41 protein-coding genes, 14 tRNA genes and 1 riboswitch (1 of these 56 running past the window's edge) are annotated in these 57,671 nt (G+C 60.2%); of the genes, 31 read left to right on the top strand and 24 right to left on the bottom strand.

Annotated features, from left to right (window positions below; all coding sequences use genetic code 11):
* Positions 1–4,955 (top strand): VCBS domain-containing protein (locus GWQ29_RS15945; RefSeq protein WP_275919827.1); only part of this gene is annotated, 4,955 nt, incomplete at its 5' end.
* A gap of 326 nt (positions 4,956–5,281) precedes the next feature.
* Positions 5,282–6,226 carry a chemotaxis protein CheV gene (locus GWQ29_RS15950; protein WP_111588370.1) on the top strand — a complete coding sequence of 315 codons (945 nt, stop codon included), beginning with the start codon at positions 5,282–5,284 and terminating at the stop codon, positions 6,224–6,226.
* 89 nt (positions 6,227–6,315) lie between these two features.
* On the opposite strand, the gene GWQ29_RS15955 is transcribed toward GWQ29_RS15950, so the two are convergent.
* Positions 6,316–6,915 carry an arylesterase gene (locus tag GWQ29_RS15955; protein ID WP_111588371.1) on the bottom strand — a complete coding sequence of 200 codons (600 nt, stop codon included), beginning with the start codon at positions 6,913–6,915 and terminating at the stop codon, positions 6,316–6,318.
* Between GWQ29_RS15955 and GWQ29_RS15960 the strand changes: the two genes are divergently transcribed.
* Positions 6,914–7,612: an ABC transporter ATP-binding protein gene (locus GWQ29_RS15960; protein ID WP_005318003.1), complete on the top strand. Its 699-nt coding sequence runs from the start codon at positions 6,914–6,916 to the stop codon at positions 7,610–7,612. The genes GWQ29_RS15955 and GWQ29_RS15960 overlap by 2 nt on opposite strands.
* A 54-nt stretch (positions 7,613–7,666) precedes the next feature.
* Positions 7,667–10,114, top strand: a complete 2,448-nt coding sequence (locus GWQ29_RS15965; RefSeq protein ID WP_275919828.1) for an FtsX-like permease family protein — start codon at positions 7,667–7,669, stop codon at positions 10,112–10,114.
* An 83-nt stretch (positions 10,115–10,197) separates the two neighbouring features.
* On the opposite strand, the gene GWQ29_RS15970 is transcribed toward GWQ29_RS15965, so the two are convergent.
* Positions 10,198–11,103 carry a TIGR01777 family oxidoreductase gene (locus tag GWQ29_RS15970; RefSeq protein WP_275919829.1) on the bottom strand — a complete coding sequence of 302 codons (906 nt, stop codon included), beginning with the start codon at positions 11,101–11,103 and terminating at the stop codon, positions 10,198–10,200.
* A 324-nt stretch (positions 11,104–11,427) separates the two neighbouring features.
* On the opposite strand from GWQ29_RS15970, the gene GWQ29_RS15975 reads away from it, so the two are divergent.
* Positions 11,428–12,957, top strand: coding sequence for a cyclic diguanylate phosphodiesterase (locus tag GWQ29_RS15975; protein ID WP_275919830.1), 1,530 nt, complete (start codon positions 11,428–11,430; stop codon positions 12,955–12,957).
* 87 nt (positions 12,958–13,044) lie between these two features.
* Here GWQ29_RS15975 and GWQ29_RS15980 read toward each other — a convergent pair whose 3' ends face one another.
* Entirely contained in the window at positions 13,045–14,226 is a 1,182-nt protein-coding gene (locus GWQ29_RS15980) for a PLP-dependent aminotransferase family protein (RefSeq protein WP_275919831.1), read from the bottom strand.
* Between the two features lie 216 nt (positions 14,227–14,442).
* A complete protein-coding gene (locus tag GWQ29_RS15985; protein WP_275919832.1) occupies positions 14,443–15,510 on the bottom strand; it encodes a M20/M25/M40 family metallo-hydrolase in 1,068 nt (355 codons plus the stop codon).
* 305 nt (positions 15,511–15,815) lie between these two features.
* Between GWQ29_RS15985 and trmB the strand changes: the two genes are divergently transcribed.
* From trmB to GWQ29_RS16010, 5 genes are all read left to right on the top strand, one after another.
* Entirely contained in the window at positions 15,816–16,529 is a 714-nt protein-coding gene (gene trmB, locus GWQ29_RS15990; protein WP_099994220.1) for a tRNA (guanosine(46)-N7)-methyltransferase TrmB, read from the top strand.
* 31 nt (positions 16,530–16,560) lie between these two features.
* Entirely contained in the window at positions 16,561–16,893 is a 333-nt protein-coding gene (locus tag GWQ29_RS15995; protein WP_005317987.1) for a YggL family protein, read from the top strand.
* A 129-nt stretch (positions 16,894–17,022) separates the two neighbouring features.
* Positions 17,023–17,943, top strand: coding sequence for a glutaminase B (gene glsB, locus GWQ29_RS16000; RefSeq protein WP_005317985.1), 921 nt, complete (start codon positions 17,023–17,025; stop codon positions 17,941–17,943).
* A gap of 29 nt (positions 17,944–17,972) precedes the next feature.
* Positions 17,973–19,268, top strand: coding sequence for a sulfurtransferase (locus tag GWQ29_RS16005; RefSeq protein ID WP_275919833.1), 1,296 nt, complete (start codon positions 17,973–17,975; stop codon positions 19,266–19,268).
* Positions 19,269–19,465: 197 nt separating this feature from the next.
* Positions 19,466–19,675, top strand: coding sequence for a YgdI/YgdR family lipoprotein (locus tag GWQ29_RS16010; RefSeq protein WP_021139660.1), 210 nt, complete (start codon positions 19,466–19,468; stop codon positions 19,673–19,675).
* Positions 19,676–19,728: 53 nt separating this feature from the next.
* Here the strand turns inward: GWQ29_RS16010 and GWQ29_RS16015 are convergent, their stop codons facing one another.
* Positions 19,729–23,289: an ATP-binding cassette domain-containing protein gene (locus tag GWQ29_RS16015; protein WP_275919834.1), complete on the bottom strand. Its 3,561-nt coding sequence runs from the start codon at positions 23,287–23,289 to the stop codon at positions 19,729–19,731.
* Positions 23,290–23,388: 99 nt separating this feature from the next.
* The gene (locus tag GWQ29_RS16020) at positions 23,389–24,666 is read right to left on the bottom strand and encodes an alpha/beta hydrolase (RefSeq protein ID WP_275919835.1); all 1,278 of its coding nucleotides are present in this window, start codon (positions 24,664–24,666) and stop codon (positions 23,389–23,391) included.
* A gap of 530 nt (positions 24,667–25,196) precedes the next feature.
* On the opposite strand from GWQ29_RS16020, the gene betI reads away from it, so the two are divergent.
* The 4 genes from betI to GWQ29_RS16040 all read left to right on the top strand — a co-directional run bounded on the left by betI (position 25,197) and on the right by GWQ29_RS16040 (position 30,402).
* Positions 25,197–25,784, top strand: a complete 588-nt coding sequence (gene betI, locus GWQ29_RS16025; RefSeq protein WP_275919836.1) for a transcriptional regulator BetI — start codon at positions 25,197–25,199, stop codon at positions 25,782–25,784.
* A 4-nt stretch (positions 25,785–25,788) separates the two neighbouring features.
* Complete coding sequence (gene betB, locus GWQ29_RS16030) at positions 25,789–27,252, top strand: betaine-aldehyde dehydrogenase (protein WP_219597743.1); 1,464 nt, start codon at positions 25,789–25,791, stop codon at positions 27,250–27,252.
* 9 nt (positions 27,253–27,261) lie between these two features.
* Complete coding sequence (betA, locus tag GWQ29_RS16035; RefSeq protein ID WP_275919837.1) at positions 27,262–28,941, top strand: choline dehydrogenase; 1,680 nt, start codon at positions 27,262–27,264, stop codon at positions 28,939–28,941.
* A 243-nt stretch (positions 28,942–29,184) separates the two neighbouring features.
* Positions 29,185–30,402 (top strand): BCCT family transporter, encoded by a 1,218-nt coding sequence (locus GWQ29_RS16040; protein WP_265420847.1) that lies wholly within the window; start codon positions 29,185–29,187, stop codon positions 30,400–30,402.
* A 429-nt stretch (positions 30,403–30,831) separates the two neighbouring features.
* Here the strand turns inward: GWQ29_RS16040 and GWQ29_RS16045 are convergent.
* From GWQ29_RS16045 to GWQ29_RS16055, 3 genes are all read right to left on the bottom strand, one after another.
* A tRNA-Asn gene (locus tag GWQ29_RS16045) sits at positions 30,832–30,907 on the bottom strand.
* Positions 30,908–30,912: 5 nt separating this feature from the next.
* Positions 30,913–30,988, bottom strand: a tRNA-Phe gene (locus tag GWQ29_RS16050).
* Between the two features lie 192 nt (positions 30,989–31,180).
* Positions 31,181–33,457 carry an immune inhibitor A domain-containing protein gene (locus tag GWQ29_RS16055; RefSeq protein WP_265452905.1) on the bottom strand — a complete coding sequence of 759 codons (2,277 nt, stop codon included), beginning with the start codon at positions 33,455–33,457 and terminating at the stop codon, positions 31,181–31,183.
* A gap of 420 nt (positions 33,458–33,877) precedes the next feature.
* Between GWQ29_RS16055 and rraB the strand changes: the two genes are divergently transcribed.
* On the top strand, positions 33,878–34,225 hold the full coding sequence (gene rraB, locus GWQ29_RS16060; RefSeq protein WP_011898395.1) for a ribonuclease E inhibitor RraB: 348 nt from the start codon (positions 33,878–33,880) through the stop codon (positions 34,223–34,225).
* 74 nt (positions 34,226–34,299) lie between these two features.
* Here the strand turns inward: rraB and GWQ29_RS16065 are convergent, their stop codons facing one another.
* Positions 34,300–36,273 (bottom strand): EAL domain-containing protein, encoded by a 1,974-nt coding sequence (locus GWQ29_RS16065; protein ID WP_275919838.1) that lies wholly within the window; start codon positions 36,271–36,273, stop codon positions 34,300–34,302.
* A gap of 171 nt (positions 36,274–36,444) precedes the next feature.
* Here GWQ29_RS16065 and GWQ29_RS16070 point away from each other — a divergent pair, with 171 nt between their 5' ends.
* Positions 36,445–36,939 (top strand): hypothetical protein, encoded by a 495-nt coding sequence (locus GWQ29_RS16070; RefSeq protein ID WP_275919839.1) that lies wholly within the window; start codon positions 36,445–36,447, stop codon positions 36,937–36,939.
* A gap of 231 nt (positions 36,940–37,170) precedes the next feature.
* On the opposite strand, the gene GWQ29_RS16075 is transcribed toward GWQ29_RS16070, so the two are convergent.
* The 5 genes from GWQ29_RS16075 to rsgA are packed head-to-tail and all read right to left on the bottom strand — an operon-like array spanning position 37,171 to position 40,037.
* Positions 37,171–37,569, bottom strand: coding sequence for a hypothetical protein (locus GWQ29_RS16075; RefSeq protein WP_059168175.1), 399 nt, complete (start codon positions 37,567–37,569; stop codon positions 37,171–37,173).
* 2 nt (positions 37,570–37,571) lie between these two features.
* Positions 37,572–37,835: a DUF2960 domain-containing protein gene (locus GWQ29_RS16080; RefSeq protein ID WP_005317932.1), complete on the bottom strand. Its 264-nt coding sequence runs from the start codon at positions 37,833–37,835 to the stop codon at positions 37,572–37,574.
* Positions 37,825–38,094 (bottom strand): VF530 family protein, encoded by a 270-nt coding sequence (locus tag GWQ29_RS16085; RefSeq protein WP_005317929.1) that lies wholly within the window; start codon positions 38,092–38,094, stop codon positions 37,825–37,827. Before GWQ29_RS16085 ends, GWQ29_RS16080 begins: the two co-directional genes overlap by 11 nt.
* Entirely contained in the window at positions 38,091–38,963 is an 873-nt protein-coding gene (gene asd / locus GWQ29_RS16090; RefSeq protein WP_169047499.1) for an archaetidylserine decarboxylase, read from the bottom strand. Before asd ends, GWQ29_RS16085 begins: the two co-directional genes overlap by 4 nt.
* A 39-nt stretch (positions 38,964–39,002) precedes the next feature.
* Positions 39,003–40,037: a small ribosomal subunit biogenesis GTPase RsgA gene (gene rsgA, locus GWQ29_RS16095; RefSeq protein WP_275919840.1), complete on the bottom strand. Its 1,035-nt coding sequence runs from the start codon at positions 40,035–40,037 to the stop codon at positions 39,003–39,005.
* A gap of 91 nt (positions 40,038–40,128) precedes the next feature.
* Between rsgA and orn the strand changes: the two genes are divergently transcribed.
* From orn to GWQ29_RS16135, 8 genes are all read left to right on the top strand, one after another.
* Complete coding sequence (gene orn / locus GWQ29_RS16100; protein WP_111588383.1) at positions 40,129–40,674, top strand: oligoribonuclease; 546 nt, start codon at positions 40,129–40,131, stop codon at positions 40,672–40,674.
* Positions 40,675–40,863: 189 nt separating this feature from the next.
* A tRNA-Gly gene (locus GWQ29_RS16105) sits at positions 40,864–40,939 on the top strand.
* 36 nt (positions 40,940–40,975) lie between these two features.
* Positions 40,976–41,051: transfer RNA gene (locus GWQ29_RS16110), tRNA-Gly, on the top strand.
* 35 nt (positions 41,052–41,086) lie between these two features.
* Positions 41,087–41,162: transfer RNA gene (locus tag GWQ29_RS16115), tRNA-Gly, on the top strand.
* A gap of 36 nt (positions 41,163–41,198) precedes the next feature.
* A tRNA-Gly gene (locus GWQ29_RS16120) sits at positions 41,199–41,274 on the top strand.
* 35 nt (positions 41,275–41,309) lie between these two features.
* Positions 41,310–41,385 (top strand) — tRNA-Gly (locus tag GWQ29_RS16125).
* A 26-nt stretch (positions 41,386–41,411) separates the two neighbouring features.
* Positions 41,412–41,487: transfer RNA gene (locus GWQ29_RS16130), tRNA-Gly, on the top strand.
* A gap of 25 nt (positions 41,488–41,512) precedes the next feature.
* A tRNA-Gly gene (locus GWQ29_RS16135) sits at positions 41,513–41,588 on the top strand.
* 458 nt (positions 41,589–42,046) lie between these two features.
* On the opposite strand, the gene GWQ29_RS16140 is transcribed toward GWQ29_RS16135, so the two are convergent.
* From GWQ29_RS16140 to GWQ29_RS16150, 3 genes are all read right to left on the bottom strand, one after another.
* A complete protein-coding gene (locus GWQ29_RS16140; protein ID WP_005317918.1) occupies positions 42,047–42,256 on the bottom strand; it encodes a cold-shock protein in 210 nt (69 codons plus the stop codon).
* 271 nt (positions 42,257–42,527) lie between these two features.
* On the bottom strand, positions 42,528–43,181 hold the full coding sequence (locus tag GWQ29_RS16145; protein ID WP_275906555.1) for a LysM-like peptidoglycan-binding domain-containing protein: 654 nt from the start codon (positions 43,179–43,181) through the stop codon (positions 42,528–42,530).
* A 99-nt stretch (positions 43,182–43,280) separates the two neighbouring features.
* Entirely contained in the window at positions 43,281–45,383 is a 2,103-nt protein-coding gene (locus GWQ29_RS16150; protein WP_058393668.1) for a methyl-accepting chemotaxis protein, read from the bottom strand.
* 274 nt (positions 45,384–45,657) lie between these two features.
* Here GWQ29_RS16150 and gltX point away from each other — a divergent pair, with 274 nt between their 5' ends.
* The 6 genes from gltX (at position 45,658) to GWQ29_RS16180 (ending at position 47,912) form a co-directional block, all read left to right on the top strand.
* Positions 45,658–47,073, top strand: a complete 1,416-nt coding sequence (gene gltX, locus GWQ29_RS16155; RefSeq protein ID WP_265420851.1) for a glutamate--tRNA ligase — start codon at positions 45,658–45,660, stop codon at positions 47,071–47,073.
* 271 nt (positions 47,074–47,344) lie between these two features.
* Positions 47,345–47,420: transfer RNA gene (locus tag GWQ29_RS16160), tRNA-Ala, on the top strand.
* A 28-nt stretch (positions 47,421–47,448) separates the two neighbouring features.
* Positions 47,449–47,524: transfer RNA gene (locus GWQ29_RS16165), tRNA-Ala, on the top strand.
* Between the two features lie 64 nt (positions 47,525–47,588).
* Positions 47,589–47,664, top strand: a tRNA-Ala gene (locus GWQ29_RS16170).
* Positions 47,665–47,712: 48 nt separating this feature from the next.
* Positions 47,713–47,788: transfer RNA gene (locus tag GWQ29_RS16175), tRNA-Ala, on the top strand.
* A 48-nt stretch (positions 47,789–47,836) separates the two neighbouring features.
* Positions 47,837–47,912, top strand: a tRNA-Ala gene (locus tag GWQ29_RS16180).
* 137 nt (positions 47,913–48,049) lie between these two features.
* Here the strand turns inward: GWQ29_RS16180 and GWQ29_RS16185 are convergent.
* The gene (locus GWQ29_RS16185) at positions 48,050–50,194 is read right to left on the bottom strand and encodes an ExeM/NucH family extracellular endonuclease (RefSeq protein WP_275919841.1); all 2,145 of its coding nucleotides are present in this window, start codon (positions 50,192–50,194) and stop codon (positions 48,050–48,052) included.
* A 296-nt stretch (positions 50,195–50,490) separates the two neighbouring features.
* A riboswitch (cyclic di-GMP riboswitch) is annotated at positions 50,491–50,576 on the top strand.
* 148 nt (positions 50,577–50,724) lie between these two features.
* Here GWQ29_RS16185 and GWQ29_RS16190 point away from each other — a divergent pair.
* Positions 50,725–53,724, top strand: coding sequence for a glycosyl hydrolase family 18 protein (locus tag GWQ29_RS16190; protein WP_275919875.1), 3,000 nt, complete (start codon positions 50,725–50,727; stop codon positions 53,722–53,724).
* 294 nt (positions 53,725–54,018) lie between these two features.
* Here the strand turns inward: GWQ29_RS16190 and GWQ29_RS16195 are convergent, their stop codons facing one another.
* The 5 genes from GWQ29_RS16195 to GWQ29_RS16215 all read right to left on the bottom strand — a co-directional run.
* Positions 54,019–55,254, bottom strand: coding sequence for a tetratricopeptide repeat protein (locus tag GWQ29_RS16195; RefSeq protein WP_275919842.1), 1,236 nt, complete (start codon positions 55,252–55,254; stop codon positions 54,019–54,021).
* Positions 55,255–55,265: 11 nt separating this feature from the next.
* Positions 55,266–55,901 carry an energy transducer TonB gene (locus tag GWQ29_RS16200; protein ID WP_021139803.1) on the bottom strand — a complete coding sequence of 212 codons (636 nt, stop codon included), beginning with the start codon at positions 55,899–55,901 and terminating at the stop codon, positions 55,266–55,268.
* A 15-nt stretch (positions 55,902–55,916) separates the two neighbouring features.
* Positions 55,917–56,324: a biopolymer transporter ExbD gene (locus tag GWQ29_RS16205; RefSeq protein WP_021139802.1), complete on the bottom strand. Its 408-nt coding sequence runs from the start codon at positions 56,322–56,324 to the stop codon at positions 55,917–55,919.
* A 62-nt stretch (positions 56,325–56,386) separates the two neighbouring features.
* The gene (locus GWQ29_RS16210; protein WP_021139801.1) at positions 56,387–56,914 is read right to left on the bottom strand and encodes a MotA/TolQ/ExbB proton channel family protein; all 528 of its coding nucleotides are present in this window, start codon (positions 56,912–56,914) and stop codon (positions 56,387–56,389) included.
* A 10-nt stretch (positions 56,915–56,924) separates the two neighbouring features.
* Positions 56,925–57,671: the 3' portion of a MotA/TolQ/ExbB proton channel family protein gene (locus GWQ29_RS16215; RefSeq protein WP_159167081.1), read on the bottom strand. Its footprint extends 627 nt past the window's final position; the window shows 747 of its 1,374 coding nt (coding positions 628–1,374); its start codon lies off the right edge, out of view; the stop codon is at positions 56,925–56,927.

Here is a 57,671-nt window from a genome sequence, read left to right on the forward strand (position 1 = left end):
GCATCACGGCTGACGGCACCTGGACCTACAACGTCGACAACAGCAAAGTGCAGTACCTGGGCAAAGACGAGACCAAGGTTGAGACCTTCACCGTGCAGAGCGTCGATGGCACCCCGCACATTGTGACAGTGGTGATCAACGGCACCAATGACTTGCCAACCCTGTCTATCTCCAATGGCGCAACTGTTTCCGAAGAGGGCTTGCCCAACGGGATCATCGACACCAACGGCAACCCGGATACCACGGATGCCAAGAGCATGTCCGGTACCATTTCAGTGGGTGACGTGGACAGCGACAAGCTGACCGTTTCACTGGGATGGCCAACCGGTGATGGTGTTAAACCAGTTTATTCTGGTGGTGTTAAGGTCGAGTGGAGCTGGGATGCGGGCAGCAAGACGCTGGTTGGCTATACCGGCACCCCGGGTAGCGACGGCTACAAGGCGGTGGTCGAGGTCAAACTGACCGCACCGGATGCCAGCGGCAAGGGTGATTGGGCCTATGATTTGACCCTCAAGGCGCCGCTCGACCATCCCGTCAAGGATCAAGAGGATTCCCTGTCGTTCCAGCTGGACGTCAAGGTCTCCGATGGCAAGGGCACAACCACTGGCAAACTGGGTGTCACCGTTGAGGATGACGCGCCAGTCGCGGGTGATGCTGCTGCCGTCTCCGTTACCAAGACAAATATTCCAGATGTGTTGACCGGGGTATTTGATCTGACCAAGTTCAGTGGCAACAAGGCCCTGGTAGATTTGGCTGGCTTTACCATCACAGCCAAGGGGTTCACCTCTGCAACCAACTCAACTCTGATTGATGCCAGTGTCAATGGTTCCAATGCAGGGTTGGGGGTGTCCAGCGTGGCCGGGCCGTACCACAACATTGCCAACGAGATAGACTTCCGTCACTTCGCGAACGGAACCTCTGCCTCCGAGGAGTTAATTGTGAAGCTGGATCCGGGCACGGTTGCCTATGGTGCCAACATCAAGTTCAGCCAGATGTTCGGTGGTGAGCTGGAAAGTGGCGTGGTCGAGTTCTACCGTGCTGGCGTGCTGATCGGTACCCAGACCTTCAGCTCCAATGCGACCAGTGGCGATTACGCCGAGAACTTCCAGGTACAGCAAGGCGGCTTTGACACCATGGTGATCAAGGCCACCAATAACGGCAACACCAATACCTCGGACAACAGCGACCTGACGGTGAAGAGCATAGAGTTCATCGGCTCCTCTACCGCCCAGGCTATCGCTTACGGTTCAGGCACGGTGACACCGCAGTGGGGGGCTGATGGCAAGGGCCATATGCAGCTGCTCGGCTCCAACGAAACCGGCCTGACCACGGCAACCGGCAAGCTGATCACTACCTCCATGGAATCGGCCAATACCTTGATAGGTAAAGCCAGCGATGGCTCCCTGGTGTTCCGTCTGGAATTTACCCCGGCCACCGGCAAGTGGGAGTTCTTCCAGTACCAGAACATGTCCAGACCGCTTGGCGACGGTGATATCGACTTCCAGATCAAGGTAGTGGATGCGGATGGTGATTCCAGCCTGGGATCTTTTGCAACCAAACCACTGGTGACGCCAGTCGTACAATCTGTCTCGAGCGGCAACGCGGAGGAAGGCGGCAATCTCTCTCATACGGTGACACTGTCTGACCAGACCCATGAGGCGACCCAGTATGACTTCGCCATTCAGGGCAGCGGTGCCAATCCGGCATCCAGCTCTGATTGGGGAATTGCACAATTCAGCAATGGGGTGACCTACAACAGCGCCACAGGCAAGATCACTGTGCCGGCCGGGGTGTCCGGCTTTACCGTGACGCTGCCGACCGTGAACGATCGACTGGTTGAAACGACCGAGACGCTGACGGTGACAGTGGGTGGCCAGAACGGCACGGGCACCATCATCGACAACGACCGCGCGCCTGTGACCACGGGTGGGCACGGTGTCGGGACGGAAGATACGCCACTGGTACTGAAGTGGTCCCAGTTTGGTGCCAGCGATGATCAGGCTGCGTCTGATCTGAGCGTCGTGATCGGCACGCTGCCGCAAAATGGCACGCTGGAGTATCTCAATGCCGCCGGCCAGTGGATTGCCGTCAAGGTTGGTGACCTCGTCTCTTACGGTGACATCAATACTGGCCATCTGCGCTTTGTGCCAGGACTCAACGAGTCCAGCACCAGTGCAGCCAATGGCAACGGCACGTCCATGGGCAACCAGCAAGGGGACTACGCCAGCTTCGGCTACCAGATCAGCGACGGTGCCAACCTGAGCAACACGAGCAAGCTGGTGATCGACATCGCTGCCGTGGCTGACAAGCCGGTGGTGGATATCAGCCTGACCGGCAATGGCATACCGCTTTATACCCAGTACCCGTCGTCCGGCATCTCGACAGGCGCGTTCCAGAGCGGCAACTTCAACAAGGGCAGCTTCGGCATCACCAACAGCCTGACCGACAGCACTACCAGTCAGGACTCTGTGGTGGGCGGCAATGGCAATGACTACATCGTCAGCGTGAAGGGCGGCGGCGACTATTTCGTCGGCGGTCTGGGCAATGACGTGCTGGTCGGTGGCAACTCTGTCTCGGGCGATACCCTCGACGGCGGCGTAGGTAACGACATTCTGGTTGCCGGACTGGGTGGTGACACCCTGTATGGTGGCGCAGGTACAGACCTTGCCGTGCTGATGGGGTCGCGTGCCAACTATGTCATCGAGCGCAGAAGTGATGGCGGCTTCAACTTCCTGGTGAAGGAGAACGGCACCACCATCAGCAAGTCGCTGTACGACATTGAACTGGTTCAGTTTGATGACGGCATTTACCAGTTCAATCAGACTGACGGAACCTTGACGGCGGTACAGCCCAGTGTGGTGGACTACCCCCTCGAGATCAGTGCATCCCTTACCGACAGGGATGGCAGTGAACAGCTCGACAGTCTGGAGCTGAGCGGCATGCCGAGTGGTGCGACCCTGTATCAGGGTGGCACAGTGCTGGGAACCGCAGGTGCCGATGGCAAGCTGACCCTCAGTGGCCTCTGGAACCAGGGCGCGCTGGACGTCAAGCTGACCGATCTGACCCTGCGGGTGCCGGGCAGCAATGCCGGTCAGTTCGACCTCAAGGTGGAGGCCATCGCCAAGGAGGTGGTGACCGACCAGACCAGTAGCGCATCGGATCAGGATTCGATCCGCATGAGCTACTTCCTCTCCACCGAAGGGGAGCCGGGTGATCAAAACCGCACCTACGGCAGCGAACACAATATCGTGGTCGGGGATCTGGATGGCAGCGTGGTGCTGCCTGGCCAGAACTACAACATCGCCTTTATGGTCGACAGCTCGGGTAGTATCGGCACCAGTGCCATGAACACCATCAAGAGCCAGCTGGCCCAGGTGTTTGCAACCCTCAAGACCAGTGCCGGTACTGAGGGGGCGGGCAAGGTCAACATCTTCCTGGTGGACTTCGACAGTCAGGCCAACAAGTCCATCAGCGTAGACTTGAAGGATCCCAATGTCCTGACCAAGTTGCAGGCTGTGCTCGACAGCATGGACGGCAGTTACTGGAATGGTGGGGCGACCAACTACGAGGATGCGCTCAAGACAACCTCCAACTGGTTCAACAGCGACACCGCCAAGAACAACGCCAATGCGAAGAACCTGGCGTACTTCATTACCGATGGGGCACCAAACACCTATTACGGCTATGAAGATACCAACCCGATCGTGAATACGAAGACCAGCGAGCGTCTCGATTCGTTTGTCAACGTCAACAACTATGTGCCGGGTGAAGCCTTCTACGCCAACATCGGCGGCACCAACCGGGTGCTGATCGACGCGAACGGCAATGTTCAGAAGTGGTCGCAGGGCAATAACAACAAGTGGAGCTCAACCTCCATCGGGACCTTGAAGGCACAAGGGGATGGTACCTTCGAGATCTCCACCCCCTATGACAGCAACTACTGGGCATTGCAAAACGCGCTGGCTGTGCTGCCGCTTCTGCTGGCCAATAACGTGACGCTGGAAGCGATCGGTATCGGCAGCAGCGTCTCCATCGATACCCTGAAGCTGTTTGACAGCGATCAGGTAGTGCAGTCCAACGTGTCCGCCAACGATCTGGCCGGCGCCATTCTGGGGACCTCCATCAACAACAAGCCGGGAAGTGACCGGATCGATGGCGGTGCCGGCGACGATATCCTGTTCGGCGATGCGGTTCACTTCGCCGGTATCAACGGGGAAGGCTACGCGGCCATCAAGCAGTATGTAGCCGGTAAGGTGGGTGCAGGTTCGGTGACGGATGCCCAGGTCCATGACTACATCAGCAGTCATGCCAGCGAGTTCGATCAATCCTCCGCCAACGACAAGGGCGATGTGCTGATCGGCGGGGAAGGCAACGACATACTGTTCGGTCAGGGTGGTGACGACTTCCTGTTCGGTGGTGCCGGCAACGACATCCTGTTCGGCGGTAGTGGCAACGATATGCTGTATGGCGAGAGCGGCAACGATACCCTGTACGGCGGTAGCGGCAACGACACCCTGTATGGCGGTGCCGGCAATGACACCCTGAGCGGCGGTCTGGGCAATGACATTCTGGTCGGTGGCCTGGGCAACGATATCCTCAAGGGGGATGCCGGGGCCGATACCTTTACCTGGCTGCAGGGCGACACCACTGGCGGCACCATTGCCAAGGATTATGTGGTCGACTTCTCCAGAGCTGAAGGTGACAAGCTGGATCTGAGGGATCTGCTGGATCACGATGGTTCTCACAACCAGAACGATCTGAAGGGCCTGCTCTCTGTGTTCCAGGACAGCGAAGGGGTTCACTTGCAGGTCAAGGAGAACAGTTCGGCGTCCGTGACTCAGGAGATAGTGCTGATGAACCACACGTTCGACAGTCTCACCGGCAGCGCGGCGTCCACCTCTTCCCAGGTGATCGACTACATGCTGAGCAACAACATGCTGGATATCGACAAGTAATCCGGTTTGAAGTCTGTAAAAAGCGGCAGAGCAATCTGCCGCTTTTTTTATGTCTGGCAAACGGAAAGTGCATCCACTGGCGGTGATGGCAGGGGATTTGGCTGCGCATCGCAAAAGCCTGGCCCACACCCGGGGCCGAAAGGGCTGCGGGTCAGCCATTTGGCGGCTGACAAGTGTGAGGAGAGACCGGCTTTGAGCCGATTCTCGCTTTTTTTCATCAAGTTCCGTCATCATCTAGCCGACATAGGATAAGAATACGGGTCGTGTTGGGATTCTGACCCTTCTATACTATGTCGAGACTCGGGCAACGGACGTAAGGGCTTTATATGGCGAGCATATTGGATTCAGTGGATCAACGTACCCAGCTGGTAGGGGAGAACCGTCTGGAGTTGTTGATGTTCCGTTTGGGATCCCGACAACTGTTTGCTATCAACGTCTTCAAGGTGCGGGAAGTGGTCAAGCTGCCCCATCTCAACAAGATGCCGGGGGCGCACCACAACATCAGCGGGGTGGCCAACATCCGTGGCACCTCTATCCCCGTGATCAACCTGCGCAGCGCCATTGGCATGCGCGCCATGCCCATCGACAGCGAGTCCAACCTCATCATCACCGAATACAACCGCACCATTCAGGGCTTTCTGGTGGGACAGGTAGCCCACATCGTCAACATGACCTGGAAGGATATTCTGCCACCCCCGCGCTCAGCCGGGCGGGCGAACTATCTGACGGCCATTACCCGGATACCCGAAGATGGCGTCGACCAGATCGTCGAGATCATCGACGTGGAGAAGGTGCTGGCCGAGATCATCACCTACGACATCCGCATCTCGGAAGAGGTGCTGGACCTGGCCATATTGCCGCAGATGAATGGTCGCAAGGTGCTCATCGTCGATGACTCCAGCACGGCCCGCAATCTGGTGCGAGAAACCCTTGCCCAGCTTGGCCTGGAGGTAATCGAATGCCAGGATGGCCTGGAGGCGCTCAATCTGCTCAAGGGGTGGTGTGATGCGGGCAAGAAGGTGACCGACGAAATCCTGCTGATGATCACGGATGCCGAGATGCCGGAGATGGATGGTTATCGGCTGACCCACGAGATCCGCAGTGATGCCCGCATGTCGGATCTCTTCATCACGCTCAATACCTCCCTGAGCGGCAATTTCAACGAGGCCATGGTCAAGAAGGTGGGGTGTGACCGCTTCATCTCCAAATTCCAGCCGGACCTGCTGGTCGGGGTGGCACAGGAGCGGCTGCGCCAGATACTGAAACGCTGATGGTCATGAAAACAAAGATCCCGCTTCGGCGGGATCTTTGTTTTGGGCCAAGAGGGCCCGATAGTGCGTATAGGGGGATACTGGGGGCATTATTGAGTCAAGAGGGGCTCGATAAAGCTGGCCACACGGTCGCGGATCAACGGCTGCGCCGCCGCCGTGGGGTGGATGCCATCGTTCATCATGAGTTCAGGGCGCAACGCAATATCATCCATGAAGAAGGGCATCAGTGGCAGCGCGTTGGCGGCGGCCAGCTCCGGAAAGATCTGCTCGAACTGGCGCAGGTAGCGGGCCCCGTAATTGCGGGGCAGCTGGATTTGGGTCAGCACAGTCTTGATCTGCAGCTCCTTGGTCAAGGCCACCATCCTGGCCAGATTGTCACGGGTGATGGCGGGGGCGAACCCTCGCAAACCGTCGTTGCCACCCAGCTCAATCAGTACCCAGTCCGGTTGATGCTCCTTGAGCAGAGCGGGCAGGCGGGCCAGGGCACCTTGCGTTGTTTCACCACTGATGCTGGCATTGATAAGCTGATGCTCGCCCCCTTGCTGCTGCCATTTCTGGTTGAGCAGGGCAGGCCAGCTCTGGTCCGCCGGCATCTGATAACCTGCACTCAGGCTGTCACCCAATACCATCAGGGTCTGTGCCTGTACCGATGAAACCAGGCAACATAAGGCGAACAGGAAACGCGTCATGAATTCAACTCCCATTATTGTCGTCAAGGGCCTGGGCAAAACCGTTAGCCTGGGCCAGGAAAGCCTCACCATCCTTGAAGGGATCGACCTGCAAGTCAATACCGGCGAGACACTGGCGCTGGTCGGTGCCTCAGGCTCGGGCAAGTCTACCCTGCTGGGGCTGCTGGCCGGCCTGGATCTGCCGAGCGAGGGGGATATCGAGATCCTCGGGCAGTCGCTGGTGCAACTGGACGAGGAGGGCCGTGCCCGCCTGCGTGCCGAGCAGGTCGGCTTTATCTTCCAGTCCTTCCTGCTGTTGCCTACCCTGAGTGCGCTTGAGAATGTGATGTTGCCAGCCGAATTGCGTGGCGAGACCCGCTGCGAGCCCAGAGCCCGCGAGCTGCTGGCGGCGGTGGGGCTCAGCGAGCGTCTCCACCATCTGCCACCGCGCCTCTCCGGTGGCGAGCAGCAGCGGGTTGCCATAGCGCGCGCCTTCATGACCCGTCCCAGCCTGCTGCTGGCTGATGAACCGACCGGCAATCTCGACAGCAAGACCGGCGAGACAGTGATCGAACTCTTGTTCCAGCTCAATCGTGAATATGGCACCACCCTGGTGGTGGTCACCCATGATCACGACTTAGCCCAGCGTTGCCAGCGGCAACTGGTGATGGCGGCAGGACGACTGGAGGTCGAACAACATGAGGTGCAGCGTGCATAAGAGAATGCCTGGATATGACTGCAAGGGTGGCCGATTGAACGGGAGTGGTGACGCATGATGCAGTGGCGATTGGGATTGCGCCTGTTGCGGCGAGAAGGCTTCAACGGCGAGTTGCGCTGGTTCGTGCTGGCACTGGCGCTGAGTGTGGCCTGCGTGCTGAGCGTGGCTCTGGTGGCGGACAGACTGGATGCCGGACTCAAGGCATCGGGGCGCGATTTTATCGGTGCCGACCGGGCGCTGCGCTCGGCCACACCTGCGCCAGCTGACTGGCTCAAGCAGGCAGAAAAAGCGGGTCTTTCCGTGCAGACGACGGTCAGCTTCAACAGCATGCTGTTCCATGGCGATGCGCTGCAGCTGGCCTCCATCCGCGCCGTGCCGAGCGAGTTTCCCTTCTATGGCAAGCTGGAGCTGACTCCCCAGCGAGCACCGGCCCCGGGCGAGATCTGGCTCTCGGCCCGGGTGATGCAATTGCTGGAGGCAAAAATTGGGGATGAGCTGGAGGTGGGCAATACCCTCCTCAAGGTGGCAGGTGTGCTGGGCCAGGAGCCGGATCAGGGCTTCAGCCCCTTCCTGCTGGCGCCAAGGGCGCTGATCCACAGTGATGATATCGAGGCGACCGGCGCCCTGCTGCCGGGCAGCCGCCAGCAGTGGCGTTACCTGTTCAAAGGCGCGCGCGAGGACGTAGCCAGCTATGAGCGCTGGCTCAAACCCAAACTGAAAGCGGGACAAAAACTGATCAAGCCGGACGATCAGGGTTCCCAGGTGGGTCGCTCGCTGGCCAATGCCGAGCGCTTTTTCCGGCTTGCCTCCCTGGCCGGCGTGCTGCTGGGGGCGCTGGCCATGGGCATAGCGGTGCGCCACTTCGCCGAGCGGCAGACCAATATGGTGGCACTGCTCAAGACGCTGGGGGCGTCCCGTCGTTCGCTCTGGCAACTGATGGGCTCGCTGCTGCTGTCGCTGACCCTGGTCGGTGCCCTGCTCGGTCTGGTGGCGGGCAGTGCCATGCAGTGGCTGACCCTGCATCTGCTGGGCAATCTGCTGCCTGCCGATCTGCCACCGCCGTCCTGGCGACCCTTTGCCCTCGGTCTGGCGGTCGCCTTCTTCATCACACTGCTGCTGGCCTTCGTGCCCTTCCTGCGCCTGCTGAAGGTACCGCCACTGCGGGTGCTGCGTCGTGAGCTGGAGGCTGGGATCCCGCCCTGGCTGGCGTTGCCGGTCGGTTTGCTGGGGCTGTTTGGTCTGGTGTGGGGCTTTACTGCGGATGCGACCCTGGCGTTGGGACTGATCGGTGGCATGGGCCTGCTGATGGGGCTGCTGGCGCTGATCGCTTCCCTGCTGCTGCGGCTTGGTCGTCGGGTCAAGGGGCCCCATGCGCTGCGCCTTGCCATCAATCACCTCTCCCGCGAGCGTGGCAGCGGCCTGTTCCAGCTGGCTGGCTTTGCGCTGGCGCTCATGCTGTTTGGTCTGCTGTGGGCGGCACGGGTCGACCTGCTCGACGAGTTTTCCGCCCGCTTGCCGGTGGATGCGCCCAACCGCTTCCTGGTCAACGTGGCCGATCACGAGCGGGAGAGGATTCTCACCGAGTTGCGCCAGGCGGGTGCCCTGACCTCGGATTTTTATCCCATGGTTCGGGGCCGGCTGGTCAGCATCGCCAGCGAGGCGGTGCGAGACAACGACGAGGATGGGCGGGAAGGAGTGAACCGTGAACTCAACTTCACCACCACGGCCAGTCTGCCGCCAGACAATCGTCTGACCGATGGGCGCTGGCTGGATGGGCCCGGCCAGGTGTCGGTGGACCAGGACTTGGCCAAGCGACTCGACATAGCGCTCGGCGATACCCTGGGCTTCACCATAGAGGGGCGCAGCTTCAAGGCGCAGGTCACCAGTTTGCGGGCCATCAAGTGGGACAACATGCGGCCCAATTTCTACATGATCTTCTCCCCTGACATGCTGGCCTCCTTCTCCCAGACCTGGCTTGGCAGCTATCGGTTGCCGGAGCAGAGCAGAGCGGCAGAGGTGGAGATCATCCGTCGTCATCCCACCGTGAGTCTCATCGATGTAGACGACCTGATAGTGCGGCTGACGGCTGTGTCTGATCAGGTGAGCCGGGCACTCGGTCTGATGCTGGGTCTGGTGACGGTAGCTGCCCTGCTGGTGTTGCTGACCCAGACCCAGGCCAGCATGGCCCACCGCCGTCGCGAGCTGTTGCTGATGCGCACCCTGGGGGCCAGCAGCGACCTGCTCAAGAAGATGCTGCGCTGGGAACTGGTTGCCAGTGGCCTGTTGGCGGGGCTGTGCGCCGCCATGGTGGTCGAGCTCTGCTCCTTCGGCCTGCAATGGTGGTGGTTCGAGGGGCAGTGGCAGTTCCACTGGGCTATCTGGGGCGGCTTGCCCTTGCTGGGCGCCCTGCTGGTGACGCTGGCGGGGCAGGGAATGCAGCGTCAATTACTGGCGGGGACCCTGAGCGATCGCCTGCGCGGGCTCGGTCAGGGGCTGCTCTAGTCTCTTGCTTTTTGCGCAAATGCAACAAGCCCGGCCACATGGCCGGGCTTGTTATTTTCGGCAATTGTCTTGCCGGAACAGGTTCAGCGTGGCCGGTGCAGCAGGTTGGTGAGTGCCAGGGGCAGTTCGGGAAAGGTGAAGTGAAAACCGGCTTCTAGCAGGCGGGCCGGCATCACTTTCTGGCCGGTGAGCAGCAGGTCGGCCGCCTCTCCCATCAGCAGTCGCAGCGCCAGTGCCGGAACGAAGAAAAGGTGCGGTCGGTGCAGGGTCGTTGCAAGGGTTTGGCTGAACTCGCGATTGCTGACGGGGTGGGGGGCCGTACCGTTGAAGATGCCGTCATACTCGTCGTGCTCCAGCAGGAACAGCATGGCGCGCACCAGATCCTGAATGTGGATCCAGCTCATGATCTGCTGGCCTGATCCCATGGGGCCGCCGAGACCGAGCTGATAGGGAGGCAGCATCTTGGGCAAGGCGCCACCATCTGTGCCGAGCACCAGGCCGATACGCACTATGCAGACCCGCGTATGGGCGCTGCGAGCCTCTTGCGCCAGGGTTTCCCATTGCTGACAGAGTTGATGGGTAAATTCGTCGTGGGGAGTCTTGCACTCTTCATCCAGCGGCGTCTCCCCCTGCCGCCCATACCAGCCGATGGCTGAGGCATTGATCAACACCTTGGGCGGCGTGCTGGAGAGCTTGACGAGGTCGACCAGCTGTTCGGTCAGCAGCCAGCGACTGTCACACAGCAGCTGTTTGCGTTGCTCGCTCCAGCGCCCGGCGGCGATAGGCTCCCCCGCCAGATTGATAACTGCATCCACGTCGTTGAGGTCGTCGAGCCGATCCAGATTGTCGAGCAGCTTGATGTCATGGCCGAGCAGGTCGTAGGCGCGGCTCCCCTGACGGGTCAACACCACTACCTCGTGCTGCACCTTGAGATGTGCCACCAGGCGGCGGCCGATAAAGCCGGTTCCTCCCGTGATCAATATTTTCATATCCATACTCCCTGACTCTGTTGGCTCTACTCTAGTGGGCCAGCACAACATGAACAAGCAACTGTTTTTGCAAAGATTATAATCGTCACACCCGCTCTGGTTGCCGAGGCATCAGCTGGCGCGATATGAGCCAGGGCCAGATTGGGGGGATTGGGTACGCTCCGGCCCGGATGCCTTGCAAGATGTGGCTGCGAGCCCTGTGTTGATGGCGTATGGTGTCAATCAGGCCAAACCTGATTGCAGCCAATCGTATCAGAAGGGCTTGCTAGGTGAGCGGAGACCAGTAGACTTGCCCGCTTTTTTGTCGTTGCCGTGAGGATGATTATGCCTTTTCGTCGTTTGAGGTTGCGCCAGTTCTATACGAGGCTGGGAGTGTCCCTGCTGGCAGGCTTGCTGTCTGTGTTGCTGGGGGTGTTGATCATCTCATGGCAGACGTTTTCGGGGGTGAAGCAGGATGCCGAGGAGCGTCTCTTGCATGCACGACACATGTTTGACCGTACTCTGGACAATGCCCAGCAGGCGGCGTCCATGGTGCGAAGCAGCATGGATCGGCCTTGCGACGAAGTGGTGCAGGGGCTGAGGGATCAGGTGGCGACCGTGCCGGACATACGTACCGTCAACCTGGCCAAGGGGGAGCATATTTACTGTACCTCCCTCTACGGTCCCTACAGCGGTATCTTCTCTCTGGCCGATTACGCAGAGGGTCAGCTCGACCTGCTGAGAGGCAACCCTGTGACGCCGGATCGCCCCCTTGTCGTCTATCGGCAGGCGGTGGGCGATAACAGCGTGCTGGTCGGGGTAGACGGCTACTATCTGCACAACATTCTCGACATGCTGAGCCGCAACTCGCCGCTGGCGCTGGTCATCGGCAGCCGGACCATGCAGGCCAACGGCCAGGTCAGCGAGGAGGTGCCATCCCGTACGGGCGGCTATCTGGAACAGGTGTCATCGAAGTATCCATTCAGGGTGGTCACCGATCTGTCCCACAATGAGTACGGCAGCCATGTCTGGAGTTACTCCAGGGCCAGCCTCATCATCTATCCCTTGCTGGGCATATTGGTGGGGGTTGGCGTGTTCTGGCTGACCGGCCGCTCTACTTCTCCTTCACAAGAATTGCGGCGGGCGCTGGCCCAGCGGGAATTCATACCCTATCTGCAACCCGTGGTGACGGGGGATAATGGACACTGGTGTGGCTGCGAGGTGCTGATGCGCTGGCAGCATCCCCGTCAGGGCATTATATCGCCGGATCGCTTCATTCCGCTGGCGGAAGACAGCGGCCTCATAGTCCCCATGACCCGTCTGCTGATGGCACAGGTGCGGGATCAGTTTGCCGGCAAGGCCCATACCCTGCCGAGGGGATTTCACTTTGGCTTCAACATCTGTGCCAGCCACTGCAAGGATCTGAGCCTGGTGGAGGATTGTCGCGACTTCATCGATGGGTTCAAGGCCAACCCCATCAAGCTGGTGCTGGAGCTGACCGAGCGGGAGCTGATAGTGGCGGATGAGGTGACCGACCGCTTGTTCGCCGAGCTGCACCAGCTCGGGGTCTTCATCGCCATCGACGATTTTGGTACCGGCCACTCCAGCCTGACCTACTTGCAGCAGTTCCAGGTGGATTTTCTCAAGATTGATCAGAGCTTCGTCGGCATGATCGGCTCGGATGCGCTCTCCAGTCATATCGTCGAGAACGTCATCGATCTGGCGACCCGGCTCGGCCTGATGCTGGTTGCCGAAGGGGTGGAAAACGAGGTTCAGGCCGCCTACCTGAGGGCGCGTCAGGTGACCTTCCTGCAGGGCTATTTCTATGGCAGGCCCATGCCGATGAAGGAGTTTGCCAAGCAGCTGGCAGCCTGACAGGCCCGGTTTCTCCTGCGCGAGGAAATAAAAAAACCAGCGATCTGGACAGAGCGCTGGTTTTTCTTTATTCAGGCGGCAGCGCTGTCAGAGCATGCGGGCCAGGGCACTGGTCAAGCGTTTGACCCCTTCCTCTATGGTGGCTTCATCCACGCAGGAGAAGCTCAGCCGCAAGGTGTTCTTGATCTCGGGGCGCACATAGAAGGGGGCGCCGGGTACGAAGGCGACCTTCTCCTTGATGGCCTCGTCGAACAGTGCCATGGCGCTGACACTGGCAGGCAGGGTCAGCCAGAGGAACATGCCCCCTTCCGGTCTGGTATAGCTCACGCCGGGCGGGCAGTGACGAGCCAGTGCGGCCTCCATGGCGGCGCGCTGGCGGCCATAGACCTCCTTGATCTTCTCCAGATGGGCATCCAGCGAGTTGTCGATCAGGAAGCGGTGCAGCACCTGCTGGCTGAAGGCGTTGCTGTGCAGGTCGGTGGCCTGCTTGGCGATGGTGACCTTCTGGCGCAGCCAGTCCGGCACCAGCATCCAGCCCAGACGGAAGGCGGGCACCACAGTCTTGGAGAAGGAGCCGAGCAGCACAGTATTGTTCGGCGCCAGCTTGGCGATAGGGGGCAGGTGCTCTCCTTCGAAGCGCAGCTCGCCATAGGGGTCATCTTCCACCATCAGCAGCTCGTGGCTGACCAGTCGCTCGGCCAGTGCCTCACGGTTGGCGCGGCTGTAGGAGACACCGCTCGGGTTCTGGAAGTTGGGCACGCCGTAGAGCAGTTTTGCGTTGGAGCCGCTGGCCAGCAGCGCATCCAGCGCCACCAGATCCAGACCCTCTTCCCCCAGCGTAATGGGCTGGAATGCCGGTTGATAGACGGAGAACGCCTGAATGGCGCCAAGGTAGCCAGGCTCTTCAATGATGAGATCCTGTCCCTCGTCGATCAGCACCTTGCCCAGCAGATCCAGCGCCTGCTGGGAGCCGCTGGTGATGAGGATATTGTCCGGGTTGACGCTCATGCCATGGCGCGCCAGATAGCGGTCTGCAATGTACTGGCGCAGCGGGGCGAAGCCCTCGGTGGCGGCATATTGCAGGGCGGCGGCGCCTTGCTCGCGCAGCACGTCCTGGCAGGCCTGATCGATGGCCTTGACCGGAAACAGGTGCGGATTGGGCAGGCCACCGGCAAAGGAGATGATCTCGGGATTGGCCGCGACCTTGAGGATCTCGCGGATAAATGAAGGCTCTACCTTCTCGAAGCGCTGGGCAAAAAACGGTTGCATAGGGTTCTCTCTGGCATGGTGAGCGGTCGCTCCATTCGACCGCCAAGTTATCCGTTTGTATCAGATTTAAAAAATGAGGCAATGGCTGCAACAAAAATCGATAAAAAAGGGCAGGTTTGGCACCTGCCCGAATTTTATCGGCCGGGGGCGGCCGTGGAGCGCAAAAAGCCCTGAATTGGTCCCTGGCCAAGGCGCGTTATTGACGGCTTGTTGGCGTTACAGACCCGGCTCCTTGAGGAAGCGGATCATCAGATCCGTGTTGGCGCTGAGCTGCTGCTCCACCCGGCCCGGGAACAGCTCGGCCATCTTGTCGAGACGGTCGTACTGGGTATGCCAGATCTTGCCCCACTGGGTCTCGCTGTCCCGATCGCAGGCGCTCTTGGTGGCATCGTCGTAGCAATCCCACAGTGCCGGATTGGTGGTCTGGGAGTAGCCGTCATAGCCATCCGCCCCGTTGATGGTGAAGTTGGTGGCCTCCACGTAGGCGATGGGCACCCCCAGACAGGCGAAGGGGGCGTGATCCGACCAGCTGCCTGTCTCCCCTTCCGGATAGCCGGCGTAGCTGGGGTGGATGGCGAACGGGGTGTCAGTCTGTTTGGAGATGGCCAGCAGACGGTCACGGACCTTGGGATCGAAGCTGTAGCGGCTTGGCTCGGCACAGTTGTATTCGGCCACATCCGAGTGAGCAGAGTGAACATAGACGATGTCGCCGCCGGCTATGGTGTCGTAGTTCACCATGGCCACCAATTGGGCGATGGCGGCGCTGTCGAGGCTGGCGACATAGGCTTTGGAGCCGTTGAGGCCGTTCTCTTCCGCGCCGAAGAAGGCGAAGCGTACCGTGTAGGGCAGGGTCTGCCCCTTGAGCGCCTCGGCGACCGCCAGCAGCGCCGCGACACCGGCGCCGTTGTCGGTGGCGCCTTCAGAGCCATGCTTGTCACCCGTGCTGTCGTAGTGGGCGCCGATCAGGATCACCTTGTCGCTCTGGCCCTTCAGCTCGGCGACAAGATTCTGGGAGGCCTTGCTGGCCCCACTCTTGGTGTAGGTGAACGGCTGCTTCTGCACATCGTAACCCCAGCCTGTCAGATGATCCTGGATCCAGGCTGCGGCGCGGGTCTCGGCCTCCGTACCCGTGGGTCTGGCCCCTATCCCCTCGGCGCTCGAGCTCAGTTGCACCAGATACTCATAGGCTTGCTCGGCGGCGCTGGGCGCCTGGGAATCATTGCTGGAGGTGTTGCACCCGGTCAGCAGGGCTGCGATGGCAAACGCCAATGCTGTGTGTTTCATACTGCAATCCTTTGTTGTGTATGGTTTTATTTTCGCAGGCAAGCATGCGCCCGACCCCACGCAGATTCTGTGAAGGGGGTGGCATTTGTCAATCGTGGTGGCGGAATTGGTCAGTGACGGGGGATTTGTTTCGCGAAACACTTGCGCCTTGGGCCTATCTTGGGATAATTCGCTACCCTGTTTCGCGGATTGATGAAATAACGCGCCATTCATCCATGTGATCCGTGACCTTGGGCAATGAAATAACGAGTAATCCATTCATGTCGTCTGTGACCCAGACCGATGCAATAACGAGCAATTTGATTATGTCTGTGACCCAAGATGTATTTAACGAAGACGGCAAGTTCATGCGCAAAATCCGCAGCTTTGTCCGTCGCGAAGGCCGCCTGACCAAAGGGCAGGAGAAGGCCCTGGAAGAACTCTGGCCGGTCATGGGTATCGATTTCGCGCCAGCACCGCTCGATCTGGTCGCCCTGTTTGGCCGCGAGGCCCCTGTGGTGCTGGAAATCGGCTTTGGCATGGGCGCCTCCCTGGTGGAGATGGCCAAGAATGCCCCCGAGAAAAATTTCATCGGCATAGAGGTACACTCACCGGGTGTGGGAGCCTGCCTCGGCACCGCCCAGGAAGCGGGCGTCACCAACCTCAAGGTCATCTGCCACGATGCAGTAGAAGTGCTGGAGCACATGATCCCGAATGGTTCGCTGGCCTGCCTGCAACTCTTCTTCCCAGATCCCTGGCACAAGAGCCGTCACCACAAACGCCGTATCGTGCAGCCGGCATTTGCCCAGGATATCCGCCAGAAGCTGGCCATAGGTGGCGTGTTCCACATGGCCACCGACTGGGAAAACTATGCCGAACACATGCTGGAAGTGATGAGCGTCGCCGAGGGTTACGAGAATACCTCCACCACCGGCAACTGGGTGTCTCGTCCCGACTGGCGTCCGCTGACAAAATTCGAACAACGGGGCCATCGTCTGGGCCACGGGGTTTGGGATCTGATTTTCAAACGCGTTAACTAATTTAACGAGTCAACTAACCTAAGGAGCTATCATGGCCAATCGTAGCCGCCGTCTGCGTAAGAAACTGCGAGTCGACGAATTCCAGGAAATGGGATTCGACATCAGTTTCAATTTCCCGGTCGGCACTGCCGAAGAGACCATCGATGCGGTAGTCGATGCGATGATCGATGAGGTTGTTGAACCCCGTAGACTGGCGTTCGCCGGTTCAGGCCACCTGGCCTGGGAAGGGATGATCTGCACTCAGCAACTGGGCAAATGTACCGAAGAAGACCGCGCCGTTCTCAAATCCTGGCTGGAAGGCAAGGGGATGGAAGCCGTGGTGGTCACCGAACTGTTTGACCTCTGGTACGGTGAACCGGCCTGATAACCGCTTGCCTGTTGTGGCCGACCTGTTACGGGTACCCTGTGTCGGGTACATAGACAAATCCCGCCATTGGCGGGATTTTTGTCAGTGGGGATGGGATCTCCACAGCCCCTAGTTATGGAATCGCTTATGGTGTTGTCATCCGAATTACTGGCCAGCATTCTGGCCGAGGTGCGCCCGCTGCTCGGGCAAGGCAAGGTGGCCGACTATATTCCGGCCCTGGCCCAGGTGCCGGCCGATCGGCTCGGCATGGCGGTCTGTACCGTGGAGGGGGAGCTGTTCACCGCCGGTGACGCCTTCGAGCCCTTTTCCATCCAGAGTATCTCCAAGGCCCTGAGCCTGACGCTGGCGCTCACCCTCTATCAGGAGGAGGAGATTTGGGCCCGGGTGGGCAAGGAGCCCTCCGGCCAGCCGTTCAACTCGCTGGTGCAGCTGGAGTTCGAGCAGGGCATACCTCGCAACCCCTTTATCAACGCCGGTGCCCTGGTGGTGAGCGATCTGCTTGAGACCCGGCTCACGGCCCCGCGCCAACGTACTCTGGAGCTGGTGCGGCGCCTCAGTGGCAACCCGGCCATCATGGCGGATCAGGTAGTGGCCCGCTCCGAATATCAGCACTCCGCCCGCAACGCCGCCATCGCCTATCTGATGAAGGCTTATGGCAACTTCGAAAACGAAGTGGACAAGGTGCTGCAAAGCTACTTCAATGCCTGCGCCATCCGCATGAGCTGTGTCGATCTGGCGCGGGCATTCATCTATCTGGCCAACCGCGGCGTGCCGCTGGGGGCCGGTGAGCCGCTGCTGCCGGCCCGCACCACCAAGCAGGTCAATGCCCTGCTCGCCACCTGTGGTCTCTACGACGAGGCCGGTGATTTTGCCTATCGGGTCGGTATGCCGGGCAAATCCGGTGTCGGAGGGGGTATCATGGCGCTGATCCCAGGTGAGCTCTGTGTGTGTGTCTGGTCGCCCGAGCTCAACAAGGCTGGCAACTCGCTGGCGGGCACGGCGGCACTGGAGCTGCTGGCCGAGCGTCTGGGCCGCTCCATTTTTTAACCTTGTTTACCATGAATCGAGAAAACATCATGAAAGCATATATTGGTCTGTTGCGGACCGGTCTGACGGCCCTGTTGCTCTGGTGCGCGCTGCCCGCCTTTGCAGCCGAACTGCCACCCCTCTCGCTGGCGGATGCCAAGGCCAAACAGGCCGTGATTCTGGATACCCGTGCCAGCCACTTCTATCAGGGCTGGCCGATGGAAGGGGAGAAGCAGGGTGGCCACGTTGCTGGCGCCGAAAATCTCTCGGCCGACTGGAAATACAGTGATGACGAATGGCCCAAGGCGCTGGAGATCAAGGGCTTGAAAGCCGATCGTCCGGTGGCGCTCTATGGCGAGCCGCGGGAAGTGGCCGAGGTGGCCCGTCTGCTGCGCAAGCAGGGCATCAAGCAGCTGTTCGAGCTGCAAGCGTGGAAAGCCGCGCCGCGCGAGTATCTGGCGCGCTGGCAGCAGCTGGTCTATCCGCGCTGGCTGGCGGACCTGCAGGAAGGCAAACCCGTGGTTGCCGCCCCCAAAGGGGAGTGGAAGCTGTTCGAAGTGGATTGGGGTTCACCCAAGGCCTATCTCATCAGTCACATACCCGGGGCTGGCTATATCGATACCAACCGCCTGGAAGAGGAGCCGTTGTGGAACAAGGTCTCTGACGAGGCGCTCAAGGCGCTGCTGCTGGAAAACGGCATCCGTCACGACACTACCGTCATCCTCTATGGTCGCAACACAATGGCGGCCGCCCGCGCGGCGCACCTGATGATGTATGCCGGCGTGGCCGATGTGCGCCTGCTGGATGGCGGCCTCGATGCCTGGTTCGTGCAGCACCTGCGCACCGAAACCGGCCTGCCCAACAAGTTCGAGCCGGTGAAAGAGTTTGGCGTGGCCATTCCGGCCCACCCCGAGTACTACACCACACTCGATCAGGCCAAGGCGTTGCTCAAGCAGCCCGACAGTGCCCTGGTCAGCGTGCGTACCTGGGACGAGTTTGTCGGCAATACCTCAGGTTACAGCTACATCAAGCCGAAAGGCGACATTCCGGGGGCCAAGTGGGGTCGTGGTGGCGTGGATGCCAACAGCATGAGCGACTTCCACAACCCGGACGGCACCATGAAACCGGCTCGCGAGATCCTCACCATGTGGGATGAGTGGAATATCGAGCCGACTCAGCAGGCCGCTTTCTACTGCGGTACCGGCTGGCGTGCCTCCGAGGCCTTCTTCTACGCCTGGTTGATGGACTGGAAGCGGATCAGTGTCTATGACGGTGGCTGGTACGAGTGGAGTGCAGACTCTGCGAACCCCACAGTGACCGGTGAGCGTCAACCCGCCAAGTCATGAACAGGCAGTAACAAGAGGCCGGACAGATGTCCGGCCTCTTTCATATGTGCCGCTGGCATCAAGTTCAACGCGACGCCAAGTCACTGATTTTTGATGTAGATCCCGTTCTGTCAATCCACTCTGTGGGGGCGGTGAGGTTGCGCTAGGCTTCAGTCACCACCCTCGTGGTGAGGGTGAAGAGGGAGACGAGACAGGCGATGAAACAACTGATGATGATCCTGGTGTGTGCACTGGGACTCGTGGCGTGCAGCTCTCAATACATCATGAGTACCAAGGATGGGAAGATGATCACCACCGACAGCAAGCCCAAGCTGGATGAGAGCACCGGCATGTACCGCTATTACGATGCCGAAGGGCGGGAGGTGATGATCAAGCAGGATGATGTCACCCAAATCATGGAGCGTTGAGGCTCCACCAAAGAACAAGGGCTGCCTGCGGGCAGCCCTTGTTCTTTCTCGTGTCAGTTGATCTGGGCCACCTGACGATTGACCTGACCGACAAACAGCTGATGGAAGCGGGAGTGGGAGTTGGCCAGCAGGCTGACCGGCGAGCCCTGTTCCACCACGGTTCCTGCTTCCATCACCACCACCTTGTCCACCGACAGCAGCGGCTCCAGATGGTGGGCGATGACCAGATAACTGGCCTCCGGCCGATAGCGATAGAGCAGCTCCGCCATCTTGCGCATGCCGCCGTGATCGAGATCCGAGGTGGCCTCGTCCAGCACTATGAGCGGGCGACGTGACAGCAGGATGCGGGCGATTACCAGCAGCTGGGTCTCGCCAGCCGAGAGTTGCAGCTTGTCGAGGTCCTCGTCCAGCCGGCCAGCGCAGCGCTCGGCCAGACCGACCCGTGCCAGTGCCAGCTCCAGCGCCTCGTCATCCTGCTCGGTGAGCGGCGCCAGGTTGGCGCGCAAGGATCCGAAGAAGGTGAGGGGCGTCTGGGAGACGGTGTCGTAGAGATCCCGTACCGCCTCCGGTGCAAGCCGGGACAGCGGTTGATCGCCGTAGTAAATCTCTCCCTGTGAGGCCGGATACATGGCTTGCAGCACACCGAGCAGTGAGCTCTTGCCCGCACCGGTACGACCGCAGACCCCCACCTTCTCGCCGGGGGCCAACTCGAAGTTCACCTTGTGCAGGGCCCACTGGCTCGCCTCCGGATAGCGCAATCCCAGGTTGTCGAAGCGCACCCCGGGATGGGCCGTCACCAGCGCTTCCCCCTGCTGGCGCTCGCTCTCGATTTCGCTGTATTCGCGCACCCGCTCCACCGCATTCATCACCTGCTCCACTTCGGCAAAGGTGCGAATGAGGGAGTTGAGCATGGCCGAGGCGGTAAAGGCATAGGTGATGGCGACGGCCCCCAGCAGCGAGCTGTTGCCAAAGGCCACCATCAGCGCCACTGCGCCTACCAGCACGGCGGAGAGCAGGGTCTGGTGCATGCCGAGCCAGCGGTTGATGGAAGTGGTGGTGTACCAGCTGCGCAGGTTGTTGTCATAGTGCAGCAGCACCTGATCCAGCGCGAAGCGCTCGGCTCCGGCCAGACGCAGGGCGGGGGCACCGCGAATGGTCTCGCTGATGCTGATGTAGAGCGGCGAGCGCAGCACGGATGCCTGACGCCGCAGCTTGAGCTGCACCGCCCGGTAGCGCCGTTGCAGCACATAGAGGGCCCAGCCCACCAGAGGGGCGATGAGCAGCAGCAGCGGCATGTTGACGCCTATCACCACCACCTGCAGCAGCACTGAGATGAGCATGCCGAACAGCCCCATCAGCATGGACAGCAGTATCTCTTGCGCCTCCCCCAGATCCCGGTCGAAGCGGTTGAGGATGCGTCCCTGCGGCACCTTGTCGAAGAAGGCCATGGGGGCGCGGCTGATGCGACTCAGCATGCCGTCGAACAGGGTCCAGGCCAGCTTGAGCCCCAGCTTGTAGTTGATGACCCGCACCACCATGATGCAGACCAGTGATCCTGCCCCCAGCAGCACATAGATGCCGAGCAGTGAACTCACCTCTGTGAGCCCGGCCTTGCCGCCGAGCCAGAGATCCGAGGCGATACGCAGCCCCTCCTGCCCCAGGGTGAGCAGCAGGGCGATCAGGATGGCGCCCGGGGCGGCGAGACGCTGCCACATGAAGCCAAACAGCCCCCAGTCCACCTTGCCTTCCACCACCTTCTCTTCGCTGAACTGTTCAGCCTCCTGCGGTGCCACCATGGGGGCGGGAAGCGGGTGCTGGATGAGATCCGCCAGCTGGCGGGCATCGAGCTCAACCAGTCGGCCCTGCTCGATGCGGATCACCCGATCGCAGTGGGCCAGCACGTCCGGATCATGACTCACCAGCAGTCGGGTCGGCCCCGGCTTGAAGGCGAGCCCTTGCTCCAGCACCTGGGCCGAGACGATGGGGTCCAGTGCCGAGAGGGGGTTGTCCAGCAGCAGAATATCGGCCTGGGCATAGAGGGCACGGGCCAGGGCGACTCGCTGCTGCTGACCGCCGGAGAGGCGGGTACCCAGCTCGCCCACCAGGGTCTGATCGCCGTGGCTGAGCAGGCCGAGGTCGGCGCCGAGGGCGCAAGCCCCCAGCACCCAGCGATAGCGTTCACCGTGCCAGGGCTGACCGAACAAGATGTTGTTGCGAATGGTGTCGTTCATCAACCAGGGCTTGTGGCCCAGGTGGGCGACCCGGCCGTGACGGCGGATCTCTCCCTCGAAGCTGTCATCGAAGCCGGCGATGAGGTGCAGCAGGCAGCTCTTGCCTGAACCGGTGGGGCCCGTGATCCCCACCAGTTCCCCCGGCTCTATGATGAGGCTGGCCCCTTGCAGTACCGGCTTTTGCTGGTGCAGGGCAGTGACTGCATCGACCCGCAGGCTGCCGACGGGCAGGCTGGCATCGGTGAGATCCCTGTGCTGCTCCGGGCTGTTGAGGAACTCACACAGCCGGTTGAAGCCGGTGTTGAAGTTGATCAGGGTGCGGATGAGATAGGGCAGCCGCATCATGGGGATCCGCAGCACGGCGAACAGGGCTATGGTGGTGAACACCTGGGGCAGGGTCAGGCTCTGGCCCGATACCAGATAGGTGGTGAAGGTGGCCAGGGTCACCAGCAGCGGCGTGCTCAGCATCAGGCTGTCGTTGATGGCATCGAGCTTGAGCACCCGACCGAGTACCCCCAGTTCCTGCTGGCGCTTGGCGTTGGCCGCCCGGGTGAAGAAGGCGCCTAGCCCGTTCTGGCGCACCAGCCGCAGCTTCTTGATGTATTCCGCCAGTATGCCATTGCGTTCGTCCTGCTGGCGCTTGAGCTGTTGCTCCTGCTGGTTCATCCGCCGCACCACCCGGGTGGAGATGAGCAGCAGCAGGGTGAGCACCGCAAAACCCACCAGGCCCGCGCTGCCCACCTGCCACACCAGCAGAGCTATGGTGCCCAGCAGTTGCAGTGCCATGGTGAGCGGCATGGCGGGGTCGGCCAGGATCCAGGTTATGTCCCACACATCCCGGTTGATGAGGTTCTGCACCCGACCGCCGGCCCTGTCGTCGAAGCTCTTGCCCCCCAGCTTCATCACCTTGGCCAGCAGGGCTTCGGCCAGCAGGCGGCGAATGGGGACGTGCATCTTTAGCGCCAGCTGCAACGAGTGCTCCGCCAGCATGCCGGCGGCGAGCACAGAGGCAAACAGGGCGAAAGCCAGCAGCAGTTTTTGCTCCGTGGGGGCGCCCGCACCGAGCTGGGTCATGCTGTGGTTGAGCAGCCAGGGGCTGGCCAGGGTCGCCAGCATGCCGAGCAGCTGCAACAGGGTGAGCAGGCCAATCCGCCCCTTGTAATGGCGCCAGATAAAGGCGGTGATGGGCCAGGGGCGTACCGGCTGGGTGGCGGTGAGCTGAAGGAAGGCATCGGCCCTGCCATCCCGTCTGTCTTCCGGCAGCAGGGGATAGAGATCGTCGAGGCCGACCTGGGGTTCGGTCAGCCCCTTGCGTTGCAGCGGGCCCGTCCAGTGATAGAAGAGGCGGCTCAGCCAGCCGGCCGAGATTTCCGGGTGATCCAATGGGTGTCCTTATTATTGTGCTGCTTCCAAAGGGTGGGGCGACTCATGGGTCGCCCTCGATATTATGTGTATCGCGACGGGCTCGTCGCCCGGCCGGGATCAGCGATCCCGGTTCAGCCGGATGAGGCGGTCCAGTATCAGCTCGCCATCGACTCGCAAGCCGTTGTGTTCATATTCGTTGGTGATCCAGGCGCGGCTGTTGCCAAGTCCCTTGAGGGTCTCGCGGCTGTAGTCGAACTCCACATACATGTCTTCGGCATAGACGGCGCAGGCCACGGGCACAGTGTTGCGGGCCAGCTGCGCGGGATCGTAGAGGGGGCCCCAATCGGCCTTTTTGGCCAGCAGGTGGGCCGCGTTCTTGAGTGGTATCAGCTCGCGGAACTGCTCGAACATCCAGGGGAAGATCATCTCGCCGGTGAAGGCGAAATCCTTGCCGGGTGCCCAGGCCAGGGCCGGGTATTCGGCTCTGACCCGCTCGGCCGCCCAGTTGCTGGCGGCCCCTTCGGCGTAGATGGACTCATGCAGTATGGCGAACACAGGGTTGGTGTTGAACGGCTGCATGGCTTGCAGCTGATAGAGGAAAGCGGGGTTGAGCCGCTCGCCGATGAAGGCATCTTCCAGCAGGTAGTAGAGCTCCTCGAAGGCACCGCTGGCGCCGAGATCCAGCCCCTGCTGCTGCAACTGCTCCACCGTCAGGCGCTGGCCGTTGGGCAGGCGCACCTCGTGGCTGTGCAGGTGGTTTGCCAGCCGGTTGGCGATGGCCTGGGCATGGGGGAAACGGGCGAAGAAGGCGCGGTTCTTGTCCGCCACCCGCTGATAGGTGGCGCGATAGACCTCGTCTGCACTGCGACCTATGGGGGCCACGCCGCCTGTGAGGTAGACCTCGTGCAGACTGTCCGGGAACAGGGAAAGGTAGGTTAGGCTGCAAAAGCCGCCGAAGCTCTGGCCAAGCAGGCTCCAGGGGCGAGCAGGACTCAGGATGGCGCGAACATATTCCGCATCCCGCACTATGCTGTCGGCGCGAAACAGGCTGAGGTAGTCGGCCTGCTCCTGGGCGCTGCGCTGGGCCAGCGCATCGGCACTGATGGGGGTTGAGTGGCCGGTGCCGCGCTGATCGAGCAGCAATACCCGAAACTCCTGCAGGGCCCGCTTGAGCCAGCCGCTATTGGCGGTCGGACGCGGGGCACCAAAGCCGGGCCCCCCTTGCAGGAACAGCAGCCAAGGCAGCTCCTCGTGCAGCCTGTCCTGGCGGCAGAGGGTGCGACCAAACAGGATGAGCGTCTCCTCATCGTCCGGCTGCTGGTGATCAAGGGGCACGGTGAAGAAGTGTGGCTCGCAATGGATGCCGTCCAGCACGTAACGCAAGGGGCTGCTCATCTGACGTTCTCCCTGAACGAGGTGATTTTTTGGTGGGAGCCATATCATAACCATGGCCCCCGGCCCGGTCACGCCGGTTTTTGAAAGGGGTGGCAAGATGGGTAATTTCCCTCATGTTGCTCGCGATCCTGTGCCCGCAGTCAGCCCCCCGTCTTCTTGCTCATGAAATCTTCATCCTCTATGCCTATCGCTCCCCTTCTATCAAGGTGACATCCGGTGTGGCATCGACAAAAAACCACCGCCACACCCTGCTTTGTGACCTCCAGATGACCCTTTTCATGGTTGGGAGTGGGCAACTGATTGAAATGGGATTGGTTGTTTTTTGCTCTTATAAGTAACCTTTCAGAAACAAATTGATTTGATGTCTAAATTAAATTCATGCCTTTCACTGTTGTTTATCTATTTGTTTTTTAATAGTGTTTTTGTTTATTCCTGCATTTTGTTTTTTTATTCACTCTTTTTTGTGTGGTTGATCCTTTCTGCTCTAATCTTTATGGTTGTTGCTGGTTGAACAATCAATTAACAAAAACATGCCCATAGTCGGAGTCTCTGAAAAGCGTCGCCAGCAACTGATCCAGGCCACCATCTCTTCGGTGGACGAGTTCGGTTTGCAACACACCACCATCTATCGCATCAGCACCCTGGCCGGCATGTCTTCCGGCATCATCAGCCACTATTTTGGTGGCAAGCAGGGTCTGATTGAAGCGGCCATGCGAGACCTGCAAGCCGCGCTTGGTCAGGCGCTGCGGGAGCGGCTCGTACCCGGTATGTCGCCACAAGCACGACTGATGGCGGTAGTGGAGGCAAATTTCACCCCTTTGCAGTGTTCCCGGGCCGTGGCGCGCACCTGGCTTGCTTTCTGGTCTCAGGCCAGCCATGAACCGGGCCTGGCCCGCCTGCAGCGGATCAATCAGCGGCGATTGCTGAGCAATCTGGCCTGCTCCTTCGGCTTGTGCCTGACCCGGCAAGAGGCACTGGCTGCCGCACAACAGAGCGCCGCCATGATAGATGGCTTCTGGCTACGCAGTGCTTTGAGCCCCAGCCCTGAACCCGATTTCAGCCGCGCTGAGCGGCTTTGCAAACTCTTTATCCAGCAACGACTGACCCCAGCGGAGTGAATTCATGTCTTTGAAGCGTTATCAGAATTTTGTCGACGGCCGTTATCTGGCCAATGCCTCTGGCGAGTACTTCGAGGTGATCAATCCGGCTAGCGGGGCCGTCATCTACGAGGTCGAGGTGGCCGATGAGGCAGTGCAAACTGCGGCCATTGCGAGTGCCCAGAAGGGTTTTGCGCTCTGGTCGGCCATGAGTGGGGTCGAGCGTGGCCGGATCCTGTTGCGGGCCGTGGCTCTGTTGCGTGAGCGTAACGATATCCTGGCTGCCATCGAGGTAGCCGACACCGGCAAGCCCTGGCAGGAAGCCTCTGTGGTGGACGTGGTGACTGGCGCCGACAGCATAGAGTTCTTCGCCGGCCTGGCCGCTGCCATCGAGGGCAATCAGCAGCAGCTGGGGGCTGATTTTTACTACAGCCGCCGCGAACCCCTCGGCATCTGTGCCGGGATCGGCGCCTGGAACTACCCGCTGCAAATTGCCTGCTGGAAGGCGGCCCCCGCGCTGGCCTGCGGCAACAGCATGATCTTCAAACCCTCGGAAGAGACGCCCCTCGGTGCCCTCAAGCTGGCGGAGATCTTCATCGAGGCCGGCATGCCCGCCGGCGTCTTCAATGTGGTGCAGGGGGATGGCCGGGTCGGTGCCTGGCTGAGTCAGGCGCCCGAGGTGGCCAAGATCTCCTTCACCGGCGAGGTGGGCACCGGCAAGAAGGTGATGCGCGCTGCTGCTGAGACCCTCAAGGGGGTGACCATGGAGCTGGGGGGCAAGTCCCCCCTCATCATCTTCGACGATGCGGATCTGGAAGAGGCGGTCAGCGCCGCCATGGTGGCGAACTTCTATACCCAGGGCGAGGTGTGCACCAATGGCACCCGCGTCTATGTGCAACAGGGGATCTACCCCGCCTTCATGGCGCGGCTGCTGGCCCGAACCCGGGACAATATCCGGATCGGCGACCCCATGGATCCCGCCACCAACTTCGGTGCCCTCATCTCTCGCGAGCATCAGCGCAAGGTGCTCGACTACATCCGCATCGGCCAGGAAGAGGGGGCCACCCTGCGCTGTGGCGGGGAGGCGCTGCGGCCGGCCATGGCGCCGGATGGCTTCTTCGTCGCCCCCACCATCTTCAGCGAATGCCGGGACGAGATGCGGATCTGCCGTGAAGAGATTTTCGGCCCCGTTATGTCCGTGCTCAGTTTCGAGCAGGAAGAGGAGGTGGTGCGGCGAGCCAACGACACTGCCCTGGGGCTGGCGGCCGGGGTCTTTACCCGGGACATTCGCCGCGCCCACCGGGTGGTGCACCAGTTGCAGGCCGGGATCTGCTGGATCAACAGCTATGGCGCCTCCCCGGCCGAGATGCCGGTGGGCGGCTTCAAGCAGTCCGGCATAGGGCGGGAGAACGGCCTGGCAACCCTGCAACACTACACCCAGCTCAAGTCCGTCTATGTCGGCATGCAAGCGATCCAGAGTCCGTTTTAAGGAGGCACCATGACGCAATTCGATTACATCATAGTGGGGGCGGGCAGCGCTGGCTGCGTGCTGGCCAACCGCCTGAGCGAAGATGGTCAGCACAGGGTGCTGCTGCTGGAGACGGGGGGCAGCGACAAGAGCATCTTCATCCAGATGCCGACCGCCCTCTCCATTCCCATGAACACCAAAAAGTATGCCTGGCAGTTCGAGACCGAGCCCGAGCCCCATCTGGACGGGCGGCGCATGCACTGCCCACGGGGCAAGGTACTGGGAGGCTCTTCCTCCATCAACGGCATGGTCTATGTGCGCGGCCACGCCGGAGACTTTGACGAGTGGCAGCAGGCGGGGGCGCAGGGCTGGGACTATGCCCATTGCCTGCCCTACTTCAAGCGGGCCGAGCAGTGGGCCTTCGGTGGGGATGAGTATCGCGGCACTGAGGGACCGATTGGAGTCAACAACGGCAACCAGATGCAAAACCCCCTCTATCAGGCTTTCGTCGATGCCGGTGTGGAAGCGGGCTACGACGGGACGGCGGATTACAACGGCCGCCAGCAGGAGGGGTTCGGCCCCATGCACATGACGGTCAGGCAGGGGGTTCGCAGCTCCAGTGCCAATGCCTATCTCAGACCCGCCATGGAGCGGGCCAACCTCACAGTGCTGACCGGTGCTCTGGTCCACAAGGTGTTGCTCGAGGACAAACAGGCGGTCGGGGTACGCTTCGAACGCAAGGGCAAGATGGAGGAGGTGAGGGCCGGCAAGGAGGTGATCCTGAGTGCAGGGCCTATCGGTTCCCCTCATCTGCTGCAACTCTCCGGCATCGGCGATCCCGATACCCTGAGGGCGGCAGGGATAGGGGTACTGCACCCTCTGCCCGGGGTGGGCGAAAACCTGCAGGACCATCTGGAGTTCTACTTCCAGTTTCGCTGTCAGCAACCCATCACCCTCAATGGCAAACTGGGTCTGTGGGACAAATTCCTCATCGGCAGCCGCTGGCTGCTGCGCAAGGATGGCCTGGGGGCGACCAATCACTTCGAGTCTTGTGGCTTCATCCGCTCCAGGGCGGGGGTGCCCTGGCCGGATCTGCAATACCATTTCCTGCCTGCCGCCATGCGTTATGACGGCAAGGAGGCGTTTGCGGGCCATGGCTTCCAGGTTCACATAGGTCACAACAAGCCCCGCAGTCGCGGCCAGGTGAAGGTTCGCTCGGCCGACCCGCGGATGGCACCCGCCATCCGCTTCAATTACCTCTCCCATCCGGATGATGTCGAAGGATTTCGCGCCTGCGTGCGACTGACCCGGGAGATCATCGGTCAACCGGCCCTGGATGCCTATCGGGGAGAGGAGATACAACCAGGGGGGGCGGTACAAAGCGACGAGCAGATAGATGCCTTCGTGCGCAGTGCCGTGGAGAGCGCCTACCACCCCTCCTGCTCCTGCAAGATGGGGACGGACTCCCTGGCGGTGGTGGATCCCGAGACCCGGGTTCATGGCCTGCAGGGGCTGCGGGTGGTGGATTCGTCCATCTTCCCGACCATTCCCAATGGCAACCTCAATGCCCCCACCCTGATGGTGGCCGAGCGCGCCGCCGACCTGATCCTGGGCAAGGTGCCACTGACGGCGCACCCGGTCGAGGTGGGGCTGGCCGACCACTGGCAGGAGAAGCAGCGTCCGCGGGAGCCAGTGCGTTCCCTGGCTTGAGCCCGTTGGTTGAATAAAAAGAGATGCCACTACCCGGATGGCAGTTCGTCAGACCTTAGCTATCGCCCGATCGCACTTGATACCGGCGATAGCTAAGCCCTGATCCCGTGTCCATTTCCCCTCGCCACTGCGGGGTAGGGGAAACCATGGCCGCAGGAAGCCGAACTGCCTCTTGAACACCACAATGCAATGACAAGGAGCACTTATGTTTGGTCACGAAAGGGATATCGCAGGAGGTCAGTCATGACAGTCTGGCTCAGTGCAGGAATACTGTTTACCTTTGCCGCTATCGCCTTTGTGCTCTATCGCTGGGGCAATATTCGTTGTATCGGTACCACGCCGGTGCGCACCTTTACCTTCGTCGCCATCCTGTTCACCTCCGGCCTGGATGTGGGGCTCATCATGTTCCCGCTCACCGAGTTTGCCGGTTATGCCGATCTTCAGGCGAGCCCGGAATATGGCTTCACCAATCCGCTTGCCATTGAATTCGGTTACTGGGGATTTCTTATCTGGGGTTTCTACTTTCTAACCTGTTTCTATTTTTGCGTGATAGAACCCAGAGTGAAGTTCTTTGAGCTGGCGCCGGTGAAGTTCCTCAACAACCTGGTGATCATAGGCACTTGTGCCTTCACCGCTTATCTGCTGCTGAGCAACCTGCCCTGGTATCTGCCCCAGATCGGGGATGGCGAGAGCCTGGTGGCGAGTTTTTACCTGATAGTGCTGCTGGTGATTGCGCTCTCCATCTATTCGAGCACCAGCCTGAAGTTCGTCAGGATCCTGAGTCTGGGCACGACGACCTGCTTCATCGCCCTGATCGCCCTGATGTGGGGCGCCGCCTTTCTCACGCCGGCAGGATCCCTGGCCGACTTTGCCGCGACGCTGGCGCTGGTGGGAGGATACTTTGGTCACATAGAGCGCTTCGTGCTGCCCCTCAATGATTACCACGCCTTTTACCTCTATTGGTGGTTCTCCTGGAGCATCATGATAGGTCAGTTCACCGCCCGCTTCGTCGGCGGCCTGCGCACCTGGCAACTGCTGGGGGCCATGCTGGTGTTCCCCTCCTTGGCCATCGCCGTCTGGTTCGCCGTGCTCTACTACTACCACGAGCAGGGGCTCTCGACCGCCGGCTTCTTCAACTGGGCCATGGTCGCCGTGGGGATCACCATGGTGATCAATTCCCTCGACTCCCTGATCCGCCTCTATACCGACAACCTGGGGTTGACGACCCAGCGGCTCGGCCAGTGGCCTTACTTCGGGCTCAACCTGCTGATGCTGGCCGGCTTGACCCTGCTGTTCAAGCTCGACTTCCTGCAGATCCAGTGGGTCGGTGCCCTGGTGATCGGCCTCTTCTTCGCCTGTTTCGGCTACATCATCAGGTACAAGCTGAAGGCGGTGAGCAGCATAGAGGGCGCGCCAAAGGAGAATCGCCTCGACTACGGCAAGATAGAGCTGGCCGGATAAGAGGGGGAGCCAGGGGCGCAGAGTCGGTGTGCTTCAAGCCCGAAGCCGCCGGTCAGTCACCCCCTTGTGAGCCAGGCGTACGATCGCCCGCACATCCGCGCGTCAGCATGCTGATGAAGCGGGACAGGGCGGGTCTCTTTGATGAATTTATTATCGAGGCAAAGGTTGACGATAAAGGGAGGCTGACACAAAGATGGCTCGCCTGCCGATGTGCGCAGGGATCAGTGCTGGAACAGGGTGAGGTGGACTCGGTGAAGCCATCGTGGATACGACGTCGGAAAAAAGAGAAAGGGGTAAACCCGGAAGGCGTGCTGCAAACAGGGCTCTTGCTGTTTAGTGCCGCCTGTGGGGCTACCCTGCTATTGGCAGCCTGCAACGGCAGCTGAAAGGCATAAAAAAAGCCCGCTCGATGAGCGGGCTCTTCAAATTTGGCTCCTCCTGCTGGACTTGAACCAGCGACATACGGATTAACAGTCCGCCGTTCTACCGACTGAACTAAGGAGGAATTATTGGTGCCCAGAGACGGAATCGAACCGCCGACACGGGGATTTTCAATCCCCTGCTCTACCGACTGAGCTATCTGGGCAACGGCGCGCATTAAACCCTTTATACGCAGATGTGTCAACCACAGGGGGCAGATTGAGGTACCGTTCGCTCGATAACCGAGCAATTTCCCCTCCTGTCAGCGGTTTTTACCCTCAATTCTGCCTTGTTGTGCTGTTTTTTCGTTGTGGGCAATGAAAAAGGGGGCCAGAGCCCCCTGGGTGCATTGGATGACTCAGTGACGGCTGACGATGATCCGTCCCGTGCTCATGTCGCGGGCCTGACCCGTGACGCTGATCTTGAGACCATGCTCGGGCAGCAGGCGACCCGCATCCGGGATCTCCTTGCTCTGGTAGCTGCGGGAATCCTTGAACACCCGGTTCGGGGTGACCCAGAAATCGCGCAGCAGGGAGCCGCTCGGGTGTTTGAGGTTGAGCGGTTGCTGGAAGCCCAGGCTGAAGGTGGCATCGTGGATCTGGTAGCGGGTGCCGGCGACGGCGCCGTCACTCCACTTCAGAGTGCGTTGGTCTGCATCAACGACGCCGAGGAAGCCCTCACCCGGGTGGACGCCTACCCAGTTGTTGTCCTGGCTGTTGTCCACGTACCAGAGCAACATGCCCGGCTCGTAGCGCATCAGCTGGTCAGACACATTGATGTGGGCCAGTCCCTTGTCGACCCCCGCATGGTTGCGCCACTCGGCCAGATAGTAGTGATCCTTGGCCTCGTTGCCGTTGCTCTTCACAAACCCGGCCAGGGTAAAAGCGGAGTTGCCTTCGGCACCGTCGCTCACCAGCGTATCCCCGTCGGCCAGGATCAGGATCTCATCCACGAACAGGCCGTTCTCGGCCACGCCGCCATCGCTCAGGTATTGCAAGGTGAGGGTTATCTTCTGACCGGCCCAGGGGCTCAAGTCAAATTCGGCATCGGTCCAGCCATTGGAGTTGCCCGTGATGCCGACGCCAAAGCCGATCCCGTTCGGATCGTCGCTGGTGGTCAGGTTGCCGGGGATGGGCTGCCCGTTGACCAGCACCCGCCCATAGTCAAACCCCTCTTCAATCTGGTACCAGGCCTTGAACGCCAGACTGGCGCTCTGCTTGCCGGTCAAGTCCAGGGTCAGGTTCATGCGGTTGTCGAGGTTGTTGGCCTTGCCTCCGTGGTATTCGTATTGGCCGGCATAAGGCGGATTGAGCGGGATCTGCTTGGCGGGCAGATTGATGCGTACCACGTCGTCGTTGCGGCCCTTGTCGTTGGCTTGATCCAGCATGTAGACGTTGCCGCGGGGGCTGAGGTCGGCTAGCTGCACATTGCTACCGTGCAACCAGTTGCCACCGAGGGAGGCCTGCAGGAACTCCTTGGCCCAGGCAGAGAAACCGGTCGGCTCTGTGCCGCCTATCACGCCGGCCCAGGAGCCGGATGACATGATGGACCAGGTGGCCACAGGTTCACCCTTGCCGGTGTACTTGGTGTCGTACTCGTCCGGCAGTCCCAGATCGTGGCCATATTCATGGGCACAGACCCCGGCCGCCGCATCGATGGGCTGGATGGTGTAGTCGTAGGCGGCAAACTGGCCGCCGAAGTTGCCGTTCGGGCTGCTGGTGCCGGGGATGGGGAAGGGGGCGCCCAGGTTCCAGCGATGGGCCCAGATGGCATCTTCGCCAAGGTCGCCACCACCCGCCTCTTCCCCCACGCTGGAGTGAAAGATCATCAGGTGGTCGATGAGACCGTCCGGCTCGTTCCGGTTGCCGTTGCCGTTGAGATCGTAACGATCCTCCTGGTCAAACTGGGCCAGATCGATGGAGGGGTCATTGGCAACCTGGATCAACGCCTCCTTCACCAGGTCCCGAATGGTGTTGGGGGTGGCATTGGCGCCGTAGTAGGCGGCATTCTTGTCGGCGGTATACCAGCCTGCCACCTGCCCGCGCACGCTGTAGCTCTTGCCGGATTGCTGCTCGTAGAACTGGCGCATGGAGATGAAGGTTTCACCGTTAGGGCCCTTGTAGCCCTTGCTGGAAAACAGCAGGTCGTTGTAGTGCTCGGGTGTGTAGTCCGGGTAGTACATCTTGGTGAGATCCGGGGTGACGCTGTTCTTCGGGTAGTCAGGAAAGTCCACCAGGATGGCGAGGATCTTGTCCTTGCGCATCTTGCCGTTGTAGTGCTCCTTTTCGATGGACTTGAGCAGCAGGGTGGGTACCCGGTCGCCAGGACGGGCCGTGCCGTTCAGGCGGATCTTCTTGAGGATGGTCTCCCGCATCTTGCCCTCTTTCACCGCCAGGGTGCCGCTGTGGCCCTGGTAGGCTCGCGACTTTTCGCGATAAAAACGGGCGAGGGCGGCCTGCTCCATCTCGGGGGAGGCCAGGGTGGGGATGCGGCCGCTTTTCTTCAGCATATCCAGCACCTTCACCTCGTCGGCCAGGGGGGCATCGAACGGGCCATGTACCGGGGCGGCCATGGCGTGGTTTCCAATCATAAGGGTTGAGCCGATGATCAGGCTCATTATTGTTTTTTTAGGCATTCTATGTGCTCCTTCACATGATAAAAGGGAGCCTTGCTGGCTCCTCTTTCCGTACGGGCCCTGTTGCGCCCGCGTCCCTTGATACACCCCTTGAGTGACCCTTGTCACTGAGTGAGAACTGGTGGATAGTGCTGATTTCACAGTGCTTTTCGATGGGGTTGTGCGTATCGTCAATCCAGATGTGAAGTTCCGTATGGGACATTTCACGAGAAGCGGCAGATTACACTTTATTAACCTTTTATGATGGCACCCCATTTGGGGTGGCCCCGGGCGAGCCGCTATCTTGGCTTGCGCATTGAGCCGGATGCACTCTGCGGGTATGCTTTGCCGCAACTATGCCGCGCCGGGTGAATGTGAGCCGAAGCAGGCACCCGATTGCCGACGGCATGTGACACTAACAAAGTAGTAGCTGGGGTTAATATGAGTCTTGATATGCAAGAGTGGCGTGCAGAGACCACCGCCATCGTCAACGAGTTGCTGGCCGATGGCAGCAACCCTGATCTGGAATATGACATTGAGCACCACTTCGCCTGTCAGGATTTCGATCAGCTGGAGAAAGCGGCCGTCGACCTGTTCAAGGCCGGTTTTGAAGTGACTGACGCGGAAGAGATGGAGCTGGATGACGGCGCCCCCATCTTCTGTTTCGATGCCACCATAGAGCGCAAGCTGGACATAGAGACCATAGTGGCTGACATCGAGAAAATGTTGCCGATCCTCAAAAAGTACGGCGTGGATTACGACGGCTGGGGCACTTACTTCCAGGAGTAAGGACAACCGCGGGTGTCGGCGCTATGCCGGACAACAAAAAGGCCACTTTCGAGTGGCCTTTGTTTTGTCTGCGGTCAGCTGCCGGGCAACTGATAGTTGCGGGCAAACTCGTCGGGTGGCAGCGGGCGGCTGAACAGGTAGCCTTGCAGCCGATCGCAACCGGCTTGTACCAGCCAGGCTTGCTGCTCGGGGGTTTCAACCCCTTCGGCTGTGATCCTGATCCCAAGCTCGTGGCCCAAGCCGATGACGGAGCGCACTATGGCGGTGGTGGCCTGGTTGGTGGCCAGCCCCTGGGTGAAGCTGCGGTCCAGCTTGAGGGTAGCCACCTGCAGCCTGGGCAGGTAGGCGAGCGAGCAGTAACCTGTGCCGAAGTCATCGATGGCGAGCTGGAACCCCGCCTCAATCAGATTGGCGAGGTTGCTCTCAATCTCGTCGGCGTTCTCCATCAGCACCCCTTCGGTGATCTCCAGCTCCAGTTGCCAGGGGGCGAGCCCGTGACGCTCTATGCAGGCGAAGATCTGCGGGCAGAGGTCGGGGTCACGAAATTGCAGCGGTGACAGATTGATTGAGAGCACCAGATCCGGCGCCGCACCCTGCCAGCGAGCCAGTTGGGCACAGCCTTGTTCCAGCATGCGCTGACCGAGCTGGCCGATGAGCCCCAGCTCCTCTGCCAGCGGGATGAATTCATCTGGCGAGATCATGCCGAGTTCGGGGTGGGGCCAGCGGCAGAGCAGTTCAGCCCCGTGCAACTGGTTGTTGCGGGTGCTGATGATGGGCTGATAGACGGCGGTGAGCTGCCCCGACTTGATGGCCAGCGGCAGCTGGGCCGCGATCAGCTGACGGCGTTTGAGTTTGGCGTCTAGCTCGGGATCGAACAGGGTACAGTGCTGCTGCTGACGCTTGCCCTGGGCCAGCGCGGCCTCGGCATGGCTCAATAGCCGTTCGGCATCGTTGGCCCTGCCGTGGGCGATGCCGAGGAACACAGGGATCTGGATCCTGTGTTCTTCGATCTGGTAGGGCACCATCAGCTCGTTTTGCAGGCGGCGACTCCAGTCTGCCAGCGGTTCGCTCAGCTCGGGCAGCAGCATGGCGAAGTCGTCGGCGGCGACCCGGCACACCAGTGACTGGGGCGGTGCCAGCTGTTGCAGACGACGAGCTACCTGGCTCAGCAGGCGATCGGCGACCCGGATGCCGAAGCGGTCATTGATCTCGCGAAAGTGTTGCAGGTCGACCAGCAGCAGGCTGGCCTTGCGGGCCCCGAGGTGGCGACTGGTCTGCAGAAAATGGGAGAGTTTGAGCAGGCCGGTCAGGCTGTCGTAGTGCTGCTCCTGCTGCAACTGGGCCTGGGTGGTCCGCAGTCCCGTGATGTCACGGCTCAAGGTCAGGATGCCGAGGGAGTTGCCCTCGTCGTCCGGCACATCGACCCGGGTTATCTCCAGGTGGCGGCCCTGACCGTTGGCATCCACTAGGCAGTATTCGCCCCGCCCCATGGGCAACTCGGTGGAGAGTCTGTGTGCGACACGCTGGCCGAGCGCCTCGCTCGCCGCCATGCCCATGAAGTCGAGAAAGGCCTGGTTGCAGTCGATGAGCAGTCCCTGATGGTCTTCCAGCCGGATGGGATCCGGGATGGCGTCAAGCAGCCGGCGCTGCAGCTGCTGCTGCTGGCGAAAGGTCTGCTCCAGCTCCTTGCGCTGGCCAATCTCGTTGACCATGCCAAACAGCGCTACTGGCTTGCCCTGCTCGTCATAGAGGGGGATCTTGTGGATTTCCATCCAACGGGTGCTATCGCCACTGTTGCAGTGCAGCTGCTGATAGAGCAGAGGATTGCCCTCTGCCAGCAGGCGATCATCCTCTTCCCGAAAGATGTTGCCCCATGGCATCTCTATGTCCGTCTTGCCGATAAGCTCTTCTGTTTGCTGCAGACCGGCCTGCTCCACAAACGTGCGGTTGGCAAACAGGTAGCGCCCGTCCGTATCCCGACAGAAGATATTCATGGGCAACTGATCGATGATCTGCTGTAACAGCGTCAGGGTGAGCAAGGAATTCACGCAGGCACTCACGGGGGTAATTTCGAGCAAATCTATGATAGCAGACGGGTTTTGTAAAGCTTGGGTTAACGAGGATGCATTTCTGCCGATCTCTGCTGACAGTCTGTGTCGTCAACGCCATAATAGCCGCCGGTTGGCCGATGGCCGAATAATATGGATGAGAGAAGCAGCATGAAAAAGATATTGGGGATCGCCCTGGCCCTGCTGATGGCCGGGTGTGCCAGCGACAACAATGGTGGTGAGCAGTACCGCTATAACCCGCCGGTTGCCAAGGCGACCAACAACACCCAGGAGATGCAGATCCCGGTGGATCTGGTGTGGGCGCGCGCCGAGAAGTGGTTTGCCGATCATGGTCTCAACATCGAGAACAGCCAGCGTGGATCGGGTCTGATGACGGCCAACGTCGAAAATTCCGCCGATGGTCTGGAGTGGCTGGATTGCGGCACCATGGGCTCCAAAGTGGTGCTGGGCAACCCCAATCTGCAGATCAATCTGATCATCACCCAGAGCGGCAACAACAGCGTGGCGACCGTCAACGTCAAGGGCAATACCCAGCTCTACTTCGTTGAGTCGTCCGGTGAGCGTGTCGCAGCTCCTTCCATCACGCCTGTCTGTGTCTCCCAGGGGCGCCTGGAACAGAGTCTGTTTGCCACTCTGGGCAACTGATCCGCCTCTGTCAGCCGCCTGCTTGTCTGGTGGCCAGCATCACCCCCCCCTTGCTTGCAGCGGGGTGTTTGTTTTTGGGTGGCCAGCGTGCCCTGAATAGAGGGTATATGCCGCCGTCAGCGCATTTCAGGTTCTGACACCCGGGTGCCCCTGTGTTGCCGCCAGACATAAAGAAAAACGCCCCCGGCAGGGGCCGGGGGCGTTCGGAGCGTCAGCACGACTGGCTGGCGACTAGAGGGCGCTGTCGCCGTGAAAGAGAGCCTGCTCGCCGGATTTGAGCACATAGCCTTTCCAGGGGAAGAGCTGGTAGGCACCTCCCTGCCAGGACCAGTTGCCCTCATCCCCTTGTCGGGTCAGCAAGGTCTGCTCACCGTTTGGCAGGGTCAATTCGGCCTTGCTCTGGTCGGTATTGAACAGCACGAAGGCGCTTCCGGTCTCATTCGCATCGAGCGATTGCAGCCGCACCGCCTGTTCGAACAGACGCACGCACTGGTTGGTCAACGCGGACCATTGATAACCGGCGCTGGCACGACAGCCGTGGATATCCTGATCATTGCCGACCATATGCTGGGTCGGGGTACTGCAAGCCGCCAGCAGCAGGGAGGCGGCCATCAGAGTCAGAGTGCGCATGCTTACTCCTGCTTGTCTTCGAGATTGTCCCGTTCGATGACGATGTTGGAGAAACCCAGCTCCTTGAAGTAGTTCTCCTGGTAATCCTTCACGCTCTTCTTGTCGCGGCGGCAGACTTGGGCCAGCTGGGCCTCCATGGCGTGGAAGCTGGAGAGATCCAGCCCTTCGGCGGCGGCAATGGCATCGTAGATGCTGCGAAACTTGTCGTTCGCATAGCCGAGCTCTTTGGTCTGCTTTTTGTAGGTGTAGGTAATCTTAAACGCCATCTGGCCCTTCCTTCTTCAATTTGGCTTGCTTGCGTTGGACATAGAGATAGAGGCTTTCGACCTTCTCCCGTGCCCAGGGGGTCTTGCGCAAGAACTTCAAGCTGGACTTGATACTGGGGTCGTCGGTGAAGCAGCGGATGTTTATCTGCTGTCCGAGCTCTGCCCAGCCATAGTGCTCGACCAGGGCGGTGACGATCGCCTCCAGGGTCAGCCCGTGCAGCGGGTTTTTTGCTTGCGAGGAGCCTGGCTGGTCACTCATGCGTCGGCCGCCAGCTTGGCAAAGGGTTGACCCATGCGAGTGGTGACGCCATTGGCCAGATGGGGCTCAAAACCGGCCAGCATGCCAGGGCCAAACAGGCAGACCACTGTGCTACCGAGCTTGAACAGGCCCATCTCGGCCCCTTTTTGCAGTGTGATGGCTTCATCACCGCTGTAATCCCAACGCACCACTTCTTTCTGCCTGCTCGGCGCTATATTGCCGGCCCAGATGGTTTCGATACTGGCGACGATAGTGGCGCCGACCAGCACCAGCGCCATGGGGCCATGGGGGGTGCGGAAGGTGGCGACCACACGTTCGTTGCGAGCGAACAGGTTGGGCACGTTCTCGGCGGTGAGCGGGTTGACGGAGAAGAGATCCCCCGGCACGAACACCATGCTTTCCAGCACGCCGTCCAGCGGCATATGGATGCGGTGGTAATCCTTGGGTGCCAGATAGATGGTGGCAAAGTCCCCACCCTTGAATGGCGCCACCAGATCCTCATAACCGCCCAGCAGCTCGCGGGCGCTGTAGTCGTGACCCTTGGCCTGGATGATGCGGCCCTGATGGATGGGGCCGAGCTGGCTGACGGTGCCGTCCACCGGCAGGGCCAGGGTCATGGCATCCTCGACCAGCGGACGGATCCCCGGCTTGAGCTCGCGGGTGAAGAAGGCGTTGAAGCTCGCGTAGTGGGCCGGATCTTCGTGCAGCGCTTCGCTCATGTCGACGCCGTACTGCTTGATAAAGGCCTCTATCACCCTGGTGGTGAGGTTGCCCGCTTCTGCGGCAGCCAGCTTGCCCACCAGACGGGAGAGGGCGTGCTTGGGCAAACAGTATTGACCGGCAATTTTCAGGTTGTCAGTGATGCTCATGATCTTGATCTGGTCTTTATGGAAAGAGGGTTGAATAGGTCACGTCCGGGCTTGTTGCCGACCGTGGCGGGCTTCCTGCATGGTTTCCAGGATGCGGTGATAGTTGTGGAAGCGATCGGCACTGATGTCGCCACGGTCGACCGCCGCACGCAGGGCGCAGCCTGGGTCGTCCTTGTGGGTGCAGTCGCGGAATCGGCAACTACCCAGGTAGTCACGAAACTCGATGAAGCACCAGGTGATGCGATCGGCTTCCAGATGCCAGAGTGCGAACTCGCGGATCCCGGGGGAGTCGATGAGATCGCCGCCGCTCGGGAAGTGATAGAGTCGCGCTGTGGTAGTGGTGTGCGTACCTAGCCCCGAGTTTTCGGAGATCTCGCCGGTCAGCACATCCAGCCCCGGCATCAGGGCGTTGGTGAGCGACGATTTGCCCACCCCGGACTGGCCGACGAAGATGCTGATCTTGCCTTCGAACTGGGCCTTGAGCTCATCGAGGCCTTCGCCGCTCTCACAGCTCACCAGGATCACCTGGTAGCCCAGCTTGCGATAGGGGTCGAGTTGTCGTTCGACACGGATGCGGGCAGGCTCATCGAGCATGTCGACTTTGTTCAGCACTATGAGTGGCTGTATCTCCACATCTTCGGCGGCGACCAGATAGCGGTCGACAATGTTGGTGGAGAACTCGGGCATCACCGCCGAGACGATGATGATCTGGTCGATGTTGGCGGCGATGGGTTTGACCCCGTCGTAGAAATCCGGCCGGGTCAACACTGAGTGGCGCGGATGTACCGCCTCAATGACCCCTGCGGTCGCGGTATTGAGGCCGGGCCGCCAGACCACCTTGTCGCCGCACACCAGGCTGCTGATGCTGCTGCGACGCAGGTTGCTGCGGTGGATGGTGCCGTCAGTCGCTTCTACGTCAGCATGCTGACCGAAACGGCTGATCACCACTCCTTCAATGGCCGGGCCAAACAGGGTGTCATCCACGACAGTGGTGTGATCTTTTTGCAACCGCCGCTCGCGGTTGGCCTGGACGCGCCTTTGTTGACCCAGATTGAGTTTTGCTTTCTTTGCCACTCGATTCGCCAGTTTATGAACAGATTCAAAGCCAGTATGATACATGCAAATTGGCAAAATTCCGCCATTCCTCCCAATAGAGAGAATAATCATGACAGTCAGCGCGCAGAACCTGGTATGGATCGACATGGAGATGACGGGTCTGGACCCCGAAGAGAACGTGGTACTGGAGATCGCCACCATAGTCACCGACAAGGATCTGAACGTGCTGGCAGAAGGGCCTGTCATCGCCATCCACCAAAGCGATGAAGAGTTGGCCAAGATGGACGACTGGAACGTCAACACCCATACCAGGAGCGGACTGGTGGCCCGGGTCAAGGAGAGTCAGTACGACGAAGCCAGGGCCGTGGCCGAGACCCTCGATTTCATTCGCCAGTGGGTACCGGAGCGCACCAGCCCGCTGTGCGGCAACAGCATAGGCCAGGATCGCCGCTTCATGGTCAAGCACATGAGCGAACTGGAAGCCTTCTTCCATTACCGCAACGTTGACGTCAGCACCATCAAGGAGCTGGTACGTCGCTGGCAGCCCGAGCTGCTGGATCAGTTCACCAAGAGTGGCTCCCACATGGCGCTGGACGATATTCGTGAATCCATCGCCGAGCTGCGCTTCTATCGTAGTCACGTCTTCAAGATCTGATTGCCTGGCATGGGGTTGCCATCGATTGGTTGCTAAAATCGACAGTTCGGCCAGCTTTTGAGCGAACACGCGCAACCAGACGAAAAAGCCCTTGCAATTGGAAAGACTGCTCTTATAATTCGGCTCCCGTGCAGTAGCGCAAGCAACCAAATGCTGCACGATTTGTTTTGATGCCATTTTATGGTGTGTGCGGGAATAGCTCAGTTGGTAGAGCACGACCTTGCCAAGGTCGGGGTCGCGAGTTCGAGTCTCGTTTCCCGCTCCAAATTGTGATGATGAAACTGGTTCAATCCAGCCCGATGCGGGAATAGCTCAGTTGGTAGAGCACGACCTTGCCAAGGTCGGGGTCGCGAGTTCGAGTCTCGTTTCCCGCTCCAATCATCTTCACAGACCAAATAATGACAACGCTGTTGCGGGAATAGCTCAGTTGGTAGAGCACGACCTTGCCAAGGTCGGGGTCGCGAGTTCGAGTCTCGTTTCCCGCTCCAAAATGTGATGATGAAACTGGTTCAATCCAGCCCGATGCGGGAATAGCTCAGTTGGTAGAGCACGACCTTGCCAAGGTCGGGGTCGCGAGTTCGAGTCTCGTTTCCCGCTCCAATCATCTTCACCAGCACAAAACGACCATTTATGTTGCGGGAATAGCTCAGTTGGTAGAGCACGACCTTGCCAAGGTCGGGGTCGCGAGTTCGAGTCTCGTTTCCCGCTCCAATACATTTGCAATGTGACATCCTGTTGCGGGAATAGCTCAGTTGGTAGAGCACGACCTTGCCAAGGTCGGGGTCGCGAGTTCGAGTCTCGTTTCCCGCTCCAACACATTTGCAAGTGACATCCTGTTGCGGGAATAGCTCAGTTGGTAGAGCACGACCTTGCCAAGGTCGGGGTCGCGAGTTCGAGTCTCGTTTCCCGCTCCAATTTCTCTTCAAATACCCTCTCTGTACGTCATCGAGTACTGAACCAATCGCAGTCGGTAGAGCATTATCCATGCCTTGCCAAGGCTGGGGTCGCGAGTTCGAGTCTCGTTTCCCGCTCCAATTTCTCTTCGTAGTACCAGCATTCCTTTTAATCCTTCAAAAATGACTTTCGTATCGCGCTGCGATGCGTTTGTGTTCCTGCTTTTCAGCTCTACCCCTCTGTTTGCCAAGCTCGCTTAGCCTGATAGCAAGACGCTGCCCTGATCCGGGGTGAGCTGATACCCAGTGGTCGTGATGGCCTGATGGTTGAGGGGCGACAAGAGGGAAATGGCGGGCAAGCGCAGTCACAACCCGGAGAGGGTCTGGTCACAAGCGGGCGATGAACAATCGTGGAGTGGTAAACGGCAGGCAAAAAAATAGGAGGAGCAGGTCTCCTCCTACAGGCTCACTGGCGTGGCTTAGAGCAGAGTAACGTTCTCAGCCTGAGGACCTTTTTGGCCCTGAGTCACAGTGAACTGGACTTTTTGACCTTCAGCCAGGGTCTTGAAACCTGTGCTCTGGATGGAGGAGAAGTGAACGAAAACGTCCGGTCCCTGGGATTGCTCGATGAAGCCAAAACCCTTGGTTTCGTTAAACCATTTTACTTGGCCGGTGCGAATGTCAGACATGTGGTAAGTCCTATCTATAACGAAATGAAACTAAGCCTTGTTGGGCAGCATTTGCCTAGGAATCAGGGGTTGAAGCATGACTGACCACGTCAATTTGTCCCAGTAGCATGTAGAACAATCCCTGTCTAAAGCACAAACGATTGTACGTGAGAGCAGATCCTTGTCAATTTTGCGCTTTTCATTTTTTGAGCAAGCTAAAAATATTGTGAAGTCAGCGGCTTATTTCACGGTGCTGGATCAAAAAGCGGGAGGCTCATGGCCTCCCGTTTTGTCACTCCTTGAGGGCGAACCCTTGGCCCTGCCGGTCATACCGATAGATGGCCTGACCGTAGGAGCGGATCTCCACCCGCTGGATGCGGCGGTTGTCATCCACCAGAATGAACACCGACTTGCCCGATTGCAGCCGGGTCAAAGGGCGGTCCGGCCCTTCGATGGCAATCAGGCGACTGAGCTCGGCGCCTGGCAGCTCGAACTTGCGCCAGATGGAGTAGAGGGTTTCACCGGCTTGCACATCGTGCTGTAGCCAGCTGCCATCTACTTTTTCTTCGACCGGTTTGGCGGCCGAGGTGCCATTGCCAGTAGTCAGCGCTTCGGCTGGCACGGCCAGCGGTACCTCGAGCGAACCGGACGGGGCGGTTGTCGGCATGGCAGGCGCAGGTTCCCAGGCCAGCAACAGCAGCCAGATGGGCACCAGCACCAGCAGGCCTATGGTGTGTTTGCGGGGCAGCGGGTTGGCCAGCTTGAATTTGCCTGCGTTGGCCTCCTGGCCGCGTTGGCCAAGGCCACGCATCCCTTGGCCGATGCGCTGGCGCAGGGGCAGGGTAGCGGCATTGATACGATGGAGCAGGGATCCTTGTGATTCGTCTTGTCGACGCTGCTGGGCTCGTCTGTTATGGCCACGTGGGCGACGGTCCGGGGTGGGCACGGCATTTACCTCTCACTACATTGCCTGCCATCAGGCAAATTCGTTGCCTATGGTAAACGGACTCGCCCCCGAGGGGGAGAGTCCGAGAGAGGAAAATTGTCAGCTGAGACGAAATTGTCCCAGTAATTGCTGCAAACGCTCGGCGGCCTGACGCAATGCCTGACTGGCTTTGGCCGTTTCGGTCGCATCCTGAGCGATGTCGTTGGCCAGTGCGTTGGTTTTTGACAGATTGCCGGACACCGTCTCGGAGACGGAGCTCTGCTCCTCGGCGGCGGAGGCGATCTGATAGGTCATGTCGTTGATGGTAGAGATGGCCTGATAGATGCTGGCGAGCGCCTCTTCCGCCAGATCCGCCTCGCCCACCGCCTGATGGGTCAGCTGCTGGCTCTGATTGATGGCGCTGACTGCATTGGCCGAGCTGAGACGGATCTTCTCGAGCAGCTCCTGGGTGTTCTGCACCGCCTGCTGGGTGTTGCCCGCCAGTTTGCGCACCTCGTCGGCCACCACCGCAAAACCTCGGCCCTGTTCGCCAGCCCGTGCTGCCTCTATGGCGGCATTGAGCGCGAGCAGGTTGGTCTGATCGGCAATGCCCTGGATCACAGTGAGTATGTTGGTGATCTGCTCGCTGTCGTGAGCCAGCCCCTCGACCACTTCGGCTCCTTTGCCTGCTTCGGCCGCCACCTTGTGCATTGACTGGATCACCTGCTGGAAGCGTACCTTGCCTTGATCCGCCGCGCCCTGGGCCTGCTTGGCCGAGTCGGCGGTGTTGTTGGCGTGGGTGGCCACTTCCTGACTGACATAGGACATCTCCTGTACCGCGGTCAGCATCTGCTCCATCTCCGCCTGGTGATGCTGCAAGTTGGTGTCGGTCTGGCCTGCGATGCGGTCGGTATCACCGGCATGGCGGTTCACCTCGCTGGCGGTTTTCAGCACATCCCCCAGCAGCACCTGCAGTTTGTCGATGAAGCGGTTGATGCCCTTGGCTAGATCCCCCAGCTCGTCGACGGAGCGAGTGGTGAGGCGCTTGGTGAGATCCCCCTCGCCATCGGCGATATCGTCCACCAGGCTGACCATCTGACGGATGGGGCCCGTGATGCTGCGCGCTATCATCAGCATGGTGGCCAGTGCCAGCACCAGTACAACAAGGGCACCCACCAGTTGCTGGGTCATGGCAGCCCGACTCATGTCGCTTAGCTGGCTTTCCAGCTGATCGGCGCCTGCCAGTACCACCTTGTAGGGTAGGGTGACTATGATGGCCCAGTTGCGGCTCATGCCTGGTACCATGATGGGCACAGAGATACGAAACGACTCGTCCAGCTCCTGACGCTGCACTTCCGGTTTCAGATATTGCTGCCACTGGTTGCCGAGCAGCTTGTCGGCCCGGCTGCCCAGCAGGCTGGCGTCACCGCTGGTGCCCGTGATGACGCCGGCGGCGCTGACGATCAGGGTCTCGCCCTTGCCGTCATAGATGTTGCTGTTGAGGGACTGGGCCTGACGGCTGATGGAGTCCACCGCCAGATCCAGCGCAGCGATCCCCTTGAACTTGCCTGCCACCATGATGGGGGTGGTGATGGTGCTCACCAGCACCTGCTGGCCGTTGATGTCCACCTTGAAGGGGTCGATGAGGCAGGAGCGTCCCTCCCGTTTCGGGCAGGAGTAGTAGTCGTTGGCCGGGTTGCCGAATTCATCCGGATCGGTCTTTTCGATGGAAAGCAGCAGGTCTGTGCCTATCTGGTCCTTGTCACGATAGAAGTAGGGCACGAAGCGGCCCTGGCTGTCGCTACCCAGCGCGCTTTGACCGGCGAAGGTGGCATCCTGGCCGTCGAAGCCGTTCGGCTCGAAGCCGGCGAAGGCGCCATATAATTGTGGTTCGAGCGCGAGCTGTGCCTTGAGCAGGTCGGTGGCCTGCTGGCGATCCAGCGGTAGCTTGCCCTCTTGTTGCAAGGCGAGGGCACTGGCCATCTGCTGGGTATAGGAGAGGCCCTTTTGCAGCAACTGTGTGATGGTGGCGGCCTCGGCCCGTGCGTTGGCACTCACCTTTTGCCAGGCTTCTTGCTGCAGGGCGGCGCGACTGGAGCTGATGGTCAGCTGTTGGGTCTGTTGACCGGAATACTGGTTGAGCAGGATCAGTATGACCAGGGCTGCGGTCATGGCGATCCCGGCCATGACCAGAATTCGATTCTGGATAGAACGGAACTGCATCGTCTCTTCCTTGTGTCGTGAGAAGTAGTGTGAGAGTTGTTTGGATATCGGCCGGAGGAGGCAGCTCTCCAACACTCCCCATAGCAAATCGGAAATGCCGCTTCGGTTTTGCGATCCCCCTCAAATATCAGGCGGCCGGCGGCCGGGCAGCAAATTCAACCCCCTACTTTAGCCCGCAATGGCGTCATGGTTTTCCCATCCGGGATTCTGAGTGCTAAAATGCGACGGTTTTTTCTAACGAATTGGCCCAAGGCCCTCTACACAAGGCTTAAAGATGAAAGTCAAAACCCGTTTTGCTCCCAGCCCGACCGGCTTTTTGCATGTCGGCGGTGCCCGTACCGCACTCTATTCCTGGTTGTTTGCAAAGAGCCAGGGCGGTGAGTTCGTGCTGCGTATTGAGGATACCGACCTGGAACGTTCCACTCAGGAGGCGATCGACGCCATCATTGAGGGTATGGAATGGCTGGAGCTGAACTGGGATGAGGGCCCCTACTACCAGACCAAGCGTTTCGACCGCTACAACGGCATTATCGACGAGATGCTGGCCGATGGCCGTGCCTACAAGTGCTACTGCTCCCGTGAGCGACTGGATGCGCTGCGCGAAGGTCAGATGGCCAACGGCGAGAAGCCCCGCTATGACGGCAAGTGCCGTGATGCGGCTCACGATCACCCGGCCGATGCGCCGCACGTTATTCGCTTCCGCAACCCGACCGAAGGTTCAGTCGTATTCGATGACCACGTCCGTGGCCGCATCGAGTTCGCCAACACCGAGCTCGACGATCTCATCATCCGCCGTACCGATGGCGCGCCGACCTACAACTTCTGCGTGGTGGTCGATGACTGGGACATGGAGATCACCCACGTGGTGCGTGGCGAAGACCACATCAACAACACCCCGCGCCAGATCAACATCTACAAGGCGCTGAACGCGCCCGTGCCGGAGTTTGCCCACGTCTCCATGATCCTGGGCGACGACGGTGCCAAGCTCTCCAAGCGCCACGGCGCCGTCTCCGTGATGCAGTACCGCGACGACGGCTACCTGCCGGAAGCGCTGCTGAACTATCTGGTGCGTCTGGGCTGGTCCCACGGCGATCAGGAGATCTTCACGCTGGACGAGATGATCAAGCTGTTCAGCCTGGATGCCATCTCCAAGTCCGCCTCCGCATTCAACACCGACAAGCTGTTGTGGCTGAACAACCACTACATGCGCAGCCTGGATCCGGCCTATGTGGCCAAGCATCTGGCCTGGCACATGGCAAACCAGAAGATTGACACCAGCAAGGGCCCATCACTGCCAGAGGTTGTCACTCTGCTGGCCGAGCGCTGCAATACCCTGGTGGAGATGGCCGCCCAGAGCCGCTATCTGTTTGAAGAGTACGAAGCGATCGACGAAGCGGCTGCCAAGAAGCACCTGCGTGGCGTCGCTGCCGAGCCGCTGGCGCTGGCCAAGGCCAAGCTGACCGCTCTGGACACCTGGACCACCGAAGCGCTGCACGAGCTGATTGAAGCCACTGCCGCCGAGCTGGGTCAGGGCATGGGCAAGGTCGGCATGCCGCTGCGCGTGGCCGTGACCGGTCTGGGTCAGTCCCCTGGTATCGACGCGGTGATGGCGCTGGTGGGTAAAGAGCGCGTGCTGGCTCGCATCGATCGCGCGTTGGCGTATATCGAAGCGCGCATGGCCGCCGAGTAAGTCGCCTGCTGCCGCGGCTGGTGGCAGCCGGATAAATTGCCTTCCACTGACAATAAAGGGCTCCCGCAAGGGAGCCTTTGTTTTTCGCGGTTAACCAGATTTGTGACATAAAACAGCGAGATAGCGGCAAGGTTGCCGGTAAAAACAGCTAACTGCTTGAATTTTGACTAAACGCTCCAGCCGGTGTTATTTTTGGGTTGACAGAAAAGCGGGTGATGCCTATCATGCGCCTCCGTTGCCGGAGATAACTTCGTCAGCGCCGAGGTGAGTTGGGGTTATAGCTCAGCTGGGAGAGCGCTTGCATGGCATGCAAGAGGTCCGCGGTTCGATCCCGCGTAGCTCCACCAAATTCTCCTCGAACAATCTGGAATCAAAGGGGTTATAGCTCAGCTGGGAGAGCGCTTGCATGGCATGCAAGAGGTCCGCGGTTCGATCCCGCGTAGCTCCACCAGGTTCCTGATTGAAGATGAAGTACCCAGGGCAGTGCGGTGTGTATCACCCAGGCCGACCTTTGTGGGGTTATAGCTCAGCTGGGAGAGCGCTTGCATGGCATGCAAGAGGTCCGCGGTTCGATCCCGCGTAGCTCCACCACTATTTGCAACAGATGGCCGCCAGAACCATTTGTTGAGTACGAAATTCGGGGTTATAGCTCAGCTGGGAGAGCGCTTGCATGGCATGCAAGAGGTCCGCGGTTCGATCCCGCGTAGCTCCACCACTATTTACGACAGATGGCCGCCAGAACCATTTGTTGATTACAAAATTCGGGGTTATAGCTCAGCTGGGAGAGCGCTTGCATGGCATGCAAGAGGTCCGCGGTTCGATCCCGCGTAGCTCCACCAAATTCTTGTGACAAGAAGCCAAAAGGCCACCGTTATCGCGGTGGCCTTTTTGTTTTGGCTCATTTTGTGTCCGGCCGCCTCCTGCCCGTAAAAAAGCCCGCATCGCAGCGGGCTTTTGGCGTGATGGCAAAGCTGCATCAGTTGCGGCGACGACGCCAGGCCAGGGGCAGCAGGGCCAGCAACAGGGCGCTCATGGCACCACCACCACCGTTGCTCTTTTCCTTCAGCTTGAGGTCGACGATGATGGGATCATGGTCGGAGGCGCTGAACGGATTGTCGGACTTGATCATGTCACCGGTGAAGCCACGGCCATATTCGAACAGGTTGCTCTCGAACGAATTGATGTGCCAGTCGGCGACCGCGATTACCTTGCTGGCCAGTGCCGGGTTGGCGAGGGCATAGTCCAGGGTACCGAGTTCGGCTTCGTAGCTGTAGGAGATCGCCTTCTCCTTGTTGAACCTGACATTCATGTCGATCAGGCCATAGCTCTTGCTCACTTCGCTGCCGGTCTGCTCATAGACTTGTTCGCCGAGGAAGGTCCGGGAGGCCGAGACTATCTTGCGCTGACCTTCGGTCGGCACATAGTCGGTCAGCACCCGGATCGCATCTTCCCTGGCGTAGGAGTTGAGGTCACCCACCAACATGACCATACCCGGCAGCGTGTTCACCGCTTCGCCCAGTACCTTGGCGGCACTGACCCGGAACTCGGTACACTTGCCCTGCAGATCGGCCGGCTCCTTGCCATCCAGGTTCTCCAGGCAGCCGGATCCCTTGGATTTGAGGTGGTTGACCACCAGGGTCAGCGGCTCCTTGCTGCCCTCGACGGTGAAGCTCTGCACCAGGGAGTCACGCTGGGAGGCCTGTTTCTCGACTCCTTTCGCGTCCTGGTATTTCTGTACCGGCAGCGTGATGACGCTGGCATCCCCCTGCGGCGTCAGCTTGGCGGGCCGGTAGATCATGGCCACCATGATGGCGTCGCCGCCGAAGAAACGCTCGTCGCCAAGCAGCGCCTTGGGCAGGGCCACGAAGGCGTACTGTTTGTCGGCTTCCTTCTGCTGGGCGTTGAGGCTTTGCACCAGATCACTGATGGCGGAGTGGCTGTCAAAGCCGTTGTTCTCCATCTCCATCAGGCCGAGCAGATCGGCATCCATCTCCGTGATGGCGTTGACTATCTTGGCGCGCTGTTTCTGGAAGTCCTCCAGGTTTTTGGCGCCGCGGTTGCAGCCCTTGGCGCTGTCCGCATCCACCTGATCCTTGCACAGCACATTGAGGGCCCCCCCCACGCTGGAGTGGCTGGTGAAGTAGTTGAGCACGTTGAAGCTGCCGATACGCAAGTCGGTGCCATCGGCACGGGCCGGTGCGCTCTGGCGATCGTTATCGCCGGTGCGCAGCAGATCGCCGGCGGTGATCACCTGATCCTGCGGCACTATCAACCGGTACTCGTTGTAGCTGTAACCCACCAGCGCATCCAGATTGACCGGGGCATCGCCGATGCGCAGATAACCCTGCTCCGGATCCCAGCCCGGCAGCCAGGGCAGTTTGCCATCGGCGGCTTTGAAGTCAGATTCGAGGAATACCCGGTTGTTGGCATTGGCCCTGGCCAGCGCCTTGGCTTCTTTACTGTCGGCGGCATGCAGCTGGGTCGGCTTCATCAGCGGTGCCTGGTGTGACAGCACCAGGTTGTTGCGTCTGGCGGCGTAGTCATAGCTGAAGTTGCGGCTTACCTTGAGCGCGCTGTCAGCATCGAGGCGTACCCGCATCCCTTCGTGACGCTCCAGCGCCCTGGCCAGGGTCTCGTTTTCCAGTACCCGCAGCGGCACGGCGGCAGGCACAGAGCCCTGAGCGAGAACCTGCAGACGCGCGGTGCCGCTGTCAACGACCGGCTTGAGCTGGGTGTGGTTGTAGTACTCCTCGACCTTGGCCTCCAGACAGACTTCGGCACCCGGCTTGATGTCCGGGTACTTGCTGGCGAAGTTTTTGTCGTTGAGGTAGACGAAGATGCCATCCGACGTCTGGGGATTGTCATCCCCTTGCAGATCCTGCAGGTAGAAACCCTTGTTGAGGCTCTCACCAAGTGCCGTGACCACCGCCTTGACCGTGACGCTCTGGGCGCTTTCGAACTTGCCATCGGGGATGAGGGGACTCTTGCCACCAATGCCCTGAATGACGGGGATGGGGGTGAGGGCACTGTCAGCCGTGCAGCTGAAGCTGGCGGCATGGACGGACGGGGACGCGAGCGCAAGCCCCACGGCCAGCGACAGCAGGGTACGTGTTCCTTTCATAACGATTCCTTTTTTATTTTTTGCCAGTGTTTCCATAGCCTTGGCACCTTGACCAAGGGCGCGCATTGTCACATTTCTGGCACGTCATACCAGTGAGCCAACGCACATTACCGGGATGCAAATGAGGGCAGTGCTGGTTTTTTTGACCTGACTAACGTTATGAAATTAATGACAAAATCATTAATTCACTGTTCTCGGGAAAGTGTGATCTGGCTTGCATCCACATATTTTTCTTCGAGAATGAAGATTGAGACTCTGCTGGTTGATTCCTATACTCGGCTTGTTCCTCACGGAACCCAGGTAAAGGGCAAACCGGTCGAAATGCCGGGACGCAATGCCTCCGGTCTCCAGATCAGTCGATCCAGATAGCGGGGCTTCCCAGGGTGAAGGTGGTGTTTGTGGCACGTCCATTGCCAGTTGTCTGCTCCCATCACGCCGGTTGCGCTTGTTCTTTGCCCTGGTGACCAATGCCAAGACAAAACAAGGAAGATAACAATATGCAACAGACCTTAAGGCCCAGCAGACTTGCCATGCTGGTGGCCCTGGCTGCCATGCCCGCTTGGGTACAAGCCGCTTATCCCGCCTATCAGGCCGGCACCGCTTACAAGGCTGGCGATGTGGTCAGCAACGCAGGCGCTCTCTACGAATGCAAAGAATTTCCCTACTCCGGCTGGTGCGGGGCATCCCCCTATCACTATGCCCCCGGTGTGGGTGCTGTCTGGGCTGATGCCTGGAAGCTGTTCAACGACGGCGGCACGACTCCGGGCCTTGGGCTGGCAATCAGTTCGCCCGCTCTTGGTAGCGTTTTCAACGAAGGTGTACCCGTGGCCCTGGCGGTCACCCTGAGCGGCAACAGCAGCGCCCTGGTCAAGGTCGAGTATCTGATCGATGGTCAGCAGGTGGCGGTGAGCAGCGGGGCCCCCTGGTTGGCCAGCTGGGTCGCTACCGGTGTCGGCCCCCATCAACTCAAATCTCGTGGGCTGGACAAGGATGGCACTGTGCTGAGCGAGGCGGATGCCAGCTTCAGCGTCAATGCCGTGGTCGCGCCAGAGGCGCCCGGGGTGAGTATCAGCAGCCCGGCCAATGGCGCCAAGGTGACCCTGGGGCGCAGCGTGGCGGTCAGCGGCAATGTCACCGATGCCAACAATGACGTGGCCAGGGTCGAGCTCTATGTGGATGGCAAGAAAGTCGGTGAAGACGTCAGCGCCCCCTGGCAGGTGAGCTGGACGCCCCAGAGCAAGGGGGCTGCCGCCCTCAAGCTGGTGGCGACCGACAAGGAAAATCTGGTGGGCGAGTCTGCCCAGGTCGATGTGCAGGTGGAAGAGGCGGCGCTGCCGCCCACCGGTGGCAACCTCTCTTGTGACATTCGCCAGATCTATCGCCCGGACGGTTACGAGTGCATGGGGGATGACCACGCCCGCCGGGTGATCGGTTACTTCACCTCCTGGCGCACTGGCAAGAATGGCCTGCCCGCCTACCTGGTGAACGACATCCCCTGGGACAAGCTCACCCACATCAACTACGCCTTCGCGGCTGTGGACGAGCAGAGTCACCAGATCAAGGTGGATGATGCGGCCACCAAGCTGACCTGGGATGGTGTGCCGGGCGCCGAGATGGATCCCGAATTCGCCTATCAGGGCCACTTCAACCTGATCTCCAAGTACAAGAAGCAGTATCCGGACGTGAAGACCCTTATCTCGGTCGGAGGCTGGGCCGATACCCGCGGCTTCTACACCGCCACCACCAAGGGCGACTGCTCGGTCAACACAGCCAGCATCAACGCCTTTGCCGATTCGGCGGTGAGTTTCATCCGCCAGTACGGTTTCGATGGGGTGGATGTGGACTACGAGTACCCCACCTCCATGAAGGATGCGGGCAACCCCAACGACTTCCCACTCTCCAACCAGTGCCGTGCCAAGCTGTTTGCCAACTACGAGGTGCTGATGAAGACCCTACGGGCGCGGCTCGACAATGCCGGGACCGAGGATGGGCGCAAGTACATGCTGACCATAGCCTCACCGGCGTCAGCCTACCTGCTGCGCGGCATGGAGAACTTCCAGGTCACCCAGTATCTGGATTACGTCAACCTGATGACCTATGACTTCCACGGTGCCTGGAACCACTTTGTCGGTCACAACGCGGCCCTGTTCGACAACAATGCCGATCCCGAACTCTCCCACTGGGGCGTATACAATCAGGCCCAGTTTGGCGGTATCGGTTACCTCAACGCCGCCTGGTCGGCCCACTACTTCCGCGGTGCGCTGGCGGCCGGCAAGATCAACGTGGGTGTGCCCTATTACACCCGCGGCTGGCAGGGGGTGAGCGGTGGCAGTCACGGTCTGGGTGGCAAGGCGGCCCTGCCGAGCCAGAACGAGTGCCAGCCGGGCACCGGTGGCAGTACGATTCCGTGCGGCAATGGTGCGGTCGGCATCGACAACATCTGGCATGATCTGGACAAGAACGGCAAGGAGATCGGCGGTGGCGCCGTGCCCATGTGGCATGCCAAGAACCTGGAGCACGCGGCCAGCCTGGGCATCACCACGCTGCCGAGTTACGGCACGGCCTGGGGTCTGGACCCCAACAATCCGGCCCACGTGATGCAGGGCAAGTATGTGCGTTACTACGATGACAAGGCCCATGCGCCCTGGCTCTGGAACGAGGAGAAGAAGGTGTTCCTCTCCACTGAAGATGAAGAGTCCATGGGTCACAAGCTGGACTACATCATCAAGCGCGGGTTGGGTGGCGTCATGTTCTGGGAGATGGCGGGGGACTACGCCTTCGATCCGGCCAAGAACGAGTACGGCATGGGCAGCACTCTGACGACTCTTGCCTACGAGAAGTTTGCCAAGGCAACTCCGTACAACAACAAGCAGAATGATCTGGCCGCGCCGAGTGCCCAGCTCGACATCCAGGTCAGCCTCTCCGGCTTCAAGGAAGGAGACTCCAACTACCCGATCAACCCGAAACTCAAGCTGGTCAACAAGTCGACCCAGACCATTCCGGGCGGCGCTCGCATCGAGTTTCTGATGCCGACGTCCACCTCTGACACCATCACGGATCAGAGTGGCATGGGGCTGAAAGTGGCGGAGAGCGGTGGCAACGACAACTCGGAGGGCATTGCCAACGAGAAGGACTTCCACAAGGTCGCCATGAACCTGCCGAGCTGGCAGACCCTGGCGCCGGGCGCTGAAGTTGAAGTCGCCATGACCTACTACCTGCCCGCAGCCGGCGTGCCGAGCGGCATGCGTATCATCAGCGGCAGCCAGACCATAGGTCTCAAGGCTGAGTTCCCGACCCTGCCAGAGGCCGTACTGGGCTCGGGAGGTGGTGAGAACCCGGGCGGCGCCACCTGCAGCAGCCAGAACGTCAATCCGGCGGCCTACAAGGCCTACCCGACCTGGCCGCAAGGGGATCACGCAGGTGGTGGCGATCGCATCACCCATAACAAGGTGGTGTGGCAGGCGAATTGGTGGACCAGCAGCGAGCCCAAGGCGACCGATGGCAGCTGGAAGCTGGTATGCAGTTACTGATGGCGCAACGGAGCGGGCGCGGCCGACACCCCCACAGGTGAGGTAATGCCCGTATCCATGAATGACCCAATCCGGAGCCCAGGCTCCGGATTTTTTATGACGGCAGATATAAAGAGGAGGTCGCAGGCATAAAAAAGACCGCTCCGAAGAGCGGCCAATTGCCACCAAGGCAAGCGGTGGGGCGAACCCCTTGTGGTATGAAACGGGGGTGGGGAGGGCGCCCGCACCCGTTTCGCGTCATTGAGCCTTGACCTCGACCCGGGAGTGAATGGCCTGAGCCGGTGCGCTCGGCGCTTACTGCGTGACTGCCTCTCCCTCTTGCTCCTTGAGGAAGCTGATCCAGGGGGCAGCGCGACCGCTGACGTTGCCATTCTGTGCAGCCTGGGTGAAGGCACTCAGTGCCTCCTTCGGCTTTTTCTGCTCAAAATAGGCGACACCGGTCAGGAACTTGAGATCCGCCCGCTGTTCGCCACTGGCATTGGCTGCCGGTTTGGCGGCCAGGGCCACCAGATCCTGATAGCGTTTGCTCTGGATCATCATGCGCGCCATCTTTAGCTGCAGCTCGGCACTGGGGGCCATCTGGTAGGATTTGGCCAGGGTATCGATGGCCGGATCCAGCTCCTTGGCCTGATGCCAGTAGTTGGCCAGTGTCTTGTAGTTGGCTGCACTGTTCTCTATGCTCCCATCCTTCATCGCCTTCTCCATCACGCGTGCCGCGCGGTGGGGAATGCCGGCGAAGGCCAGGTAGTTGGCGAGGCGCTGCAATTCGGCCGACTCGGTCAGCATGCCGAGGTTGTAGGCCGATTCGAGCGCCGCCAGCGCCTTGGCATCGTTGCCCGCCTGCATGTGCATGGCGGAGAGCTGGGTCCAGTACTTCTTCTTCTCCGGGAACTTGTCCACCAGGGCAGTCAGCACCTCCGTGGCCGGCTTGTACTGTTTCAGCTCGTAGTGCGCTGCCATCTTGAGCAGATACCAGGACTCCGGCGCCTTGCCCGCCGACAGCTTGATGGCCTGATCCACCGCAGGGATGGCCTCTCGATACTGCTTGAGCTGCACATGTGCGTTGGCCAGGGTGATGTAGGCGTGCGGGGTCGGTTTCTCATCCTTGCCCAGACTCGCAAACCACTGGTTCATGGTGCTGATGGAACCCTTGAAGTTCCCCTCCGCCATGTAGAGCTGGGCCAGGTTGTAGCGCACCTGCTGGGCCACGGGCTGGGGCAGGCCGCCGGTGGCGATGGCCTCGGCGAAGTACTTGGTCGCCTGACCGTATTTTTCCTGCTGTGCGGCCACGAAGCCGAGGGTCTGCAGTATCACCCCCTTGTCGTAGACGCGCTCGCCGGCACCGGACAGCGCCTCCTGCAGCTTGGCATTGGCCTCGCCGTATTTCTTCTCTGTGATCAACTCCTGCGCCTTGTTGACCGCGCGATAGGCGCGATCCGACAGGGCTGGTTGCTCGGCGGCCCAGCTGGCGGTGCTGAGCAGCACCGCCATGGCAACCGGGGCGAGGATCAGGGTGTGTAACTTTTTCATCGCCACCTTCCTTAGTTGGTCGCAAACTCGATTTCTTGCTGCATGCGACTGGCTTGCGGCTTGCCGTCCACCATGGCCGGCTTGAAGGTCCATTTGGTGATGGTCTTGCGCGCGGCCTTGCCGAGGTCATAGCTGCGCGGCTCTTCCTTCACGATGCGGATATTGCTGACGGTGCCGCGTTCGGTCACGGTGAACTCCACCAGAACCTTGCCGGAGGCGAGCCCGGCCAGCGCCGCCTTGCGGGGCATCATGGGTTCGAAGGTTGCCAGTGGGATGGCACCGTTGTTGCCACCCATACCGCCACCACCGCCGCCCGTGCTGTAGGCACCGAGGGCGTTGCCGCCCCCTATGTTGACCGGGAGGTCGAGTTTGGGCATGTCCATGGGCGAGCTTTCCATCTTGGGCCTGTCCGTACTGGCCACTTCCATCTCGGGAGGGGGTGGCGGGCGTTTCGGCGGCGGCGGCTTGGGCAGCTCCCGTTGTTTCTCTTGCAGTGTCTCCTGCGGCTTGAGGCGGATGAAGTCGACCATGCTGACGTCTTCTTTTTCCTGCAGCTCGCGCCTGTCCTGGTTGACCAGCTTGTTCATGCCCCAAAAGAGGCCAAACACCACCAGGAAGGCGGCGGCAAAGGATATCAGGTATCTCATAGGTGACCCCTGGCATCAGCCGTCTTTGTTGGCGGCAATGGAGATGTTCTGTACTCCCGCCATGCGGATCTGATCCATCACCTGCACCACGACACCGGAGCGGGATTCAACATCGGCTTGAATGACTACGGCGCCTTCCGGGTTTTCCGCTCTCAGTCGTTCTATGTTGGCGCGAACTGCGCCCACTTCGACCATGCGTTTGTCGACCCAGACCTGACCGTTTTCACGGACTGCGACCATGATGTTGCCTTTTTTCACTGTCTCGGCGGTATTGGCGCTCGGGCGGTTGATCTCAACCCCGGCTTCCTTGACGAACGAGGTGGTGACGATGAAGAAGATCAGCATGATGAACACTATGTCCAGCATGGGGGTCATATCGATCGCCGCCTCGTCTGCGCTGCTTGCGCTGTGACGCTTTCTCATAGCAAAAACTCCTTGCTTGTATCGGGCGGGGAGAGACTCCCCGCCAGCTATCTGTCCCTGACTTATCCGTGTTTCAGACTGTCTTCCAGCTTGTCGACAGCGAGTCGGCCCTTGTGCTCAAGGCGACTGGCGAAGAACAAGCCCGACAGGGAGGCGACCATGCCTGCCATGGTCGGAATGGTTGCCTTGGAGATACCGGATGCCATCGCTCTGGGGGAGCCGGTGCCAGTGATGGCCAGGGTGTCAAACACCTGCACCATGCCGACCACGGTTCCCAGCAGCCCCATCAGGGGACAGAGTGCGATCAACACCTTGATGACCGGCATCCCCTTGTCCACGGCCAGCGCCACCCGGGAGACCAGCTCACGCCGGATCTGCTTGGCAGACCAGGAGAGATGATCCTGGCGTGCCTGCCAGGTTTGGTGTGTCCCTTTCGCCTGCTGCGGGTAGACAGTCAGAAAATAGATCCAACGTTCCAGCAGCAGGGCCCACATCAGCAGAGTGAGGAAGAAGATGGCAACCAGCACATCTCCTCCCATTCCCAGGAAGCGGCGAATGGACTCCGCTTCTTCTATCAACCAGAACCACATGGGAGACTCCTTACGCTGCGGCTTTGGAGGCGTGCAGGCTTTCCTGATAACGGGCGACGAAACCGGCGCTCTGCTCTTCCAGGATCTGGATCAGGCGGCGGCTCTGGGTCTGTACCAGGGTATAGAGGAACAGCATGGGCACGGCGACGACCAGACCTTGCATTGTGGTGACCAGCGCCTCTGAAATACCCCCCGCCATCAGCTTGGGATCGCCGGTACCGAACAGGGTGATGGCCTGGAAGGTGGCAATCATGCCGACCACTGTACCCAGCAGGCCCAGCAGCGGCGCCACCGAGGCGATCAGCTTGATGATGCCGACCCCTTTCTCGAGCTTGGGCACGTTGCGCAGTATGATTTCATCCAGTTTGGATTCCAGATCCTCTATGTTGTCACCGCGGTGGGTCTCATAGGCCGTCAGCATGTCAGCCAGCGGGTTGCCCTTGATCACCTTGTCGGACTTGAGCTGCTTGCGCATGGCGCCGCCGATCAGGGAGAGACGAGCACCGCAGAACAGGGCGAGCAGCACGCCGATGGCACCCAGCGCCAGGATCACATAGCCTACTGCGCCACCCTGATCGATACGCTCGCCCAGTGTCGGTGATTGCACCAGCAGAGAGAGGATCACACCCCGTGACGGGTCAATATAGATGGGTTTTAGGCCATCGCCGCCCTGTTCAAAGTCAGCGATCGGTGAGGTGATCTTGCTGTCAGGTTGACGGGAGAGCTGCTCGAACTTGCCGGTTTCCGGCACAAAGTT

The organism is Aeromonas sp. 2HA2 (assembly GCF_029237345.1).
GTDB classification, from domain to species: Bacteria; Pseudomonadota; Gammaproteobacteria; order Enterobacterales; family Aeromonadaceae; genus Aeromonas; species Aeromonas salmonicida.

Excerpts from the sequence above, each read along its gene's own strand:
- GWQ29_RS15950 (WP_111588370.1), top strand. The coding sequence starts at position 5,282 with ATGGCGAGCATATTGGATTCAGTGGATCAACGTACCCAGCTGGTAGGG.
- GWQ29_RS15960 (WP_005318003.1), top strand. The coding sequence starts at position 6,914 with ATGAATTCAACTCCCATTATTGTCGTCAAGGGCCTGGGCAAAACCGTT.
- GWQ29_RS15955 (WP_111588371.1), bottom strand. The coding sequence starts at position 6,915 with ATGACGCGTTTCCTGTTCGCCTTATGTTGCCTGGTTTCATCGGTACAG.
- GWQ29_RS15965 (WP_275919828.1), top strand. The coding sequence starts at position 7,667 with ATGATGCAGTGGCGATTGGGATTGCGCCTGTTGCGGCGAGAAGGCTTC.
- GWQ29_RS15970 (WP_275919829.1), bottom strand. The coding sequence starts at position 11,103 with ATGAAAATATTGATCACGGGAGGAACCGGCTTTATCGGCCGCCGCCTG.
- GWQ29_RS15975 (WP_275919830.1), top strand. The coding sequence starts at position 11,428 with ATGCCTTTTCGTCGTTTGAGGTTGCGCCAGTTCTATACGAGGCTGGGA.
- GWQ29_RS15980 (WP_275919831.1), bottom strand. The coding sequence starts at position 14,226 with ATGCAACCGTTTTTTGCCCAGCGCTTCGAGAAGGTAGAGCCTTCATTT.
- GWQ29_RS15985 (WP_275919832.1), bottom strand. The coding sequence starts at position 15,510 with ATGAAACACACAGCATTGGCGTTTGCCATCGCAGCCCTGCTGACCGGG.
- trmB (WP_099994220.1), top strand. The coding sequence starts at position 15,816 with ATGTCTGTGACCCAAGATGTATTTAACGAAGACGGCAAGTTCATGCGC.
- GWQ29_RS15995 (WP_005317987.1), top strand. The coding sequence starts at position 16,561 with ATGGCCAATCGTAGCCGCCGTCTGCGTAAGAAACTGCGAGTCGACGAA.
- glsB (WP_005317985.1), top strand. The coding sequence starts at position 17,023 with ATGGTGTTGTCATCCGAATTACTGGCCAGCATTCTGGCCGAGGTGCGC.
- GWQ29_RS16005 (WP_275919833.1), top strand. The coding sequence starts at position 17,973 with ATGAAAGCATATATTGGTCTGTTGCGGACCGGTCTGACGGCCCTGTTG.
- GWQ29_RS16010 (WP_021139660.1), top strand. The coding sequence starts at position 19,466 with ATGAAACAACTGATGATGATCCTGGTGTGTGCACTGGGACTCGTGGCG.
- GWQ29_RS16020 (WP_275919835.1), bottom strand. The coding sequence starts at position 24,666 with ATGAGCAGCCCCTTGCGTTACGTGCTGGACGGCATCCATTGCGAGCCA.
- betI (WP_275919836.1), top strand. The coding sequence starts at position 25,197 with ATGCCCATAGTCGGAGTCTCTGAAAAGCGTCGCCAGCAACTGATCCAG.
- betB (WP_219597743.1), top strand. The coding sequence starts at position 25,789 with ATGTCTTTGAAGCGTTATCAGAATTTTGTCGACGGCCGTTATCTGGCC.
- betA (WP_275919837.1), top strand. The coding sequence starts at position 27,262 with ATGACGCAATTCGATTACATCATAGTGGGGGCGGGCAGCGCTGGCTGC.
- GWQ29_RS16040 (WP_265420847.1), top strand. The coding sequence starts at position 29,185 with ATGACAGTCTGGCTCAGTGCAGGAATACTGTTTACCTTTGCCGCTATC.
- GWQ29_RS16055 (WP_265452905.1), bottom strand. The coding sequence starts at position 33,457 with ATGCCTAAAAAAACAATAATGAGCCTGATCATCGGCTCAACCCTTATG.
- rraB (WP_011898395.1), top strand. The coding sequence starts at position 33,878 with ATGAGTCTTGATATGCAAGAGTGGCGTGCAGAGACCACCGCCATCGTC.
- GWQ29_RS16070 (WP_275919839.1), top strand. The coding sequence starts at position 36,445 with ATGAAAAAGATATTGGGGATCGCCCTGGCCCTGCTGATGGCCGGGTGT.
- GWQ29_RS16075 (WP_059168175.1), bottom strand. The coding sequence starts at position 37,569 with ATGCGCACTCTGACTCTGATGGCCGCCTCCCTGCTGCTGGCGGCTTGC.
- GWQ29_RS16080 (WP_005317932.1), bottom strand. The coding sequence starts at position 37,835 with ATGGCGTTTAAGATTACCTACACCTACAAAAAGCAGACCAAAGAGCTC.
- GWQ29_RS16085 (WP_005317929.1), bottom strand. The coding sequence starts at position 38,094 with ATGAGTGACCAGCCAGGCTCCTCGCAAGCAAAAAACCCGCTGCACGGG.
- asd (WP_169047499.1), bottom strand. The coding sequence starts at position 38,963 with ATGAGCATCACTGACAACCTGAAAATTGCCGGTCAATACTGTTTGCCC.
- orn (WP_111588383.1), top strand. The coding sequence starts at position 40,129 with ATGACAGTCAGCGCGCAGAACCTGGTATGGATCGACATGGAGATGACG.
- GWQ29_RS16140 (WP_005317918.1), bottom strand. The coding sequence starts at position 42,256 with ATGTCTGACATTCGCACCGGCCAAGTAAAATGGTTTAACGAAACCAAG.
- GWQ29_RS16150 (WP_058393668.1), bottom strand. The coding sequence starts at position 45,383 with ATGCAGTTCCGTTCTATCCAGAATCGAATTCTGGTCATGGCCGGGATC.
- gltX (WP_265420851.1), top strand. The coding sequence starts at position 45,658 with ATGAAAGTCAAAACCCGTTTTGCTCCCAGCCCGACCGGCTTTTTGCAT.
- GWQ29_RS16185 (WP_275919841.1), bottom strand. The coding sequence starts at position 50,194 with ATGAAAGGAACACGTACCCTGCTGTCGCTGGCCGTGGGGCTTGCGCTC.
- GWQ29_RS16190 (WP_275919875.1), top strand. The coding sequence starts at position 50,725 with ATGCTGGTGGCCCTGGCTGCCATGCCCGCTTGGGTACAAGCCGCTTAT.
- GWQ29_RS16195 (WP_275919842.1), bottom strand. The coding sequence starts at position 55,254 with ATGAAAAAGTTACACACCCTGATCCTCGCCCCGGTTGCCATGGCGGTG.
- GWQ29_RS16200 (WP_021139803.1), bottom strand. The coding sequence starts at position 55,901 with ATGAGATACCTGATATCCTTTGCCGCCGCCTTCCTGGTGGTGTTTGGC.
- GWQ29_RS16205 (WP_021139802.1), bottom strand. The coding sequence starts at position 56,324 with ATGAGAAAGCGTCACAGCGCAAGCAGCGCAGACGAGGCGGCGATCGAT.
- GWQ29_RS16210 (WP_021139801.1), bottom strand. The coding sequence starts at position 56,914 with ATGTGGTTCTGGTTGATAGAAGAAGCGGAGTCCATTCGCCGCTTCCTG.